Genomic DNA, 57671 nt, shown 5'->3' with positions numbered 1-57671 from the left:
GTAATCCGGTGCCGGTGGATACCCCACGGTCTGGCGACACCAGATCAGGGATTCGATGTGCATGTTCTGGTGAAAGATGCCGTAGCGGTAGAGGTACAGATCTTCATCCTCGAGCGGTTTGCTGCGGATACGCTCGGCCACGCGGTCGTAGATGGTATCGAAATAGGCCAGGGTTTCCTCGCGCCCGGGAAACAACGCCCGGGACCAGCGATCCCGGTGGTCCACATGAAACGAATCCCAGAGATCATCCATCGCCGGGTTGTAACTGGGGGTGCCGTCCAGCAGGTTGAACACGAACACTTCGTAGAAGAAAGCGGCATGCCCCATCTCCCACAATGGCGGGTTAACGCCGGGGTGGTAAGGCACGGCCAGTTTTTCTTCCGGCAACGAGGTTATCAGCGCCCGGGTTCTTTGCCGGGCGGTTTCCAGCTCTGCCAACAGGGTTGTCTTGTCCACGCTACTGTCTCCAACTGTGTCGGTCACAATACTGAATTCTAGCAGCTGCCCGTTTATTGCTGACCCCGATCCCGAGCTATGAATACGATAGCAAACCGCCGGGTGGATGAATATTCCGCATAGATTCTGAAAGCCTATCCCCACACCAACAGGATCATGGGGACGGCGACAACGGTCACCAGGATCGACAGCGGCAACCCCAGTTTCCAGTAATCACCGAACTGATACCCGCCGGGCTCCATAACCAGTGCATTGGACTGATGGCCAATGGGCGTCAGAAACGCGCAGGACGCGCCCACGGCAACCGCCATTAATATAGCGTCAGAGGGCATTCCCAGCTCTGCGGACAGGCTCAGGGCAATGGGAGCAACCAGGATCGCTGCCGCTGCATTATTCACCACGTTCGATAACAGCATGGTGCCCACCAGCACCATGGCCAGCACCCCCGCCGGCGCAAGGCCTCCCCCCAGCGCCAGCATCTGGCCGGCGATCAGTTCGGCTCCGCCGGTGGTTTCCAGCGCCTGCCCCACCGGGATCATTGCCGCCAGCAGCACAATCACTGACCAGTCGATGGCCTTGTAGGCACCGGGTGCATCAATCAGTTTCGCCAACACCATGGCAACAGCAGCCGCTACCAGCGCTACGGGCGCTGGCAACCAGCCGCTGACAATGGCTATGATGCTGGCGATAAAGATACCGCTGGCCAGCAGGGTTTTGCGGGGTGACCCGAGGCGGAGGCCCCGTTCTGCAAGCGGCAGGCAACCGATGGCGGAAAGCGCGCTGGTCAGCGTGTCCTCGAAACCCTGGACCAGCAGGATATCCCCCGCATTGAAACGAATGTCACCCAGGCGCCGTTTCAGCCGGTGCCCCTGCCTGGCCACAGCCACAATGTTGAGGCCATGTCGTTCCCGGAGGTTCAGGCGATTGGCGGTCTGGCCTACCAGCGAAGACTCGGGCGTGATAACCGCCTCGGTCAGTTGCACTTCGCCTTCGTTCAATTCCTTTTTGCGGCTTTTCCGCGCCGTCTGCTCCTCTTCGGTTTCTGACTCGTCTTCGTCCTCATCCTGGCTGCCAAGCTCCAAGCCGGTCTTGTCGAGAAACCCCTGCAGGCTCTCCGTGTCCGACTCTACCAGCAGCAAGTCATTCTCCTTCAGCACCTTGTAGGTCGAGGGTGCGAGCTGGCGCTTGTCTTCGCGGATCAGTGCCAGCACCACCACGTCCTTGTCTTCACCGCTGTCCGACAACAGGTTGTGCAGGGTGGCGCCTGCGTAGGAGGAGCCTTCAGGAACCTTCAGTTCGGTCAGATAGTCACCGACGCTGAAGAGCTTGTCGTCCTCCCCGCTGTCTTCACCTCGCTGGGGGGTCAGGCGCCAGCCCACCAGGGTGATAAAAGCAATGCCGGCGAGCGTGATAGCAGCACCCACCGGTGCATAATCAAACAGCCCGAACGAGCTTGCACCTTCCCGGTAACTGGCAATGATGATATTTGGAGGGGTACCTATCAGAGTCATGGTGCCACCGAGAAGCGAGCCAAAAGCCAGAGGCATCAACAGCAGTGAGGGTGAACGCCCCGACTCGCGGGACATCCACACGGCTACCGGCATCAACAGCGCCAGGGCGCCCACGTTGTTGATGAATCCGGAACAGAGCGCCACCACACCGGTCAGGGTAAGGATCTGTAGTGTCGGACGGTGGCCCACCTTGCCCAGCAACTGGGCGATGTTATCCACCACACCACCATTAACCAGGCCCTGGCTGACCACAAGAACCGCCGCCACCGTTACCACGGCCGGGTGTCCGAACCCCGCAAACAGCGCCTCGGTGGGGAGCAGCCCGGCGATGGCGATCGCCAGCAATGCCAGCATGGCAACCACATCAAACCGCAACCTGTTCCATACAAACAGTGCCAGCGTGGCTGCCAATACTGCGAATACAACTCCCTGCTCGGTGGTCAATTGCGGCCTCTCCAGATCTTCTAAGTGACGGTTTCCTGACGGTTTAAAGTACTTTATTTGTGCCTGTCGTCACGCATGCTCCATGAATTTCTGGTAACTTTCACCCTGTGGGCGCACCTGTGCGTGCACGGAAGCACTCTTTACACAGTAGCGGGTGACATGAACACCCCGGGGAACAACAGGCTTAAGGGAAGTCATGACCAAGGAACTTTACACTGAACTCTACCAGATTACGTTTGCCGGGCAGATTCTCGAAGGATTCACTGACACAGAAGTAAGGGACAATGTGAAAGCCCTGTTCCGGATATCCGACCAGCGAACCGCAAGTCTTTTCTCCGGCACCCGCACAACTCTCAAGTCGGGCCTCAGCCACGACGATGCACTGATTTACCACGAAAGACTGACCAAAGCCGGCGCCGCCGTGCGGATTTCAGCGCAACCACGAACAGCAACCAACGCACCCAGCGCAGAGGCCAACACCCCGCCACCGGCCTCAACCGACACCCTGCGACCGGAACCCCGCCCGGCAGGACCACAGCAGGAAGCGCCGTTTGAATTTACCGGCAGCGGCCGCGAGTATTTCGGCATCTGGATCGTCAATATCCTTCTCACCATTGTTACTCTGGGCATCTATTCTGCATGGGCCACGGTGCGGAACAATCAATACTTTTATGGCAACACCCGAATGGAGGGTGCCACCTTTCAGTACCTGGCCAGCCCTGTCACCATTCTCAAGGGCCGCCTCATTGCGCTGGCGGTACTGGTCGCCTACGTCGTACTTTCGGAAATGTATGTGGAAGCCGCCCTGGTCTTCGCCATTGCCTTTATCCCGCTGGTGCCCTGGATCATGGTGCGCTCGCTGAGGTTCCAAGCGATCAACAGCGCCTACCGCAACATCCGCTTCGATTTCCAGGGCAAATACGGTGAAGCTTTTATGGTCGCGTTCGTGTGGCCGGTACTGAACATACTTACCCTGTTGCTGCTCACCCCGCTGGTGATGAAGAAGACCCACGAGTTCATCGCCAATGGCAGCCGCTATGGAACCACGGAATTCCGACTGAAAGCTGACACTGGTGAGTATTATCGCTTCTTCGGCAAGGGCCTGCTCATTGCCGTCGCCTTTGGTGTTGCTGCCTTCCTGGCCATGCGCCACGTCGGTTTTACCCTCGGCTCCGTCATTGCCGTTATCGGCTACCTGACGCTGTTTGGTTACTTCATGGCGGGCATCGCCAACCTGTTTCTCTGTGCCGTCCATCTCGACAGCCACAATTTCGAGTCACGGCTGCAACCTCTGCAGATGACCTGGATCTACCTGTCCAACAGCTTTCTTGTGGTAATCACCCTGGGCCTGTTCACTCCCTGGGCCAAGGTGCGCATGGCGCGGTACCGTGCTGCCTGCACAGCCATGATAGTGCGGGGCGACCTGAACCACTTTGTAGCAGCTGAGCAGAACCGTACCAGCGCTCTGGGTCAGGAACTGGGGGATGCCTTTGATGTCGACTTCGCCGCCATCTGACGTCACCATCGAAGGCCAGTTCTATTCGGGCAGGAATTCCAGTCGGCGGAGCGCAGTACTGCGCTCCGCCGACAGCGTGATCATTCTGGACGCTGGCGACACCCGCCTGCAGCTTTCACCCGCAGATGTGGAGATATCACCACGGATCGGCAATACCCCACGCTACCTTCACCTGCCTGAAGACGGTGTGTTCGAAACGGACGACAACGACGGCGTGGACCAACTTGGGCAGCAGTCCCGCCATGGGCGTGGCCACCGCCTGCTGCACAGGCTGGAGACTCATCTGGGTTTGATTCTGGTTGCAGTGGTGGTCACTCTCGCAACCACCGGCATTGCGTTTGTCTGGGGTGTGCCCTGGGCTTCCCAGGCCGTGGCCAATGCGCTTCCCGACTCTGTTGCAGAGCAGGTGGGCGAATCCACACTCAACACTCTGGATAGCACCTGGTTGGCCCCCTCCAGCCTGTCAGCAGAGCGCCAGCAATCATTACAGGAGCATTTCCAGCCTTTCCTGCAACCGGTTGAGGGCCACAACATAAGGGTTCTGTTCCGGTCTTCCCCTGCGATCGGCGCCAATGCCATGGCACTGCCAGACGGTACGCTGATTTTCACCGACGAGCTGGTAAACCTGGCCGAACACGACAATGAACTCACCGCTATACTCACCCATGAGATAGGCCACGTAGCCCATCGCCATGGCATGAAGGGAGTGGTGCAGTCATCCCTTACCTTCTGGCTGATCGTGATGATGACCGGCGACCTGTCTGCTTTTTCTGATGCCACCGTGGTGGTTCCGGCTGTGCTAATGAGCCTGTCCTATTCCCGTGACATGGAACGGGAGGCCGACACTTACGCCCTGGAAACCCTGGAAGAACGCGGCATAGACCCGATCCACTTTGCCAACATCATGGAGCGACTGATGGCCTCCCACGGCGAGGAAGAGACGCTGGCCGCGGAGGACGAAAACAGCCGGTGGGAGGCGCTTCAGGACATGCTGTCGAGCCACCCGGTAACCGGGGAACGCATCGAACGCTTTAAACAGAACCCCTGAACGGTATAGTAGCGGTACATCCACTACGGGGAGTTCAACCAATGCCACCCAGACCTGCCAGACCGGTTTCGGCATCCGCCATCGACAAGCATGTCTACAAGGTGTTCCCGAATGACATGAATTCCCACCAGACGGTGTTCGGCGGCATGATCATGGCCAAGTGTGACCGCCTGGCGCTGGTTGTTGCAGAACGGCACTCCGGACATGTCTGTGTAACAGCTGCTGTGGATTCAATTCACTTCCGCGCACCCGCCAAAGGCAATGACACCCTGCTGTTCAACCTCGCCCTAAACCGCAGCTGGGGATCGTCCATGGAAATCGGTGCCCGTGTGGAAGCCGAAAACAGCTACACCGGTGAGTGCCGGCACATCCTATCGGCGTTTTTTACTTTCGTGGCCCTGGACGAGAACGACACACCCATCGATGTGCCCGCGGTAAAACCGGATACGGAGGACCAGAAGCGGCGATTCGCGAATGCGGAAATCCGCCGGAAGGGCCGTCTGGAAACCCGCAAGAAACTGAGCCGGCGCTAAATTGTGTCGGCATATTTTACAGGGATCCTTCTGCGACACAGTTCTCGTTTTCTAACCTTCTGAAACAACCGCAAGTATTAAAACTGGCACACAATCTGAATAACTATCACAAGCATTTTTCGCCTGTTCACCCAGCCGTTTGTGGTCACAGGGCAGTGACTGGATAAATCCGTTCCAGCCTTAGCAGAATCCGATGAACGTCTAGCAGTCCGTTTTCCCGACCCGAACTCAAGGAGAGTCGCCATGAAGGAAAAACGACCGCTCGTTTGGTTGTCGGCGGAGTACTCCGGCTTTGCAACGCAAGCTGCAGAATTGCGGGAATGGCGATTGATTCCCATAGCCATTGATGCCGAGCTACGCCAGGGTGACATCCCCGGCGACAGCACCTGGGTTGGTGTATTCGATGTCAGCGAACTTTCCAGCGACCAGTTGGCTGTGGCAAGCAGCTGGCTGGAAGCGCTTCGCGTCGGACACTGGGTTGCCGTCCTTGAGCCCGGCCAGATTGATAGCCCGGAAATCTGCGGGCTGATCAACCGTTACTGTGAGGATTACCACACCCTACCCATTCAGTATGAGCGGCTCCACGGGATACTTGGTCATCTGTGGGGCATGTCTGAACTCCATGCAAGGGCTTCCCGAGCTGCACCCCTGAGCTACCACGACATTGCCCTGGAAGGCGAATCCCTCGCCATCAGACAGACAAGGGAACTGCTTGGCAAGTTCGCACACACAGAAGAACCTGTGCTGATTTACGGTGAAAATGGCACTGGCAAAGAAGCAGCCGCAAAATTTATTCATAACAACTCCCCACGCAGAAACAAGCCTCTGGTTGTCGTCAACTGTGCAGCTCTGCCCCCTTCCCTCACCCAGAACGAACTTTTCGGGCATGAAAAGGGCTCATTCACTCATGCCCTGAGTGCACAGAAGGGCAGAATTGAAACCGCCGACGGTGGCACGCTGTTGCTCGTCGGTGTTGATGAGCTCAACCTGGAGCAACAATCTGCCATTCTGCGTTTTCTTCAGGAAGGCCAGATCGAACGTATCGGTGGTTATCGCACCATAGAGGTGGACACCCGGTTGATAGCTACCAGCACCAGCCCTCTGGAACAGTTGGTGGCATCTGGTCGTTTCCGTAGTGATGTCTTTTACCGGCTTGGCAGCCTGAACGTATTGCTGCCACCACTGCGGGAGCGCAAAGAAGACATACTACTGCTGGCGAACCGGATACTATCAGCAACACCGGCATCGTTAGGGCCCAGACGGCTGGCTGATACCACAACCCTCTGCCTGGCCGAACATCCATGGCCAGGAAATCTCAGAGAGCTCCAGAACCGGATGCGGCAGGCTTTGCTGCTGGGGGAGGGGCTTGTTATCAAGCCTGACGATATGGGCTTTGGACAGACATCTACCAACACTGAAAGCCGGAGCCAGGAGCTATCCCTTGATGCCTTCCGTTCCCAGGCGGATCGCCGGGCGATCTCCGTCAGCCTGGCACTGGCTCAGAATAATATTTCCGCTGCGGCACGAATGCTCAACATTTCGAGAGTCTCGTTTTACCGGCTGATGGACAAGCATCAGGTTCTTCACAGAACCTCCGTCTCGCCTTCGAAGAATGACTAAAGGAGATTTTCCATGGCTGTAAGAATGTTCTGGCTCGTCCCGCTGGTAGCGGTAGCAACTCCAGCCCTTGCGCAAACAGCACAGGCAGACACGGACTCCGGTAGCGCGGCGATAACAGCTTCTGAGGAAGCGAACGACCCGGCGACCGACATTGCATCAATTACCGCAGACCGAGGCATCGTTACCCGGCCAGGCCGGTTTACCATCGAGCCGTCCTTCTCCCATGCCCACAGCAACGCAACGGCGGTCGCAGTGGAAGGTTACACGGTGATACCAGCCCTGCTCATCGGCCTGATCAATATTTCGGAAATCCAGCGCGACATTTTTGTCGGCGCGATGTCACTCAAGTATGGCTTTACCAGCAAACTCGAGGCGGCGGTGCGAGTACCCTACCTCAGCATCAATGAGGACCTGAGAGAGCGGGAGGTTTTCCAGGGCACACCGGTAGATACGCTGCGCGAGTCCTCGGGCGAGGGCCTGGGTGATGTTGAATTATCAGCCCGTTACCAGTTGACCGATGGCCTGGGTGGCTGGCCCTACGTCATTGGCGCAATCCGGGTGAAAGCGCCAACCGGAGAAGGCCCGTACGATGTCGAGCGACGGGTAATCGAGGCAGATGATGGCACTCCCATCGGCGTCGAACTCGGTGATCGCCCCACGGGCTCCGGCTTCTGGGCGTTCGAACCGGGCTTTTCGTTCATCTACCCGACGGACCCGGCCGTGCTGTTCGGGAACCTGAGTTATGTCTGGACTCTCAAGGAAGAGCAGGGCTTCGAAAACGGGGGCACGGTCGATCCCGGTGACATTGTCCGCTTCGGCTTCGGAATGGGGTTTGCCTTTAACGAGCGCACGTCCTTCAGTCTGGGCTATGATCACTCGATCATCCGCAAAACAACGTTCGAGAGAAATAACGATGTGTTTGCAGCCAACTTCGAACGTATTCAGATCGGGTCTCTGTCGTTCGGCCTGTCGCAGCGTCTGACGCAGTCCACAAGCCTGAGCCTGACGGTGAGCGTGGGGGTTACGGAAAACGCGCCCAACAGCGAGATCACTCTCAGGCTACCAATCAGTCTCTAGGGGGAAGCAAAGGTCTATCAGCGACCAAGCAACTGGACAAGCTGATCGCTGAACCGTGCCGGGAACTGATTCCCGACACCGGCGCCCAGATTGTTCAGTTCAATGTTCAGCTGATGCATATTCTGTATCACCGTGCTATCGAGGCTGTTCTGGACCACGGTCATCCAGCCGTTGGGCCCTGCCATATTACTGGCTACCCGCGCGCCGCCACTGCGGTTCGCGCTGATAACCTCGAGTACGGTTTCCGTGTGATGGTCCACCAAACGATCATTGACGGCCTGGTTAAGATTGGGAATGGTCAACCGATTGATCACCATGGTGTCACCGTTGATACCGACGATCTGCTCCAGCCCGATGCTGATCTCCAGGTTATCCATCAGGAAGCCGCCCCGGTAATCAGCCAACTCCGGATCACTCAGAGGTTCAACCCCCAGCGTCAATTCTGCCTGGACTGCTGAGGGCGATAACGCTGCAAATGAACTAAACAGTATAGCGATAGCTGGCATCCGGACCATCATGATCATCACCATTCCCTTGAAGAGGGCCAGTAGGGTAATGTGTGCCCGAGTGAAGGACCGCTCAGGCCTTTCTGTACCGGCGCCCTGGCAACCTGAGGCCAATGCCCGTCGCCGAGAAAGGCGTCTCTCCCTTGCCCAAGATGGCTGCGGATAATAAAGGCGGTGCCGTTCCAGTACTCGCTGAATTTTGCGTAGGAATAAACCTTCAGCCCCCGCGCCGGATCCCCTACCAGGACCTCGTCTTCGCTGATCCCCTTGATCAAAACGAAATGCCGGAAGCCATCAATGTTCAACAACACAATCATGGGTAATCGCACTTTCTCCCTGAGGCCGGTCAACGGCATGCGAAAGCCATCGGCCTGGTACCCTCTGGCCTCCAGGTAGCGCTTCATATCAAGCATGGAGAAACCCTCCTGGCGCACCTTCTTTTCGTCTGCCAGCGCGAGCATCTCGATGAAGACATCGTGCTCTGTTACCTGATCTTCGTAGTGAAAGGACAACAAGGAAGCTACGGCTGCGGAGCCGCAACTGAAGTCATACTGCTGGCGCATGACGCTGTCAAAGCGCCGGTTCTCGAAACTTTTTACATCTAACCGAAAATCACCACCAATACCCGGCACCATGACCGAGCCGGCGAAGGCAGTGGACCATAGCAGCCCGGCACTCGCGCAGATCGCAACAAGAACCTTTCTGGCCATGGCCCACCTCCATCAGTGATTAAGAAGTATATTGATCTGGGTACTGTCCTGAATGACCACCTGGTTACCGGTGTTCTGGATAACGGTGGCAACCCCGCTCATGTTGCCGAACGCATTGTCGGAAATACTGTTATTACCCGTGACAACATTCCCCGACAACAGGTTATCGGACACATTTGCATTCTGCTGGTTATCGTTAATCTGCCACTGCATCGGAATTCCCTGGCGGCCGCTTGAATCCGCCAGCTCATCCGCCGACAACGGGGTGGCATCCATCCACTCCTCGGCCGATACCAGTCCCGTTGCCCCGAACATTAACGCCAGCAAGGCAGCCTTCAGTTTCCATCTGATGACGCAACCCATGGCAGTTCTCCCGGAATAACCGGGCCGCACCCGAAACAGCAGGTGCGGCCTGGATGCCTCATTCAGTGCCGGCACCACCGCTGCCAGCGTTCAGGCTAGACTGTATGCTGACATTAGCCTGTGTAACGTTGGCATTGCCTGCAGTCTGGGCAAATGCCCCGACGCCGGTGTAGTTCGCTGAGCCACCGGAGATTTCGTTACTGTTACGAACCTCGGTGTAGGAACCTTCGCCGTTGGCATGACCGTAGGTGACTGTGGTATCCGTAACGTTGCCGTCCAGATCGGCGTTGTTCAGGTATACTTCCAGGTCCAGGGTCAGCGAATTATCGGAATTGTCCGAATTATCCGAGTTATCCGAGTTATCGGACGAGTCGTTACCGCTGTCAGCGATCTTGAACGAATCACTCACATCGGTGCTGTTGTCCGAATTATCGGAGTTGTCCGAGTTGTCACTGTTATCGGAATTGTCGCTGTTGTCGGAATTATCCGAATTGTCCGAATTGTCATTGCCACTGTCGGCAATCTTGAACGAGTCGGCAACATCGGTGCTGTTGTCCGAGTTGTCGCTGTTATCGGAATTATCCGAATTGTCCGAATTGTCATTGCCGCTGTCGGCAATCTTGAACGAGTCGGCAACATCGGTGCTGTTGTCCGAGTTGTCGCTGTTATCGGAGTTGTCACTGTTATCGGAGTTGTCCGTATTGTCCGAATTGTCGTTGCCGCTTTCGGCAATCTTGAACGAATCAGCAACATCGGTGCTGTTATCCGAATTATCCGAGTTGTCGGAATTGTCGGAATTGTCGTTACCGGAGTTAGTGTTGCCGGACTGGTCATTGTTGGCAACGGAGGTATCATCCGCATTGGTATTCGGATCCCCGTCACCGCCCTGGTCCGCGTAGGCAAAACCGGAAACACCCAGACTCATCGCAATGGCAGCTGCTAGCAAACTTTTCTTGGTGTTCATAATATCGCTTCCTTTTCGATTATTGGCTTTTAGAGGGATCCGACTCAAACCGCTAGCCTTCGGTAAGCCAAGGTTCAGACCCGCTAGATAACAGGTGCGATTCCCGTGCCAGAATCGTTAATTAATTTTTATCTGATTGTTTTAATTAGGCTTTATGAGCACAGCTAGAAACAGAGCCGTATTCATGAAGGGAGCAGACTGTTTCAGGAATGAAACAGAGTTGGCGGGGGAAAAGATCAAACAGACCGTTTATGGCGTGATTTCAGCAACCTGACTAAAAACGTTACTGTAAAAAAACAAAACCCCGCGCAAGGCGGGGTTTCGGGTTCTGAAGCGGGCCTTACAGCCCGCTTCAATGACAACCGAACCGTTGTTTAGAACTGGTTCATGGTGTTGTCTTTACCGCCAGCCTTCAGGGCTGCGTCACCTGCGAAGAACTCTTTGTGGTCATCGCCGATGTTGGAACCGGCCATGTCCTGGTGCTTCACCGTCGCGATGCCCTGACGGATTTCCTTGCGCTGAACACCGGCAACGTAGGCCAGCATGCCTTCGTCACCGAAGTAGCCCTTGGCCAGGTTGTCGGTAGACAGGGCCGCGGTGTGGTAAGTCGGCAGGGTGATCAGGTGGTGGAAGATACCGGCTTCACGGGCGCCGTCACGCTGGAAGTTGGCGGTCCACTCGTCGGCCAGCTTGCCGAGATCAGTGTCGTCATACTTGGCGTTCATCAGGTCGGCGCGCTCGTAAGCAGACACGTCCTTGCCTTCTTCCTTCCAGGCATCGAATACCTGCTGACGGAAGTTCAGGGTCCAGTTGAACGACGGGCTGTTGTTGTAGACCAGCTTGGCGTCGGGCACCACTTCCTTGATGCGGTTAACCATGGCAGCGATCTGGCCAACGTGGGGCTTCTCGGTTTCGATCCACAGCAGGTCAGCGCCGTTCTGCAGGCTGGTGATACAGTCCAGAACCACACGATCTTCGCCAGTGCCCGGCTTGAACTGGAACAGGCCAGAAGCCAGACGCTTCGGCTTGACCAGCTGGCCGTTCTGCTTGATCACAACATCGCCGTTGTTGATGTCTTCGGCCTTGTCGATAACATCACCATCGATGAAGCTGTTGTACTGGTCACCCAGATCGCCCGGCTCGTCGGTCACGGCAATCTTCTGGGTCAGGCCAGCGCCCAGCGAGTCGGTACGGGCAACGATAACGCCGTCGTCCACACCCAGCTCCAGGAACGCCAGGCGAACGGCGTTGATCTTGGACAGGAAGTCGGCGTGCGGAACGGTAACCTTGCCGTCCTGGTGGCCACACTGCTTCTCGTCAGATACCTGATTCTCGATCTGGATGCAGCAGGCACCGGCTTCGATCATCTGCTTGGCCAGCAGGTAAGTCGCTTCGGCGTTACCGAAACCAGCGTCGATGTCGGCAATGATCGGCACGATGTGGGTTTCGTGGTTATCGATCTGCTTGATCAGCTCGTCTGCCTTGGCGTTGTCGCCAGCCTTCTGGGCTTCTTCCAGGGCACGGAACAGGTGGTTCAGTTCCCATGCGTCCGCCTGGCGCAGGAAGGTGTACAGCTCTTCGATCAGGCCGGAAACAGCCGTCTTCTCGTGCATGGACTGATCAGGCAGCGGGCCGAACTCGGAACGCAGTGCTGCAACCATCCAGCCGGACAGGTACAGGTAACGACGCTTGGTGCTACCGAAATGCTTCTTGATGGAGATCATCTTTTGCTGGCCGATAAATCCGTGCCAGCAACCCAGTGACTGCGTGTACTGGGAGGTGTCTTTATCGTAGTTCGCCATGTCTTCGCGCATGATTTTCGCGGTGTACTTGGCGATGTCCAGGCCAGTCCTGAATTTGTTCTGGGCGCGCATGCGAGCAGCGTGCTCAGGCTTGATGGCATTCCAGGTGGGGTTCTGCTTCAGAATGGAAGCAATGGCGTCAACGTCGTTTGCGTATGGCATGATCTCAGTCCTGTCTTCTACGGTTTGAGGTGCTCTTTTATGAAGCATAAAAGCAACTTCAGCGAGCCAGCGTCCGTTCAAAAAACATTCAGTCCGCTGACATTGACGGTTACTTTAGTGGGTTTGATTTTATAATTGAAATTTATATTATCTATATTCGGCATTTTTCGTGTGAATACCTATAAGCATCAAACTTGAGGTGTATCAGGCACCCCTGCACAGCCGGTGCTACTATGTTGATTCAGGTAGCGAACCGCTTCATAAGCTTCAGAACACGACACAGGTACCAGGCCCCGGTGTTTTACATTCGAGCTTTCGGCCACTCTCTTCTACATGCCCTCAAAAACCTCTTGCCCATCGTGGCGGTTGTGGTGTTCTTCCAGTTCGCTATTCTGCAACAGGTACCGGAAAACACGCTGGGCATGGCCTTTGGACTGCTCATCGTGGCGGTCGGTATTGCGCTGTTCCTTCAGGGGCTGGAGCTGAGCATTTTTCCGGTGGGAAAAAGCCTGTCCAACCAGTTTGCCCGCCGTGGCTCTGTTCCCATCCTGCTGGCCTTCGGGTTTGCGCTCGGGTTTTCCGCGGTGGTGGCGGAGCCCGCTCTCATTGCAGTGGCACAACAGGCACAGGAAATCAGCGGCGGCAGGATTGACGCCGTCACCCTGCGATTACTGGTGGCAACCTCGGTGGGCGTTGTAATCGGGTTGGGCGTATTCAGAACGATTATGGGCTACCCACTGCACTGGTTCATGATTGTCGGCTACATCATCGTCGTGGCCGTCACCTGGTTTGCGCCTGAGGAAATCGTTGGTCTGGCCTATGACTCCGGCGGCGTCACCACCAACGTGGTCACGGTTCCCCTGGTGGCCGCGCTGGGTATCGGCCTCGCCGTCTCGATTCGTGGCCGCAATCCGCTCACCGACGGTTTCGGGCTGGTGGCGCTGGCAGTGATGGTGCCGATGATCACGGTTCAGTTATACGGCATTGTGGTTTATTCCGGAGAACAGACAGACAGCGAATTACTGATGGAAACCGGCCATGGCCGACCTCCGGTGGCCGGACCCCTGAAAATGCTGCTGGAGCTGGCCGAGATGGTGCGGGACGTATTGCCCATCATACTCACCATACTCGTCTTCCAGTATCTGGTATTGCGACGGCGCTTCAGCAACCCCCGCAAGATTCTCTTTGGTTTTGCCCTGGTCATTCTGGGTCTCTATGCGTTCGTCGTTGGCCTGAAACTTGGCCTGTTTCCCATTGGCACCAGCATGGCGGAGCAGCTGATCAGCCTTGACGGATTCCTGTTTATCTATCTGTTTGCGTTCATGATCGGATTCGCCACCACCATGGCGGAGCCGGCTCTCATTGCAATCGGCCAGCAGGCGGAAGACGCGGCAGCCGGCACCCTGAACGGCAATGCCATTCGCCTGTTTGTCGCCCTGGGTGTTGCCATCGGCATCACCGTCGGTGTGCATCGGATCATCGTCGGTGACTCCATCCACTACTACATCATGGGGGGCTACCTGGTGGTTGTCATGCTGACCGCCATTGCCCCGCGCTATATTATTGCACTGGCCTATGATCTTGGTGGCGTGACCACATCAGAGGTTACCGTGCCACTGGTGACGGCACTGGGGATCGGCCTTGCCGGCAACATCGAGGGGCGCAGTGTGCTGATCGATGGCTTCGGGCTGATTGCCTTTGCCTCTATCTTTCCCATCATCACGGTAATGGCCTATGCCATTGTTGGTGACCACATCGCTGCACGAAGGAAACTGTCCACATGAAATTCTCTGTACTCGTCGCTATCGTGCCGGAAGATCAGGAACAGGATTGCATCGATGCCGCCCGGGACCTCGGCGCGGGCGGTGTCACTGTCCTGGCCGGTCGCGGTATCAGCAATACCGCCAAAAAAACCTTCTTTGGCCTGACCTATGACGGCAGCCAGAGTATTCTCGTAATGGTGCTGGAAAAAGGGCTGTCGCTGGATATCCTGAAAGCCATACAACACATGCTCATGCCAGAAAAGAACGATTCCCGGGGACTGGTTTTCACTCTGCCTCTGGAACACCTTGGAGGCATAGACCTGACACAGGTTGAAAAATTCGAACAACACGTAAAAGACTCACTCTAGGCGGAGCATCGGAATGAAACTAGTAAGGGATGTGATGATCCGGGATACCATCAATGTATCCCCGTTTGCCAGCCTCCGTGAGGCCTTGTCGCTGATGAAAAGGCACGAGGTGAAATCACTGGTGGTGGAAAAACAGAATGAGCACGATGCCTACGGCCTGATTACCTACACCAACATTCTCAAGGCCGTGATTGCGGAAGACGGCGATATCGACCTGCTCAATGTCTACGACGCCTGTGCCAAGCCGGTGATCAGCGTCGGGGAGCATCTTGGCATTCGCTATGCGGCCAGCCTGATGAGCCAGCACCGCGTAAAGCGCCTGCTGGTGCTACAGGATAACGATCTGGTGGGCTTCGTGGTCATGGATGATATTATGGCAGCCCTGCTGGATACGATTGAATAAACCGGGCCCCTGTTTCAGGAACAGCACATCACGATTAGCCGGTCGGCCGCATTCAGGTCCAGATATTCGTCTCTCGGTGGAATGAGGCTCACATGGCGCCCATGCTTATTGGCATGATCACGCCAGACACCCAGCGCCACCTCCCCTTTTGCCGCCACCACTTTCTCCAGCACCTGGAAGTCCGCACTGGCCGGTAGCGGGTAGTCATGAGGATCCCGGAACTGTATCTCGGCCCCACCCACCGTAAACAGCTCGTCCAGAACTACCCTCAGCTCCCGCCGCAACGCCACCTGGGCAAGGACATGGCTGACAATCATCGGGCTGATCATCATTTCACTCTGATGGCCGGTTAACAGATGACGGTTGTCAGGATCACTCAACTCCATGATCAGCTGCGGTCGCTGGCCACCCTCACTGAGCAAATCTTCCAGCTGGAGGTAGCCCACCATCGCCCGGGCGTCAGCTTCTTCTCCGGAGGCCAGCCGATCACTGCTGACCAGCATGATGGAATCGTAGTTCAGCGGGCCCACACGCCTGAGCTCCCCCTCCACCATGTAATCCGCCTCAATATGACGACAGGTCACAGCGTGCTGCTCGCCCAGATACCGTTCAATCTCCTGCTGACGCTCCCGGGCGGGCACCACGGAGACGACATCCACTTCAAACCGCATCTTGGTGTAGCTGGCAAATTCATCGATCAGGCTGGGGACGCGGCGGTTCCAGCCCAGCACCAGAACCCGGTGGACGCGTTCAGAAAAGGCAACGGAATGGCTGACGGCCTGCCCGCGATTGATTAACGGCAGTTGCGGGGCCCTGGGATCGGGTTCGGTTTCGGCGTAGTCCCGCGCCAGCATCACAACGCGGTCTTCGGCAGCTATCAGGGTGTCCGATGAAGCCGGCATCTGCACGTTCCAGCCCTTGCCTCCCGGTTTCAGGACGCCCAGCACAATAACCCTGGAACGCTGGGAGGCCAGTTCGCCGAGAGACAGCCCCGCCAGGGACTCACCACCCCGGATATAGAGCTCACAGCCCTCTCCGGCACTCAGCAGCTCGTTATAGATTTCCGACAGCCCCGGGTGCAGGATGTTCTGGACCATCAGCCTGCTGATGGTGGCATCACCGGCAACCACCTCCATCTCGCCGGGATAGGCCCGCTCAATAACCGGGTGTTTGCGAATGTCCTGAATTTCGGCCACCACAAACGGCAGGGGCGCACCCAGGTGCCGCGCCTGTGCGGCAATCGACAGCAGCGCCTTTACGGTTTCTATATCCGACGTTACCAGGCTGCCCGCCTCATGGGCCGCGCTGGGCACTATGACCGCAGAGGCATCCAGGCAAGCCACCCGTTGCAGAGCATCCGGCTGGATGGCGGCACCGGAACGCAGAATGATCTGGCGCGCCTTGCGGCCGATTCCGGGCTCATTACGCAGTTCGTGCACCTGGGCGGCAGAGGCCGTTTCCGAAAGCACCACCAGGCGCAACCGGCTGGCATCGTGCTTTTCCAGAAACCGCCGCATACGGCCCGAAGAGCCCAACAATTCACCGAGCAGGGGCAGCGTCTGGTTGGTCCAGCCCAGCACTACGATATGGTTTCTCAGGGTGACCGGCGTCAGTCCCCGTTCCAGATCCGTCATCTTGGCAATCAGCCAGCGAGTCAGGATAGCCACCAGAGTACCCATAAACACCACGTAGCCGCTGATGGTCAGGATGGTGGATACCAGCCGTTGCCAGTTGCCCACGTCGTCCCCCAGGTAGCCCGGGTCCGTGAGCCGCAGAAAGGCCCACCAGATGGCGCCCCCCACATCCTCATGAGGGCCACCGAAGGGAATCACCAACAGGCCACCCATCAGGGAAATCAACCCGATGAAGACACCCACTACCAACAGCTGAAAACCAGCGCCTTTGACAAGCTGGCGTTCTACAATGAATTTGACGCGGTCAACAAAACGAAAGGGGAGCATGATCATCCTTTTGCGTGGGCCCGGAATGTCCGTAGCATAGCCTATTAGCCAACACGGAGACGGGCAAAAGTTTGTTCAATACCAGCAACCTGGCCGGGAACTGCCATGGGTAGCAAGCTGAAGATCATTATTGCCATTGCTGTTCTTCTGCCAGCGACGCTGGCAGCCGAGCCCAATCACATACCTCAACCGTGGCGGCAAGACGCTGTGGTTCTGGGCAGGGACGACACGGCCAGTGTCGAACGCTACCTTCATGAATTGTCTTTCGGGCACAGCCAACCGGCCCCTTCTGCTATCGAAAACGGCATCCGTGGAACCGGTGGCAGCGTTGGAAGCCGGCGCCTTTATCTGGACTTTCGGTTCCGCCAGGATTTCGGCTTCAACGAGGATCGACAGGGCTTCCTGCTGGACATCCAGCGCAGTGAGGACTTTGACGGCAGTTACGACCGCCAGCTTGTAGGATTTCGCCACCAGTTAACCGATGCAACCGAAGTATGGCTCCAGGGAGATGTGTTTGCCGACAAATCCCGCTCCGATGTTTATCTCAGCGGCCGCCACACCTTTGACAATGAATCCTGGTTACATGCCAGCTGGATACTGCCCGATTTCTACTTCAACGACAAAACCCGCAGCGACGATGCGTTTGAGGACCCGGCACAGAGTTTCTTCCTCCAGTGGCACCGGCCAACGGGACTGCATCAACACAGCGGCACCACCGCCTCCGTCACTTATTCCCCAGCTTCCACCTTCGACAGCCGCAGTGAAGGCCTGCTGGTGGAAAACGAAACCATCCGGGGCGCCCTCAGCCATCAATTCTGGCGCAGCCACTGGCAACTCCGGACGGCCCTGAGCGGAGAGCATACCCGCCGGTATTACAACCTGGATGAGCGCGCTGCCGGCATACCCACCATGCGTGACCATCTCAGGGTTGACGCGGAAGCCATCTATAACAACCATCGCCTGGAACCCGGCATCGGGCTTCATTATTTCTATCTCAGGGAAAAGGGGTATACGGGGCGAACTCTGGATGAAATTGCGGACCTGCGCCGCAGAGAACCGGTTCTGGCCGGGCATGTCAGCCTGGCCCTGACCCCGGCCGTTACCCTGAAGCCGGCGATTTACTTGAGCGTGGCGGACATAGAGCAGACCTATTCAAAAAGCGAAGACGAGGACCACCACGGATTTACCGGTAAATTCGCTTTACCCTTCGAGATCGTGCTGTCCCGAAAAGAAAACGCGATTCTCACGCTCGCGCCGACTTTTTATCTGCACAAGGCGGCCTTCGGAGGTGGCAATCTGCAAATGCACTGGCCTATGTAGGGGCAAGCTGGCCTTCAGCTTTGACCGCTTCATCCAGGGTCGGATAGAACCGGACCACGCCCTCTTCCGGTTTCACACCCGCCCTGGCCAGGGTGCGCAACGGCTGGAACTGCAGATCTGCGATAACCACTTGCGTGCCATCTGCCCGGCAGGTGCTGATCAGCTTGTTAAGGGCAGACAACCCGCCGGCATCCAGAATCGTCACCCCATCCATGTAGAGAATAAAACCGCGGGCGCTGGCCGACAGCTGCGCCAACTCCCCGAAAATCCGGTCGGCCGCGGCGAAAAACAGGGGGCCATTGATCTTGAACACCTGCCAACCGTCAGGCAGGCGAGCCCCTTCCATTCGCCTGCTGCCGGTAATGTCCGTCACCCGGGTCATCTGGGCCATTTCCCGCATGAACAGGACCGCCGCCAACAGAATCCCGGTGGTGATGGCGATGACCATGTCCAGCAACACAGTCAACGAGAAGCAGGTAATGAACACCAGGATGTCGCTTCGCGGGGCAGTCTTCAGGAGGTGAACGGATTTGGGGGCCTCACTCATGTTCCAGGCCACCATTACCAACAATGCCGCCATGGCTGCCATCGGCAGGTAGGCAAGCAACGGCGCCAGCGACACCAGTGCCAGCAGAACCACCAGTGCGTGCACCATGCCTGAAACCGGCGATTCCGCCCCCGCGCGGTAGTTGGCCGCGGAACGGGCAATGGCGGCTGTTGCCGTAATGCCACCAAAAAACGGCGTAATCACATTGCCGATACCCTGCCCCAGCAATTCACTGTTAGCGCTGTGGCGTTTGCCTGTCATGCCATCCAGCACCACGGCACACAGCAGCGATTCAATGGCTCCCAGCATGGCAATGGCAAAAGCAGCCGGCAACAGGTCCCGGACCAGAGTCCAGCTAATGCCCAGGGGCTCACCACTGGCGTCCGGCTGGCTCCAGGGCCAGGCAAACTCAGGCAGAAAGGGAGGAATGCCGGCACCAAGAGACCCGTCCGCCAGCAGGTAACTGAACCGGGAACCAATGGTTTCTATTGCTGCGCCGTTGATATTCAGCGCCATCGCCAGAAGACTGCCAATAATCACTGCCGGCAGATGGGGTGGTACCGGCGGCTTCAAACGGGGCCATAGCAGCATCACCGCCAGGGTGGCTATTGCCACCAGTGTGGTCATGGCATCCAGCCCGGGCATCGCCTCACCAACAGCCGCCAGCTTGTCCCAGTAATGCTCCGGCATTTGCTCAATGTTCAGCCCGAAAAAGTCCTTCACCTGCAGGGTGGCGATCACCACCGCAATGCCGCCGGTAAATCCGAGAGTAACCGATTCGGGAATGTATTCGATGAATCGCCCCAGACGCATGAACGCCATAATCAGCAACAATACACCCGACATCAGCGAGGCAAGCAGCAAGCCACCCAGGCCATAGGTCTGGGCGATGGGATACAGGATCACAACAAAGGCGGCGGTGGGACCAGAAATACTGAAACGGCTGCCGCCGGTTAACGCGATCACAAATCCGGCAATGAAGGCCGTGTAGAGACCATATTGGGGCGGCACTCCGCTGGCAATGGCCAGCGCCATGGCCAGCGGAATGGCAATAATGCCCACGGTAACCCCTGCCATCACATCGCGGCCAAGTCGCTTTGTGGTATAGCGCTCGTCGATACAGGCCTCGCGGAAGGCGTGGGCAAGTCGCAGGGAAAACAGGTAGGCACGATGGGGCATTAAACATCCTGAACAATGAATCAGAACAACAAAGGGCTGACAGCCAACCGGGTTTCGTGGTCGTATAAGCAATTATGACGACATATTCTCACACTCTGGTAATACTCGCCTGCCTGCTCTTTGCAGGCTGCAGCTCCCTGCCCGCCAGCAACCAGAAAGTCATGCCGCCACAAACCCAGTACGATTCTATCATCGCCGATGACAAAGGCAGGTTGCTCTCCATCAACCAGCTTGCAGAAAAACTCACACCGGCAGACGTGGTGGTGATTGGCGAGTTTCACGGCCACCATGGTGCCCACCTGCTGCAATCGCTGGTGCAATCGTCACTTTACCAGCAGCGTCCGCGGCAGGTGTTGAGCATGGAACAGTTCACCCTGGATGATCAGTCCCAGCTGGACAGGTATCTCTCCGGGAAGTCTGGCGAGGAGGAGCTGATTGCCGATACCGGTGCCTGGCCCAACTACAAGGCATCCTACCGCCCCCTTATCGAGTTCTCGAAAAAACGGAACATCCCGGTGATTGCCGCCAACGCACCTGCCGATATCGTTCGATGCGTTGGTCGCACTGGCGAGGCCTATCTTGACGGACTCCATGCCTCGCAACGCCAGCGGCTACCGGAGGCGCCGTTTTTTGACACCCCGGATTATCGCAGGAAATTTTTCGACACGCTTGGCGGCGGCCATGGCGAGACCGATAACGGCAAACGCCTGGAAAACAGCTATAAGGCTCAGTTGTTGCGGGACAATACCATGGCAGATCGGGTGATCAGGGCGCTTGAAGAGAACCCTGAGCACCAGGTTATCCACCTCACCGGCACTTTTCACTCAGAGGATCGCCTGGGCATGGTCGCGGTGCTGGAAAAGAAGCGCCCGGATCTTGACGTTGCCGTTATCAGCCCGGTGTTCTGGCACTCGGGAGATGATCTGGACAGCCTGCTGAACGCCCACCGGGGAAAAGGCGACTTTCTCTATTTCCTGCAGCCGCTGCCGGAAGAGTACAAGGATAACGAGCGCCGTCGCGATGCCATCATGGAGCAATTCCGCAACGCGGATGACCTGTCCTGTGACTGAGCGGTTGCAGCGCGTGGCGTTCACACCGTCTTTTTCTGCCCCGCCCGGATCACAATAGCGATACCTCCGAGAATGGCGATACCGGCCACGACCAACCTGAGAGTCAACGGCTCACTCAGCAACAGGACACCACCGATTGCAGCGATCACGGGCACGCTGAGCTGAACGGTGGCTGCCGAGGTTGGCTGCAGCAATGGCAACGCCATATACCAGATGGCATAGCCCATGCCCGAAGCAATCGCCCCGGAAGCAATCGCATAGCCCATACCCGCCATATCGATGCTAGCACTGGCCATCATGATAAGGCTCAGGACCAATGCCATGGGCACGGCCCTGATGAAGTTCCCCGTGGTGACTGCCGTGGGCTCACCGGCACCTTTTGCCCGCAGCGAGTAGACACCCCAGGCAATACCGGCGCTGATCATTAGCAGGGAACTGAACAACGGGGGTGCAGTAAGGCCCGGCAACAACAGCCCCACCAGACCGGAAAAGGCAACGACAAACCCGATCCACTGCCACAGCTGCGGGCGATTGCCACGGACAATTCCGATGCTGATCATGGTGGCCTGAACCGCGCCAAACAGCAGCAATGCACCCATGGCCGCAGACAAGCCCCCATAGGCGTAGGAGAAAGCAGCGGCATAGACAAACAGGGCCAGCGCAGAGCCCCAGGAGCCCTGCTTCATTGGTGCACGATTGCCACGAACACTCAGTAGCAACCAGAGCATTAATGCCCCTGACACCAGGCGAACACTGGTAAAGGTGGCGGCATCGATATCGGTATCACGTAACGCCGCGCGGCAGAGCAGTGAGTTGCCGGCAAAGGCCATCATGGCGACGGTGGTCAGCAACAAGGTACGCAATCGAGACAAGACAGCACTCCCGGACAAACGGATTCGGAACTATCCAGTGTAGGCGCTGCCCGGAAAACTGCTTATTACTCAATGGTCGATAACAGACGACTACTAAAGACCTGTTCGTCAGACGCACCAAACAGCACGAAGCGCACCCGCTTTACATTCTCCAGCCGCGGGAGGACCTGCTTTACCGTGGCCAGGGCCACCTCGGCCGCACCTTCCACCGGATAACCAAAAGCCCCCGCTGATATCGCCGGGAACGCGACAGATTCAATGCCTTTACTGTCCGCCAACTCCAGTGAATTCCGGTAACACTCCGCCAGCCAGTAATCAGAGGGCTCATCAACGCCGTACACCGGCCCCAGGCAGTGAATGACAAACTGGTTCGGCAGGTTATGGGCGCCGGAGATAACAGCCTCGCCGGGCCGTATCGGAGCCATGGGGCGGCATTCCTGCGCCAGCCCGGGACCTGCCGCAGAATGGAGTGCACCGGCGACACCGCCACCGGGCATCAGTTGTGCGTTGGCCGCATTAACCACTGCCTCGATATCGTCCTGACTGGTAATGTCACCGCGTACGCATTCTACGGTTTTTCCGTTCAGTTCAATCTCTGCCATGGGAGTCTCCCCAGCCAACACCTCAACGGCGCCGTTTGAGTGACCGGTTGATAACGATCGTTTGCGGCTCGTTGTGGCCCGAGATCGCGGCCAGCGCCCGGTCCAGCGTCGCTTCGGCAATGGCCTCATGTTTTTGTGGTAACGAGTGAACCCTGACCGGCAGGAAATCCAGCAACCGGTCATCTCCGAAGGTAGCCATTCGAAGCGACTCCGGCAAGCCGCCCGGCTGTTCCAGAAGAACGTCGAGGACCCCCTGCAACAGCGTGTAAGAGGCGGTGATCATTGCATCCGGCAGACCCTGTTCTGCGAGCACCTGCCGCATCAGTCCGGCGCCGGAGGCCCGGTCGTAGTGATCGCCGCTGTAGACCGACCATGTTCCACTGCGGCTTCGCGCCACGTCTTCAAAGCCTTCGCGGCGCTCACGGGTCATCGCCAGAGCTGGCACGGCATCGAGCCAGACCACTGATCCGGTCCCTGGCTCCAGCACGGAACGGGTCAGTACGGCGGCGCCCTTGCGGTTGTCGCTGACAATACAACTGATCACACCGGGCGACTGGGCCCGGTCCACCGCGATCACCGGCAAGTCATCCTGTTGCAGTTGCTGATAGAAAGGATCATCGGGGGCCAGGGCGCTGGCGACAATCAGGGCGTCGCACCGTCTTGCCTTCAGGGAACGGGCCAACTCTTTCTCGGTATCCGGGTCGTCCCCGGAGCCGGCGATCAACAACTGGTACCCCCGGGCGCGGGCGCCCTGCTCCAGAAGCTTTGCGAGACGGGCATAACTGGCGTTTTCCAGGTCCGGCAGGATAAAACCGAGGGTGCGACTTGCGCCACCACGAAGGGCAGCAGCCTGGGTATCAATCTGGAAATGATTGTTCCGGGCTGCCTCCAGCACCTTGTCGATGGTCTGCTGCTTGATTCTGCGGGCCGGCCCCTGGCCATTGATGACATAGCTGGCCGTGGTACGGGATACCCCGGCCAGGCGGGCAAGTTCTGCAAGGGTCATGGGGCCATTTCCTCCTGGTCACAGATTGCTTGATTTCTGATCAGATCTGTTTCATGATTCATTCTATGCCTGCTGACACGATTCAGCAACCCGGATTTCTCTGGCAGTGGCAGACATCGAGCGCCCATGCCAGCACTACACCACAACAACAAGGCGAGGCTAACCCCCATGCTGACGCTCACAGCCAACGATATCCGCCTGGGCTGCACGGCAACCGACTGGCAGGATGCCCTGAAACAGGCAAGCCTGGACCTGCAGGACACAGGCCGCACGACGCCCGACTACCATGCCGGCATGCTGGCAAGGGAGCAACAGTCCTCAACGGTGCTTGGCAACGGCATTGCCATTCCCCACGGCACTCCAGAAAGCCGCGACGCGGTCATCAGTACCGGTATCCGGGTGCTGCAGTTTCCTGACGGGATCACCTGGCACGACAACGCCACCGTGTATGTGCTGGTCGCCATCGCAGCCCAGTCTGACGAGCATCTGGACATACTGCGCCATCTGACCCGCGTGCTGGACAAACCGGGCCTTTCCCGGAAGCTTGCTGAAGCCGACGACACCGCGGTTCTGGCAACCTTATTGTCCCGGGAACCGATAGTACCGAAATGCGACGCACAGACGCTGTGCCTGGGTGTGAACACCCACGCCACCAGCGAACTTGCCATGAGTGCCGCCGCCCGGCTCCAGGGCCTCGGCTGTGTAGACTCCGCCTTCATGAAAGAGATCGTCAGTCAGCCGCCTGTGGGTCTTGGCCAGGGGTTCTGGCTGGTTCACCACAGCATCGGCAGCCACCGCCCGGCGCTGGCGCTGGCAACCCCCAAAGAGGCCACCGACGAACTCGCGGGCGTTTTCTGCCTCGCCGGCCAGGGCGACGATTGCCGGGAATTGCTGGAGCGTATCGATAACTTTCTGGCCCAGAACACCGCCCTGGAAAGCCACTCCGTGGACGCCGTGCTCTCACGGCTATCCGGCGAGCAGGCCAATGCAGTCAGTGAGCGGGTAAGGCTCCTGAACACCCACGGCCTTCACGCCAGACCCGCCAAACAACTGGTCCAGGAAGCTCGCCTGCACAACGCCGATATTCGTATCCGCCTGGAAGAAGGCGACGGTAATTCCGTTTCCGCCATCAGCCTCACGCGTATTATCGGCCTCGGCGCACGACGCGGTCAGACCCTGGTGATCTCTGCCACCGGCGATGAGGCAGCACAGGCCGTAAAAGCCGTTTGTCAGGCCGTGACCGACGGGCTCGGTGAGACAGTATCCCCACTGCGACATCAGGAAAGCCAGCCGGAACCGTCAGAATCAGAACCGCAACCGCTGACTGATGACGAGGCCCTGAGAGCCGTCGCAGCCTCACCGGGCCTGGCACTGGCTCCTGCCTTCGTGATGCGCCAGCCCACCCTGGATTATTCCGCAACCGCCAGCGATGCCGGTGAACAGACCAGTCGCCTTGGCGGTGCTATCGACGAAGCCGATGGACAACTGCGTACATTGATTCGCCAGGCCGAAGGCGGTGAAGTTGCGCCGATCCTGTCGGTGCACGTGGAAATGTTGCAGGACGACGACCTCTACCAGGCTGCCCTGGAAGCCATCAACGAAGGCGCCTCCGCCGAGGCCGGCTGGTGGCAGGCCATTGACACCGCGGCAAGGGCACAGGAAGCGCTGGCAGACCGTCTGCTTGCCGAACGCGCGGCGGACCTGCGGGATGTCGGCCGCCGCGTACTGGCAAACCTCTGCGGTGTTGCCATGCCGACGCCGCCGGACGAGCCCTATGTGTTAGTGGCAGATGATCTTGGCCCCTCCGATGTGGCCAGGCTGGATACTCAGCGGGTTCGCGGACTGGTTACGGCCCGTGGCGGCGCCACCTCACACAGTGCAATCCTGGCCCGGGCACTGGGCCTGCCGGCGGTAGTCGGTGCCGGCAATCGCATTCTGACCATCGTCAATGGCACGGACCTGGTGGTTGACGGCGAGCGAGGCTGCCTGGTGCCCAATCCCGGACGCGAACGCCGTGAACGGATCAACCGCCGCCTGGATCAGCTCACCCGCCTGCAGGCGCGGGCTCACGAATGCCGGAACGAGCCCGCCACCACAACCGATGGCCACACCATCGACGTGTGTGCCAACCTGGGCAACACCGCTCACACCCCGGATGCCGTGGATCGGGGCGCCGATGGTATTGGCCTGCTGCGCACCGAGTTCATTTTCATGGAACATCCGGAAGCACCTGACCTGGACACCCAGGTGAAGGAATACCGTCACGCTTTCGATGCCCTCAACGGCCTGCCACTGGTGGCGCGCACCCTCGATGTGGGTGGTGACAAGCCGCTGGATTACTGGCCCCTGCCCCACGAGGACAACCCCTTCCTGGGACTGCGGGGCATTCGCCTGTCACTGACCCGACCGGAGATCCTGGAAACCCAGATACGCGCTCTGCTGACTGCCGCCGATAACCGCCCGCTGCGAATCATGTTTCCCATGGTCAAGGATCTGGAGGAGTTCCGCGCCGCCAAGGCCATCGTCGAGCGGGTCCGTGCCGAGATCCCCTGCCAGGGCCTGCAGGTGGGCGTGATGATCGAGATTCCTTCCTGTGCCCTGCTGGCCCACACCCTGGCGCCGGAAGTGGACTTCTTTTCCGTGGGCACCAACGACCTGACCCAGTACACCCTGGCTATTGACCGTGGCCACGGTCAGCTCTCAGCGCAATCCGATGGCCTGCATCCCTCGGTACTGCAACTGATCCGCATGACGGTGGAAGCCGCCCACGCCCACCAACGCTGGGTGGGTGTCTGCGGCGAGCTGGCTTCCGACCCCCAGGCCATTCCGGTACTGCTGGGACTGGACGTGGACGAGCTGTCGGTCACCAGCCGGAGGGTGCCACTGGTGAAAGCCTGCATTCGCGGGCTGAGCCGGGAACATGCACGAGGCCAGGCGAAGCTGGCCCTGGGCAAAGCCACTGCAGCCGAGGTGCGCGACGCCCTGGAGGCCATGTAATGGCCCGCGTCCTCACTGTTACCCTGAATCCGGCACTGGACCTGAACGTTGAAACCGGCATGGTGAACCTGGGCAGCGTGAACCGCTCGCGGACCACCCGCCTGGATGCAGCCGGCAAAGGTATCAACCTGGCGCAGGTGTTGTCCCGACTCGGTCATACCGTGACGGTGTCCGGGCTGCTGGGAGAGATCAATGCGGCACCCTTTGAACGTCTTTTCAAATCGGAGCGTCTGAAAGACCGCTTTATTCGGGTGCCCGGTCAGAACCGCATCAATGTGAAGATTGCCGAAGACGGTGGCCGAGTGACCGACGTGAATGGCCCGGGACTTGTTGCCCCCTCTGGTGCGCCTGGCCATCTTGAAGCCGGTATTGGCGCACTGCGGGGTGAGTACGACGCTGTTGTCATTACTGGCAGCCTGCCCGGCGGCTTCCTCCCCGAGGCTCTCGCTGACCTGGTCATCCGCGTCCGCGCGGCCAACATTCCCGTCTGGCTGGATACCAGCGGCCCAGCTCTGAAAGTCGGTCTTCTGGCCCTGCCTGACGGCATCAAGCCCAATGTGGATGAACTGGCCGAATGGGCCGGCCGACCACTGGACAGCCTCGAAGACATCGCCGAAGCAGCCCGTTCGCTTCAGGATAAGGGAATTGCCAATGTCGTGGTTTCCATGGGCGGAAAAGGTGTGCTCTGGCTGTCCCCCCGAGGCAACTGGCAGGCATCACCACCAGCCGTATCTGTGACCAGCACGGTCTGTGCCGGTGACACCCTGCTGGCCGGCATGATCCACGGCCTGCTCGAACAGAACCCTCCCGAAGAGGTCCTGTCCGTGGCTACCGCACTCTCTGCCGAATGCGTTCGCCATGTAGGCGTCGGCGACCCGATGGCTGAGGACTTCACACAACTGATCCAGCAAACCCGTGTCACCCCCTGGCCCGGGCACAACAACAATGGGGAAATGCCATTATGAAACTGATCATCGTCACCGCCTGCCCCCAGGGCGTTGCCACCAGCTTCCTGGCCGCCCGGGCCCTGGAGCGGGCGGCGCACCAGAAAGGCTGGGAAACCAGTACTGACATTCGTAATCCACAGCAACCGTCATCGGCACTGTCCGACGATGTCATCGCGTCTGCAGACCTGGTGATTGCAGCCACAGGAACGCCAACGGACCTGAGCACCTACGTTGGCAAACGCCTCTATCAGATCCCGGTGACGGCCGCACTGCCAGACCCGGCGGCAGTACTGGAGCAAGCAGAGAAACAGGCCAAGCCTTACCAGCCATCGGAAGCATCACCACCGGAAGCTGCTGCCACAGAGTCCGCCAGCAAACGCATTGTTGCGGTCACCGCCTGCCCCACCGGTGTCGCCCACACCTTTATGGCCGCTGAAGCCCTCACCGGCGCTGCCCAGGCTGCGGGCCACCAGATACGCGTGGAAACCCAGGGTTCCGTAGGCGCCCAGGACCCGTTGACGGCCGAGGAAATCGAGGCCGCAGATGTCGTGATACTGGCCTGCGATATCGAAGTGGACCCGGGCCGCTTTGCCGGCAAACCACTGTGGCGCACCTCAACGGGTAACGCTCTTAAAAAACCCGGGCCCACCATTGACGAAGCGCTTGCCAGTGCCACCGTCGAGGAGGGCCAGAAGAAAGCAGCGTCAGCGGGGGGCAGTGACAAGCCCGGCCCTTACAAGCACCTGCTGACCGGCGTTTCCTTCATGCTACCTATGGTAGTGGCTGGCGGCCTGCTGATCGCTCTGTCGTTCGTTTTCGGCATCGATGCCTTCGAAGAAGAAGGTACTCTTGCAGCCGCGTTGATGCAGATAGGTGGCGGCACCGCCTTTCAGCTGATGATCCCTCTGCTGGCAGGCTACATTGCCTGGTCCATCGCCGACCGGCCTGGCCTGGCTCCGGGCATGATCGGTGGCTACCTGGCCGGGACTCTCGGGGCAGGGTTCCTGGGCGGCATCATTGCCGGCTTCCTGGCCGGTTACGTGGCCCGCTTCATCAGCCAGAAATTGCCGATGCCGGAGAGCATCGAATCCCTCAAGCCCATCCTGATCATCCCGCTGCTGGCCAGCCTGGTGACCGGCCTGGGCATGATTTACGTGATCGGTGAACCCGCAGCCGCCCTGATGAGCGGGCTGACAAGTTTCCTTGAAGGCATGGGCACCACCAACGCGATACTCCTGGGAGGCATTCTCGGGGCCATGATGTGCTTTGATCTGGGCGGGCCGGTGAACAAGGCCGCCTACACCTTCGGAGTGGGCCTGTTGTCAGAAGGCAGCGGGGGTTCGGCCCCCATGGCAGCGATCATGGCCGCGGGCATGGTGCCAGCCATCGGCATGGGTGTAGCCAGCTTTGTGGCCCGCGCCAAGTTCGCCGAGGCCGAACGGCAGGCGGGGCGGGCCTCGTTCGTGTTGGGCCTGTGCTTTATCTCCGAGGGAGCCATCCCCTTCATGGCCAAGGACCCGCTACGGGTGATTCCGGTGTGCATGGTGGGTGGCGCTATCACCGGTGCGCTGTCGATGTTGTTTGCGGTCAAGCTGATGGCACCCCATGGCGGCCTGTTTGTCCTTGCCATTCCCAATGCCGTCAGCGCGGTCCTGCCCTATGTCGCCGCCATTGCCATTGGCTCGCTGGTGATCGGGTTCGGGTATGCCATGGTAAAAACCGGCAAGGCTGAAGTCGCCGCGACGACCTCCTGATCAGGCGACTGTCCGGGGGCGCTTGACGCCTCCGGCATTTGCGGCGATCGTGTCTGCCAGACCCACACACAAGGATGCCGTGATGAAGCTACTGCCTACCCTCATACTCGCCATTGCCGCCATTATATCGGCCTCACTGATTGCCGATGGCCTGACCGGGCTGCGAACCGGCGACCGTTTTGTCACCGTCAAAGGTGTTGCGGAGCGTGAGGTACAGGCAGACCTGGCACTGTGGCCGCTGCGCTTCGTGGCCACCGGCGAGAGTCTGGATGAGGCCCGGGTAAAAGCCAGCGAAAGTCGCGAGAGCATCATGGCGTTTCTCAAGCTTCAGGCCATTGATACCGAGGCGGTGGAACTGCAGCGCCTAGATGTAACGGATACCCGCGCCAATCCGTACCACGGCGAAAGCAACAGCCAGAAATTCATCATCAACCAGACCCTGATGGTGCGCAGTAACAGCATCGACCGTATCCGCCAGGCCGCCCAGTCCGTGGGTGAACTGGTGGATTCCGGCGTGATCCTGTCATCCGATTATGGCCCGAGCGGACCCACCTACCTGTTCAACAGACTGAACGAGGTAAAGCCGGAGATGATTGCGGAGGCAACGGCCGCCGCTCGTGAGGCCGCCGCACAATTCGCCAGGGACGCAAAAACCGACCTGGGAGGTTTGCGTCGGGCCAACCAGGGTGTGTTCCAGATTCTCGCCAGGGACCAGGCACCCGGCATCAGCGAAGGGCAACAGCCGGCCAAGACCGTTCGGGTGGTGACCACTGTCGAGTACTACCTGAACTGACCTCTGGCCAGCCCGGTTTACTGGGTCTGCACCATTTCATCAGTCACCTGATACTCGCCGGCCAGCCACCTGAGGATTTCCAGTGCGGCCGGGTGATCAAAGCGACGATAACATTCGGTCATTGCCTGGAGCCGCTCACCGCTGACCCTTCCGAGCCCCGCATCCTGCAATACCAGCAGATCGGCGGTTACCTGCCGCGCCAGTTCCATACCCAGCACCTCTTCCGCGGCGCGATGGAAAGCCTGGCCATACTGGTATCCTGGCCCCAGTTCATAACTTCGGGCCAGGGTGATGCCGGGAATGGTGGTCAGGGTTGGCTGCAAAGCAGGGTTGATAGCATGGCCCGCCAGGTACTGGCTGTTGGCGGCGGACCTGCCGGTAAACGCACGCAGATGCAAATGGCGGGACATTCGATCACCGTCGTTCACCGGGTAGTTGTCCCAGAGTACCGGCTTGCGCCCCAGTGCCTCTGATACACGTTGCAGATGTCCCGGCGATATCTCCCGGGAACAGACTTCCTCTCCCGTCCAGAACACCTGCACTGACGCATCCAGCGCGCTGCCCAGGTCCTCCAGGTAGCGGGCGGGACGCTGGCCAAACACCCGGTCCAGCACCGGGTCGTCAGAGTAATAGCTGGGGCAGACCGTCAGTTGATCGGCACCACTGCGCTCAGCTACCCAGTGAATGATATCCGCCTGGCGGGCAGCCAGGTCCGGCGTGTTGCTTTTCATGTCATCGAACAGGACGGCCAGTTCGCGGATGCCCAGTTGATCGAAAGCTGCCAGCTTTTCTGCCAGCGCCGCTTTGGCGGATTCATCAAAGTTATTGAAGACTTCAAACGGGCTCAGCCCGACACCAAACCGCACGCCCTGCTCACCGCAGAAACGGGCAAAATCAGCCAGTTCGGTGGCCACCGGCTCGGGATGGGGCTCACTCCAACGGCGGCGCAGAAAGGCATCGGCCTTGGGTGCGTACCAGTAATTCCGGTATCCGTGCGGCGCCAGCGTCCGCACGACCCGCCGTCGCTCCTCCCAGCTCCATAACGGGCCATAGAAGCCTTCAATAATGCCCAGCGGGGGTTGATCTGACATTGGTTTTTCCATCATTCAGGTGCAGAAACAGAGTAAGTATTGCAAAGATTGGCATACAAGCCGACTTTGGTCATCGCACACTCACCCCATTGTTCGCTAAACTCGCATGATCAGTGTGTCATTTATACCTCACCGAAATAATGTGCGACGAAGGAGCGCAGCGAATGGACATAACAACGTTTGAAGATCTGATCATCTGGGCCCGCGAGCTTCATACCAACCTTGCCCAATGTCTGTCGGAGTGCTCCTCCAAAAACCCGGACGAACGAGCCCAGGCGCTGCTGACCTACCTGGCCGGCCATGAATCCGAACTGGCGCGCATTACCGCCGAGTTCGAGAAACAGGCGGACCCGAAGGCACTGAAGACAAGAGTCTACGATTACCTTAACAACGAACACAAACGCATCAACGCACACGAAAGCTGCGATGGTCATTACGCTAACCTCGACTTTGATGGCATCGAGCGGGAAGTATTCGCATTCCATGACCAGCTGATCGACCTTTACGACAGCCTGGCCGGCAAGGCAGAAATTCCGGAAGCAAAAGAACTGGTGGAATCGATGCGGGCGATGGAGGAACACGAAGCCAAGAGGCTGGCCGGTCAGATCGGCAGAATGAATGACCTCTGAGGCCTGCGGCCTGAGATAACGAAAGCTGGAAATTCTGCAGAGTCAGGAGTACTGTATATTTAAACAGTGCTTCGGATTCCGTATGAAAACCCGCGCGACATCGCTTAACCCAAAGAACCGCTTCCAGCCCATCGTCACTGACCGCGAATGTGACGACGGCTGGTATCAGGACCCGGCTGACGACACCTGCCCCGATTCCCTGGCAACGGACGTTACTGACGAGCAGGTACGCTCGATTATCAGCCGGAACCAGTCCCCGGATGTGCCTTTCGATCAGTCCATAAACCCCTACCGGGGGTGCGAGCACGCCTGTATTTACTGTTTCGCCCGCCCCACCCACGCATACTGGGATATGTCCCCGGGGCTGGACTTCGAAACCCGGCTGATTGCCAAGCCCAACGCCGCTGAGCAACTTCGCAGGGAGCTCGACAAGCCCGGCTACCGGGTGTCTCCCATTGCCCTCGGCATGAATACAGACGCGTACCAGCCAATTGAAAAACAGCGGGAAATTACCCGCGACATTCTCAAAGTGCTGGCCGAATATCGCCACCCGGTGTCCGTTATCACCAAAGGAGCGCTGATCCTGCGTGACCTGGACCTGTTATCGGAACTGGCGGGCCAGGGGCTTTGCTCCGTCAGTATCAGCCTGACGACTCTCGACAACACCCTGAAGCGTCAGATGGAACCGCGAACGGCGGCGCCAGCCACACGCCTGAAAATCATTCGGGAACTCAGCGCCGCCGGGGTGCCGACCGGCATCATCCTTGCCCCGGTGATTCCGTTTATCAATGACCATGAAATCGAGGCGATACTGGAAGCCGCTGCCGGAGCCGGTGCGCAACGGGCAAGCTGGATCATGCTGCGCCTGCCACTGGAACTGGACGAGCTGTTCCAGGACTGGCTGCAGCGGCATTTTCCTCAGCGTGCGGGGCACGTCATGTCCCGCATCCGGGATCTCAGAGGGGGCAAGAGTTACCAGGCCCGCTGGGGGGAGAGGATGACAGGCACTGGCCCCTATGCAGAGCTGGTTCGACAGCGATTCAACAGGAAGGCCAGAAGCATTGGCCTCGATCGGCATGGCGCCGAGCCGTTGCGCAGCGACCTGTTCCGGCGGCCAGGTGGTGAACAAATGCGGCTTTTATGACATTGCGCTGCACCATGGCCGCGCACCCCCACAAAAAGGCCTAAGACCTAGGTCGTACAGACAGCGGTTTTTCGTTCCGTTGGCTGTCGATTATTGCTAACTTGGCCTAGAATTCAGAGTTACTCGTCCCGAAAACGGGAGAGGCTCTCAACACAACAATGACAAAAGAGGCTAGAAGAGCAATGAAGATCCGTTCTGTTCTATCCGCGGCTGTGCTGGCTGTAGCAACTACCGTTGCTTCCACACACGCCCTCGCTCAAGAGACCTTTACGCTGCGCCTGGCAGAGACCTGGGGCCCGAATTTTCCGATATTTGGTGACACCACCAAAAACTTTGCCGAGCGCGTCGAGAAAATGTCCGACGGCCGGCTCAAGGTACGCATCGATTCCGCCAACAAGCACAAGGCCCCACTGGGTGTGTTTGACATGGTCAAGGCCGGTCAGTACGACATGGGACATTCCGCGTCCTATTACTGGAAAGGCAAGGTACCCAACACGCTGTTTTTCACCAGCATGCCCTTCGGCATGAACGCCATGGAACAATACGCCTGGTTCTACCACGGTGGTGGCATGGAACTGATGCAGGAGGTTTACGAACCTCACAATATGCTGTCGTTCCCGGGCGGCAACACCGGCGTTCAGATGGGTGGCTGGTTCCGTAAGGAAATCAATTCGCTGGAAGATCTGGAAGGCCTGAAAATGCGCATTCCCGGCTTCGCTGGCGAAGTCTTCGCGGAAGTCGGCGTCAATCCAACCAATATTCCCCCTGGCGAGCTCTACACCTCGCTGGAGCGCAACACCATTGATGCGGTGGAATGGGTAGGTCCGGCGCTGGACCTGCGCCTTGGTTTCCAGCAAATCGCCGATTACTACTACACCGGTTGGCATGAGCCTGCTACTGAGCTGCAGTTCCTGGTCAACAAGAAAGTCTGGGAAAAACTGCCTGCTGACTTGCAGGAAATCATGCGCATAGCCATGCGCACAGCGTCCTACGACATGCTGGTTCATTCCCAGCACGCCAACGCAGAAGCCTGGGACACCATCAAGGAAGATTATCCGAACGTGCAGATCAAGCAGTTCCCGCAGGAAATTTTCCAGGCGATGTACGAGGCTAACGAAAAACTGCTTGAGGAAGCCGCCAACGAAAACGAGCAGGCAGCTAAAATCGTGAAGTCCCAGCAAGAGTATCTTGAGAAGAGCCGGGCCTACACGGACATTTCCGAGCGCGCCTATCTCAACACGATGGCAGAAGTCGAGTAACATATCGGCTGTAACGGAGCCGGGATCGCTCTAGCGGTGGTCCCGGTTTTGTCGTTTATAGCAACTGGAAAGTCGCCAGCTCACCTGGCGGGGGGCAATCAATGCGTTGGATTATCAAACTGGACGAAGGCCTGTCATGGCTGTCCATTTTTTGCGGCTGGGTGGCCTGTGTCGCAATGATATTGATGGCAGGCAACGTTTTTTTTGACGTGGTGTCTCGCTATGTATTCAATGAGGTTTCAATAGGCATGCAGGAAATGGAATGGCACCTGTATTCGGTGGTGTTCCTGCTCGGCATCCCATACGCACTGCGCACAGACGGTCATGTTCGGGTCGACGTTTTCTATACCCATTGGAGCGACAAGACCAAGGCCCTGGTCAATATCGCCGGGGCGATCCTCTTTGTCATACCCTTCTCCTATCTGATCTGGAACTACGGCTATAATTTCGCCGTTGAGTCTTACAGTATGGGCGAAGGCAGTGGCGACCCTGGCGGCCTGCCCCATCGTTGGATCATCAAGAGCGTGATTCCGATTTCCGCCGTCTTTACCGCAATAGCCGGTGTCAATATGGTGACCTTTGCCATGCGGGTTTTCTCAGGCGAAAAGACTTACGAAGCCAAACACGGCGCGGAGGGTCTCGCATGATCGGCATGATTATGTTCGTAGCCGCCCTCTTCCTGCTGATGCTGGGGTTCCCGGTTGCCTTCACCTTTGGTGGCGTTGCCCTGTTTTTCGGGGTGTTTGCCGAAGGCATGGACCTGTTCGCCTTCATGCCCTATCGCATCATGAGCGTCATGCAGAACACGGTGCTGATGGCCGTGCCCCTGTTTATTTTCATGGGTGTTGTACTTCAGCGCACAAGGCTTGCTGAACAGCTACTGACCTCCATGGGCCGCCTCTTCGGCGGGCTGCCAGGTGGGCTGGCAATCTCAACCATTCTGGTCGGTGCCCTGCTCGCGGCATCAACAGGCGTGGTTGGTGCCAGTGTTGTTGCAATGGGCCTGATTTCACTGCCGGTCATGCTCGCCCACGATTACGACAAACGGCTTGCGACAGGCACCATCTGTGCCGCTGGCACTCTGGGCCAGATTGTTCCGCCCTCGATCATCCTGATCATTCTTGGTGATGTCCTGGGCTTGCCGGTAGGGGACCTGTTCAAGGCTGCTGTTATTCCTGGCGTAGTCCTGGTCGGCCTCTACATTTTCTATATTGTGGTGCTGACCCGCTTCCAGCCGCAAATGGCACCCGCCATGCCGGATGACAGCGGCCTGTCCCGCAAGAAGGAAATTTTCGCGGCCCTGCTGGCGATCATTCCGCCCCTGGCGTTGATCGTTGTTGTCCTTGGTTCCATCTTCGCCGGCATAGCTACGCCGACGGAATCTTCCGCTCTTGGCGGTATCGGCGCCATCGTGCTGGCAATCATCTACCGCCAGTTCTCATTCAAGATGGTTTGGGACGCATCGAAGGATACCGTCAAGGTCACCGCCATGGTGTTCGCCATTCTGGTGGGTGCAACCGCGTTCTCCATGGTCTTCAGCTACACCGGAGGCGATTACCTGCTGGAAGAATGGCTGCTGCAACTTCCTGGCGAGAAATGGGGCTTCATCATCCTGGCCATGCTGGTCATTCTGGTGCTCGGTTTCTTCATCGATTTTGTGGAGATCTCGTTCATCATCGTGCCAATCCTGGCGCCGGTGGCGGAAGCCATGGGCATTAATATGCTCTGGTTCGCTATTCTGATTGCCATGAACCTGCAGACCAGCTTCCTGACCCCCCCATTCGGGTTCAGTCTGTTCTATCTCAAGGGGGTGTCGCCCGCCGGGGTGCAAACCACGGATATCTACAAAGGGGTGTTGCCGTTTATCCTGATGCAGGTTTTCGTGCTGGCTCTGATTGTCATTTTCCCGGAATGGTTTGGAATGAGCGCCTCTTACTGACAACGACGCCTACCGAACAACACCAGTAGCAATAGAACTCAGCGTACCGGGGCGGCCCGGCTCCGGTACGCATCCTCTTTACGCCCTCCTATTGGCGCCATAAGCGCCACCAATTTCCTCTGGATATGACAAATCGCGCTTGTTTTCTATACTGAATGGGGAAACAGGCGATTCTCAGTTGTGTTATCGGGACACGCCCTGACGCTGAATCACTGTCGACAGGCTCAAGTCGACTTCAATTCGTGATTAACCAGCTGGAAAAGGGAGGCAAGGATCCATGAATGAAAGCACCGCGCGGAAAGCGACTGACGCCACGGATGATCATCAGGAACACAAACCGCATGTTCTGACGCTGCCACTTGAAGACCAGCAGGCTGACAGAGCACCCCACAGCTACGAACGCTGGCTGATCGCCAAACTGCTGCGCATGACAGGTTCCCCGCCGGTGCGTTTTCAATTATGGAATGATGAGTTGATTGAGCCCGAGAAGGGGCATGCACGCTTCACCCTCAGGCTCTCCGACCCCAAGGCTTTATACGCTCTGGTCACCAATCCCAACCTCGCTTTTGGGGACCTGTACGCCGCCGGAAGACTGCAGGTGGATGGTGATCTGACGGAACTGATGGAGGCGCTTTATCGTGCTGTCCATCAGGCCAGACAGCGGTGGCCAAAATGGCTGGAAGCCCTGTGGCGCAATCACAACCCTCGCTCAACCGGGGTCTCGGAGGCCAAGGAAAATATTCACCACCACTACGACCTCGGCAACGAGTTCTACCGGCTCTGGCTGGATCAGGCAGAGATGCAGTACACCTGTGCCTATTACGAAAGGCAGGATCTGACCCTGGAACAGGCCCAACTGGCCAAACTGGAACACGTATGCCGCAAATTGCGCCTGAAGCCCGGCATGACCGTGGTGGAGGCCGGTTGCGGCTGGGGCGGCCTGGCCCGCTATATGGCCCGCAACTACGGTGTAAACGTACATTCCTACAATATCTCGAAAGAACAGCTCACCTATGCCCGTGAAGAGGCGAGGCGCCAGCAGCTGGACCATCTGATTGATTACGTCGAGGACGACTACCGCAATATCAGTGGGCAGTACGATGCCTTCGTCTCCATTGGCATGCTCGAGCATGTGGGCAAGGAGAACTATCAGGCACTGTCAGAACTCATCCGCCGATCCCTCAAGCCCGGCGGCCTGGCGCTGCTGCACAGCATTGGCCGCAATCGCCCCATGTTGATGAATGCCTGGATCGAAAAACGCATTTTCCCGGGCGCTTATCCCCCCAGCATCTCCGAGTTCATGGGCATCTGTGAGCACGGTGGCTTCTCGGTGCTCGACGTCGAGAACCTGAGGCTGCATTACGCCCAGACGCTGACTCACTGGATGGAACGCTTCCAGAACAGCATGGACACGGTCACGGACATGTACGACGAACATTTTGCCCGTGCCTGGGAGATGTACCTCGCCGGATCCACAGCGGCGTTCCGCGCCGGGGCATTGCAACTGTTCCAGGTCGTCTTCACCCACGGCGAGAACAATGAGCTGCCCCAGACCCGACAGGATATCTACACCTTCCCCGCCGCCCCGGAGGCCCGGTGATGGAGTATTACGACCTGATCATCGTTGGCGCCGGACCCGCCGGATCAACACTGGCCCACGCACTCAGGGACAGTGGCAAGAGAGTCCTTATCATCGACAAACAGGACTTCCCCAGGGACAAGACCTGCGCCGGCTGGGTTACGCCAGCGGTCATGCGAAGTCTGGAAATCGATCCGGGCGAGTATGGATCCCGGCACACCCTGCAACCCATTCGGCAATTCCGTATCGGCATGATGGGGCAACCCGCGGTGGTCAATGATCATGGCGACGTTGTCAGCTACGGTATCCGGCGTTGCGAGTTTGATGCCTATCTTCTGGACCGGGTAACCGCACCGAAACAACTGAAAACTCCGGTCAAGTCCATTGTTCGCAGAGACGGTAACTGGGTGGTCAACGATACCTGGGAAGCGCCACTGATCGTGGGGGCGGGAGGCCATTTCTGCCCGGTCGCCAGGTTGCTCGGCGATGGCCCCGGCAGCCATGAGACCGTGGTGGCCGCCAAGGAAGTGGAGTTCGAAATGACGCCGGAGCAGGCGGAAGTCTGTGAGGCCCGTGGCGACACCCCTGAACTCTGGTTCTGCCGTGACCTGAAAGGGTATGCCTGGGTGTTCCGTAAAGGCAACTACCTCAACATTGGCCTTGGCAGAGAGGATAATCACAAGCTCAGCGAACACCTGAATGCCTTTGTGGAGGAAATGAAATCAGAAGGACGCATACCCTCCGACCTGCCCGGCCGATTCAAGGGCCACGCCTATCTCCTATACGCCCACGCGGAGAGGCCCCTGGCAGACGATGGCCTGTTGCTGATCGGGGATTCCGCTGGCCTGGCCTATACCCAGAGTGGCGAAGGCATTCGTCCCGCCATCGAGTCCGCACTGATTGCAGCAGACATTATCCGGGACCGGGAGGACTATTCCGCCCAGTCACTGCAGTCCTACGGTGAAGCGATTGCGCACCGTTTCGGCAACCGGGCGGTATCCCGGGATCAGGGCTGGCAGGTGCCAGACTGGGTCAAAATGCCACTGGCCAGCACCCTGATGCGATCCCACTGGTTTACCCGCAAAGTGGTCACCGAGAAATGGTTTCTCCATCAGCAGGTGCCACCGCTAGAGCCCGTTGCCCCAGGCTGAAAAAAAGAAAAGCAGCAGCAGGCGAACGCCTGCTGCTGCTTTTCTTTCCGATCAAGGGTCTGTCTATTCAGCAGACAGTTCTATTACATCAATACCAAACAGGGTTGTGGTACCACTTACCTCGTTTCCAACCGCCAGCATCGGCTTGCCATTGGGACTGTCTTCAGCAGTTATGAAGGCAAACCCTTCCGGCCCGAGATCACCGGCCATTCCGCTTTCAACATCCGCCTGGGACACCGAAAAGTCACGATTGTTGAGATATTGAACGAACTCAGGGTTCTGGGGATTGGTCACGTTGTAGACCATCAGGCCACCTACGCGCTCGAGGCCGATAAAGGCGAAGGTCTGCCCATTGATGACGCCAACAGTAACGGCCTCCGGCTCTGGCCCTTTATCGTCGGAACGGTTGTCGAACGAGTTTTCGTCGTTGTTTCCGTTAAAGTTATCCGGAATCAGACTCGCAGTGATACGCTCAAATTCACTGCCACTGTCGAAGACACGCTTGCCGTCTTCTGACCAGATGGAAAAGGAACGAGCACCGTAAGCGAAGAGTTCGCTGTAGATGCAGTTGTTCTCCACATAGCTCTTGTCGTATTTGCCATCCACAAGAGACACATTGGCCGGGTCAGAGGGATCACAGGAGGCGCCAAAACCCAGGGTCGAGGTGACATTCAGGCGGCCCAGGTTAGCGTCTTCCTGCAATTCCGCAGCATTGGGGAATGCCGCGGCATCCAGCGTCAGATCGGCAATGCGGAACTCCTCACTGAAACCATCATAATCCCGGGAGTCGCCCTCGTTCGCGGTGATGTAATAGGTTTTGCCGTTAAAGCCATAGCTGGCTATGGCGTCAGGCTGATACATTCCCTTGACCGGCCAGTTGCGGATAGCGATACCGTTGTCGTCATTGCTGGCATCCAGCTCGTTACCGATCAGGCTGTGATCCTTGAAGCCAAGCGGGACGATGGCGGTGATTTCACCGGCTTCAATGTCCAATTCAGCCACCGCGTTGTTCTCCTGCAGGGCCACCCAGGCTTTCTTGTCATCGATAGATACTGCAATGTATTCCGGCTCCATGTCTTCGGCCAGTGACGCACCGGGTCCGAATACCCGCAAACCCTGCTCCGTCAGCGCTGCCTGCTGGCCATTGAAATCAACAAACCCGGCCGTTGTGACGGTAGCGGATGCCACACCGTTGGAGATATCAATAATGCTAACAGAACCTTCCGGGTCCACCGTATAGTCATCGTTCGGTTCACCTTCGTTGGCCACAAGCAGTTTCTGGCCATCACGGGTGAAGGTCACCATGTCCGGCAGGGCGCCCACTTCTACCTCGCCCACCTTGTTCAGGTCGGTGCTGTTGTAGAACACCACCTTGCCATTATCCTGCTTGGCCTCTGCCTCTATGGCGACAGCCACGAGATCCTCGAAAACCGCCACGCTATTGGCAGCGGCGCCCTCGGCTGTGGCATCAATAGTCCCCAGCTTGACCGGCTGCTCCGGGTCCTGAACGTCCAGAACATCCACCGTGGAATCATTGGCATTGATTACAAACAAACGTTGGCTGGCTGGATCGTGGGCGACAATTTCCGCAGCACTTTCATCAAAAATACCACTGGCGTAAGTGCCCAGAACGTTCAGTTCAATCAGGGTCTGACTGGTACCCGGTGCACCGTCGTTACCGTTGCTGCCGTCATCGCCATCACAGGCAGTCAGCCCAAAGGCGGCAGTAAGAATTGCTGCTGAAAGGAGCGATTTCTGGAATTTCATGCTTGCCTCTTCTGTCGTTACACGTGTGGTTGTCAACGACATACTTTATGGAGAAGAGGTGACAGAAATGCGTCCATTCAGAGTCATAAATGTTTCATTGGCATGGCAATGACAAAAAAATGGCGACCACGCGGCCGCCATCATTCAAGGCAATTACAGCAGTCTGGACTTACTGACCCAGATAGCTGCGATACATCCAGACGGTTTTTTCCTGCTGCGAAATGTAGTCGCTCATCAGCGCAACTGTGCCTTCATCATCGGCCTCTCCTGCCAGATGCAGCAACTCTCGCTGCTTACCAATCAACTTGGCAAAACTCTCAACGATGTTCCCTACTGCATCCTTACCATCAGCGACGTCCTTGCGCTCAGGTACTTCCGACTTCTCGATGTAAGTGCTGTAAGCGTGTGCCGGGCGATGGCCCAGAGTCAGTACCCGCTCTGCAATCTCATCGATTTTCAGCAGCAGGTCGTCGTACAGCTCCTCGAACTTGGCGTGAAGCTCGAAGAAGTTGTCACCCTTGATGTTCCAGTGATAGCCGCGCACGTTCATATAGAAGATCTGGTAGTTGGAAAGCAGATCGTTCAGTGAATTCGCCAATTGTTGGGTCTTCTCGGTATCCAGACCAATAAAGTTCTTGCTCATAACGTGTCTCCTTGACAGTTATCCGAATGATTTAATCAACACACTAACGGAATATGATCGATAGATAAAGTTTAGTTATTTAATGTTTTTTATAGTACAAAGCAATTCCGTCAACCGCACATCAATAGCAGAACGCTATAGAATCTGTTCAAACAATCAATTTAACAATGATTATCACTTGCTATTGAATGGATTCATAGTCACTGAGCAGGCAGAGCCGATCATGAGTACGTTGAAGATGTTTGTTCATAATCACCGAGCCAAGGGTGACAACTCCGTGCTGAAAACCATCACGTTTGCGATAACCCACTTCACCGTTGCGTTTACCGTCGCCTACCTCCTGACCGGCGACCTGCTCATAGGAAGCCTGATCGCCATGGTGGAGCCAGCCATCAATACGGTTGCCTACTTCTTCCATGAGAAGATATGGGCCCGTAAGCAACTGATTGCAAGGGATGCAGCCAACAAATCACCGGGGCCGGTTGCCAGGAGCTTTTGACACAGGGGCCCTGTGGCGTTAGCCACCCGGGCCACAATCCAGGCATTGCTCAACCGGTTGCGGGCCAATATCAAGGTTGCGGTTGAGATCCCGCAGGGCGGTACGGAGTCCCTCTTCAATGACCGGGTGGTAAAACGGCATATCAAGCATTTCACTCACGGTCATGCGATTTTGTACGGCCCAGGCCAACAGGTGGCCAATATGTTCGGCGGCAGGTCCAAACATCTCTGCGCCAAGAAACAATCCGCTACCGCGCTCACCGTATAGATGCAGCAAACCTTTATTGGCACCAATGACCCGGCTACGCCCCTGCCCTTCAAACGAGACTTCGCCAACGGCGTAACATCCTTTACAGCGCTCGCTGACTTCCTTCAGAGTCATGCCTACCGTGGCGATCTGCGGGTCGGTAAACACAATACCCAGCGGTACCCTTCGCAATCCTGCCCGTACGTCGGGATAACGGCCGGCGTTGTCGCCTGCAATGCGCCCCTCGTCGGCAGCCTCGTGCAGCAGTGGAGCGTCGTTATTGGCATCGCCGGCAATGAATATGTGGCTGCCACTGCATTGGAGCGTGTAGTGGTCAAACAGCGGAGCGCCCCGGTCATCCTGGGCAATATCGGCATTCTGGACATCCAGCCCATCCACATTCGGACGCCGGCCCGTAGCCGCCAGCAGGTAATCAAAGGTTTCCGTCACTTCACCGTGATCAGGATCGGTAAACCGGATGCTGACACCTTCGTCTGTCCTCTCCACTGACTTCACTTTGGCGTCTGCATCCAGAGGAAATTCTTCATTGAACGACTTGAGCGCATACTCCCGAATGGCGTCTTCCTGGAGCGGACCGACACCACCGCTAACGCCAAACATGCGAACCCGCACTCCCAGCCGGCTGAGCGCCTGCCCCAATTCCAGACCAATAATGCCGGGGCCAAACACCGCCACCGAACCTGGCAGATCGTCCCACTCAAACACATCGTCATTAACGATCAGGCGATCCTTGGCGTCCTTGAGAAAACCGGGGATATTCGGCCGCGACCCCGTGGCAATAACCACCCGCCCGGCCTCTATTTCCAGGTTATCGCCGACAACGATCCGGTGTGGTGACAGGAACCGGGCGTGGCCACGAACGCGATGAGCTTCCGGGAAATCTTCAACCGCTTCCAATACGAAGTCCACGAAACGATCCCGCTCCTTGCGCACCCTTTCCATCACTGCCTTGCCGTCGATACGGACATCACCGGGATGAACGCCAAACACCGGAGCCTTCTTCAGGTGGTTGGCACTGTCTGCAGCCGCAATCAGCAGCTTACTCGGCATGCAACCAACCCTGGCACAGGTTGTCCCATAGGGGCCCCCTTCAATCATGACAAGATTATCCGTATGCTTGCGGGCGGCACGATAGGCGCCCATGCCGGCCGTGCCTGCTCCGATAATCGCGACATCTACCTTACGCTTGTCCACGTCAACAACTCCTGGCCCGTCGGAATGTTTCAATTGCTTGCCTGAGTATAGAGGGGAATTCCGGGAATGGTTCAGATCCGGATCAATGCATTGGTTGCATCCTGCACAGGACTTTTCAATCCCGGCCTTCTAGACTGACATCCTGCCCCGAAATTCCCCATGGAGACAAACACACATGCACGATTACTGGCCGGAGTTCATTACCGTTGCCATCGTCCACTTCCTCGCCGTCGCCAGCCCCGGTCCGGACTTCGCCGTAATGCTCCGCCAGGCCCTGTGCCAGAGCCGCCGCAACGCCCTGCTGACTGCCTCTGGCATCGGCACCGGCATACTCATTCATGTGGGTTATTCACTGCTCGGCATCGGCCTGATCATCCAGCAATCCCTGGTGCTGTTCAGTATTCTAAAAGTTGTCGGAGCGCTGTATCTCACCTGGATTGCAATCCAGTGCCTGCGCTCGAAAGCCGGCAGTATTCACGTGGAGACAGCTAACGGAGAGCAGCAATCAGGCCTGGCAGCCTATCGGCTGGGCTTTCTCACCAATACGCTGAATCCAAAAGCGACTCTGTTCTTCGTTTCGCTCTTTTCGGTGATTATCAGCCCCGGCACACCGATTGCCATCCAGTCTGCCTACGGCATCTACATGGCTGTCGCGACAGGTTTGTGGTTCATGGCGGTAGCAGTGTTTTTCACGCTGCCACAGATCCGCAAGGGCTTTAACCGCTTCGGCTACTGGCTGGACCGGCTGATGGGAGGCGTCTTACTGTTGCTTGCAGGACAGCTGCTGTTTTCTACTGTATCAGGGGATGGGAGTGGGCCTGCCAACCCTGGTCAGGACTGAGGGCCGGTTGCCGGACTCGGGCGGGTAGCATTGGCCAGGACACGCCCACGAGCACGTCCATGTGGGGCTCGATCGCGCCATCCCTGGCGCTCAACGGTCCTGACCAATGCTACCCACCCGACTCATCGGAACTGGGTGATCTCGCCGGCTACAAGGACCTGAGTAATTCTTCCGTCTGCTTCCAACTGATGCAGGGATCGGTCAGGGAACATCCGTAGAGCAAATCGTCGCTGTCATTCTGGCGGCCTTCTTCGAGGAAACTCTCCAACATCAAACCCACAATATTCGGGTTGCCCGATCGTTTCTGGGCGATCACTTCTCTGGCAATCTCCAACTGTCTCAACGCCTGCTTCTGAGCGTTGTCATGGCTGCAATCGACCATCAATGAAGCAGAAACTCCAGCACCCGTTAGCGATTCAACTGCTGCACGGATACTTTCGGCATCGTAATTGGTTATGCCCCGCCCGCCGCGCATTACCAGATGAGTGTCGGGATTACCATCAGTCGTGATCATGGCCGGGGAGCCATTGCTGCCCACGCCAAACCGGTGATGAGGATGTGCGGCTGATTTCATGGCGTTGATCGCCACGCCAATACTGCCGTCGGTGCCGTTCTTGAAACCCGTTGGCATGGGCAGACCGCTGACCAATTCCCGGTGCACCTGGGACTCGGTGGTGCGGGCGCCAATGGCGGTCCAGCTGACGAGGTCGCCGAGGTAGTCCATGGCAAACGGGCTCAACGCTTCCGTGGCCAGTGGCAGGCCCATGTCTGACAGATTAAGGAGCAAGCGGCGGGAACGCAGCAGGCCTTCGTTAAGGTCACCGGTACCGGTGCGTTCGGGATCGTAGAGCAGGCCTTTCCAGCCGACGGTGGTGCGGGGTTTTTCGAGGTAGGCTCGCATTATAATCAGGAAACGGTCACTGACATCGTCCGCCAGCTTTTTCAGCTTTTCGCCATACTCCAGTGCTGCCACTTCGTCGTGTATGGAGCAGGGCCCGATAACCACCAGCGTTCTCGGGTCCTTACCGTGCAACACTCGGCGTATGGCCTCCCTATGCTGGTCTATCTGCGCCTGCACCTTGGCGGATAGTGGCAGGCTGGCGCGAAGTTCCGCCGGCGTCGGCAGCAGAACCTCCCCGCTTGTGCCCTCCACCCGGGGTGGCCGGCCCGCTTCGTTCACTGTCTCGATATTCAGCGACATGTTCATGGTCAGTGTTCCCGTTTCCCTGTGTCAGAATCAAAAAAGCCCCGGCTGGGCTACCAGTCGGGGCTTTTTGAGTCCGGTGGCAGCCTGGGTTTCTGCCGGGCTGCCTTCCTCGTTATTCGGTCGATGAAGATCTTATGGGCGGCCCCGGCTCTGGCTAAAATAAAAGCCATAACCAAACCACCAGAAAAACACAGCAGCGACCGCAGCCATCGGTTTATCGCCGAAAGCTTGCAGAACATTCAATTGACAGGTCGTGTGTGTCGTCTTCATGCTTTCCAATATATATCCCCGGATTCCGGCTTTGCAACCCGTAAATCCGGTTTTTACGGAATTTCCGGTCAAACCTGTCGCGGAGTTTTCAATGCCCATTCACATTGCCCGGCCCGTTTCGACACATTTTGCGCTACTGATGGCGCTACTATTCCTGTTTTTTTCAGGAACCATCGCTGCGACACCCGAAGCCCGCACCTATGAGATGAGCCAACGCCCGGCTGAGGATGTTGCCCGGCAAATTCGCGAACTCTACCCCAATGGCCAGATTTCCATCACCGCCCGTGGCCAGCAGATGGTGGTGCGGGGCGAGCCTTCGGTACTGGATGAGATCGGCATGCTGGTGGAAACCATGGACGTCGCACCGGTGCAGATGCGCATTACGGTTCGCTCCCGCAACAGCGTCGACAGTAAAAGTGGCGGTGTGGGAATCTCAGGCGACAATAACCGGGTGAACGTCCAGGCTGAACGCAAGGTCACTACCACGCGACGCAATCAGGAGCGCACCCTGGTGGTTCAGGATGGCCAGTCAGCCCACATCACCTCCGGGCAGGTTCGAACCGTGCCGATTGCCATTAGAGGCGGCCGAAACCCGGCAGCGTTTCTTGATCAGGTGGAAACCCGCAGCGGTTTCCTGGTGAGCCCCCAGGTTATTTCCGACCAGGCCATCGAGCTGAATATCGTCTCGTTCGAGGAAGACCCGGACAGTGACATGCCAGGCTATGAAACCGAAGCGCTGATGACCATCCGCAGGGTAGAACCGGGCGAGTGGGTAGAGCTTGGCAGCACCCGCGAGCGAAGGGTTGGCAAACAGTCTGGAATCATCTACCAGACCAGTGGCAACAGCCGGCAGAACCAGACGTTTGAGGTGAGAGTGGAGGTATTCTGAGATTGATCAGGCCTGGCCTTTGAGCAATACCGCCTTGGCTTCATTGATTTTCGCGGCCAGGTAATCGTTACCACCCCGGTCAGGATGCAGTTTTTGAATCAGCCGCCGATGTGCCTGAATGATCTCCTCGCGGGTACAACCCGGCGTGACACCCAACACCTCGCACGCTTCCTTGAGCGACATGTTACCGGAGCTGGCCTGAGCCTGGTTATACCCAGTGGCGCTCTCCTTATCACCCTGGCTGTCTCCACCCGGGCCCTGACCAAAAACGCGGCCGACCATGGGCGCAAACCTGAGCAATGCGGGCAGCTTTCTCAGTAAGGGCAACAAGGCAGCAACGGCGGCGGTCAGCACATGAACCCGGCCGGTCAGCACCATAAACAGAAGCAGAGCACCGCCTGCGACGAGTACAATCTTCCAGGTCGCCGCTTTTTTCTTTTCAGGGGTCAAAGCCCCCCACTGTTTCAGTACAATGAATGCGCCAGCGGTCAGAGCAATACCAAGAATCCAGTGCATTCGATAATCCTTATTGGCACTCGGGTCGTAATTCTGTCATCGGCGAATGACAATATTACCGGAAAAGGTGTTCCCGACGTCTATATACAGATGATGCCGGCGCCCCTGATTCGGCGCAGTAATTGTACGCACATTTACTGACAAATCGGTGACAACGCCCCCGACCGTTGTATAGGATGCTATTCTTTACGGTTTGCCCATGTTGTCTCATTGACCACCGTCTTCCAGCTCGCCGCACACTTCGGCCGCCAGGAGGGATGGACGAGCCTACGAAACTGACACGATCATCTGCAACAGACAGACGACCCAGGATCTGAACTATGCGCACTGCCTCCCGCTTCCTGATTGTAATCATTTTTCTCGGCGTCGTACTTGGCGGCATTTTTGGTTACAAATTCTACCAGTTCGGCCAGATGGAAGAGCAGTTCTCCCAACCGCAACCTCCGGCACAAATATCTGTAACCACCGCAAAAGCTGAAAAATGGACGCCTGAGCTCAAGGCCGTAGGCAGCGTTGAAGCGATTAACGGCATTGAGGTCGCCAACGAAGTACCCGGCATTGTTGAGACTATCAACTTCGAGTCTGGTGACACCGTTAAAAAGGGCGATATTCTGATCCGGCTTGATGCGGCCATCGATGAAGCTGCGCTGCGCACACGCCGGGCCGAGGCCCAGTTGGCCGAGCAGGAATTCAAACGGGTCTCTGACCTGCTGCCGAAACGCGCCGTGTCCCAGTCCCAGTATGATGAAACCAAGGCCAACTTCGATGCCGCCCGGGCCCGCGTCAACGAAGCCGAAGCCCAATTGAGCAAAAAGGTCATTCGCGCGCCTTTCGACGGTAAACTCGGCCTGCGCCTGATTGACCAGGGCGAATACATCGGCACTGGTACACCCATCGTCGAAATCAACATGCTGAACCCGATCTACGTGGATTACACCCTGTCCGAAAAAGAGCTGGCAAGGGTTGCCCGCGACTACGACGTGGTGGCAACAGTAGCTGCAGTTCCGGAACGTACTTTCGAAGGCAAGGTAAGCGCCATCAACACGTCGGTAAATCCTGAAACCCGTACCGTGCGCATTCGCGCCACGCTGGAAAACGAGGATAACCTGCTGCGCCCCGGCATGTTTGCCACTATTTCTACCCGCCAACCGGAAGACCGCGAGGTTATTACCGTGCCTCGCACCGCCATTTCCTATAACACTTACGGCGACTTTGTCTTCGTTGTGGAAGAGAATGACGACGGTGAGCTGATCGTTAACCGACGCACCGTACAGACGGGCAATACCCGTGATGGCCGGGTTGCCATAATCGATGGCCTGCAAGACGGTGAACAGGTTGTCTCCAAGGGCCTGCTGAGATTGCGCGCAGAACAGCGGGTCGAGATTCAGGACGATAACGACAAGCCGGCGGAGGCGTCCGAGTAATGCGTTTTACCGACATATTTGTTCAGCGCCCCGTACTCGCCACGGTGGTCAGCCTGCTTATCCTGTTGCTGGGTGCGCGGGCAGCCATGGAAATGGAAATACGCCAATACCCGGAGCTGGAAAGCACCACGGTAACGATCACCACGGCCTATCCGGGGGCGAGTTCCGACCTGGTCAAAGGGTTTATTACCACCCCCCTGCAGCAGGCTATTGCTGAAGCCAGCGGCATTGACTACCTGACCTCCACCAGCTCCCAGGGCCGGTCCACCATCGAAGCCAAGATGGTACTGAACTACGACGCCAACGCCGCGTTGGCGGAGATTCAGGCCAAGGTTGCCAGCCAACGCAACGTACTTCCGGCGGATGCCCAGGACCCGGTCATCAGCTCTACTACCGGTGACTCGACGGCCCTGATGTACATCGCTTTTTACAGCGATGAACTGAAAGTTCCCCAGATTACGGACTACCTTACGCGGGTTGTTCAGCCCAAGCTTCAGGCACTTTCCGGCGTAGGCAAGGCTGACCTGTTGGGGCGCAAGTTTGCCTTGCGGGTCTGGCTTGATCCGGAGCGACTGTCAGCCGTGGACATGACGCCCCGGGAAGTGGTGGATGTGCTGCTGAAAAACAACTACCAGGCGGCGGTAGGCAACACCGAAGGCAAGTACACCAAGATCAGTATGACGAGTGATACTGACGTGGCCGATCCGGAGCAATTCAAGGATCTGGTTGTGAAGGAGTCTGACGGTACCCTGATCCGCCTGCGTGACATCGCCCGGGTCGAGCTGGGCTCGGAAACCTACGACCAGCTCGCGCTCTACAAGGGGCAGCCGGCTACTTATGTGGCCATCGAGCTTTCACCCGGCGCCAATCCACTCACCGTCGCCGAGAAGGTCAAGGACGAACTGCCCGGCATCGAGAGCCAGCTGCCTTCGGGTCTCAATGTGCGTCTGGCCTATGACGCCTCTGACTTTATCGACAACTCCATCAACGAAGTGATAAAGACGCTGCTGGAGGCAATGGGCATTGTTCTGGTGGTGGTCTTCCTTTGCCTCGGATCTGTCCGCGCAGCCGTGGTGCCATCGGTTGCAGTTCCCTTGTCGCTGATCGGTGGCGCGTTCGTCATGCTGATGATGGGTTTCTCTCTCAACCTGCTGACGTTGCTCTCCATGGTGCTCGCTATCGGCCTGGTGGTGGACGACGCCATCATCATGGTGGAGAACGTTCATCGCCATATCGAGGACGGTGAATCCCGTTTCGATGCGGCCATAAACGGTGCAAGGGAAATGGCCACGCCCATCATTGCCATGACCACCACACTGGTAGCCGTCTATGCCCCAATCGGGTTCATGGGTGGCCTTGTAGGCTCCCTGTTCACCGAATTCGCCTTCACTCTGGCTGGCACCGTTGTTATTTCCGGCATCGTGGCGCTGACGCTGTCCCCCATGCTGTCTGGCAAGATCCTTAAACCCCATGGCAACCCGGGCCGCTTTGAACAACTGGTCGAGCGCAGTTTCGGTGGGCTGGCCAATGGTTACAAGCGTGCCCTCAGCTCTCTGATGGATACCAAGTCGGTGGTTATCTTCTTCGCCATCGTGGTTCTGGGTTCCATTTACTTCATGGTGGCAATGAGCCAGAACGAACTGGCACCTACTGAAGACCAGGGCATTCTTTTCTATCAGGGTACCGCAGCACAGACAGCTACCCTGGATTACCTGCAGGAGCACGGCGACGAAGTGCAACAGCGCATGTCGACGGTGCCAGGTTACAACGAAGACTTCATGATTCTCGGCATCACTGCCCCCAACGCCGTATTCGGCGGCTTCAAGATGAAGCCCTGGGGTGACCGCGACATCAGCCAGTTTGAGGCCCAGCCGCTGCTGGACAAGGAACTCAAGAACGTGACCGGGCTGCAAACCGCGGTATTCCCGCGCCCCTCCCTGCCAGGCTCCGGTGGTGGTCTGCCGTTCCAGTTCGTGATTACTACCGGTGAGGATTACGAGCGCCTTAACGACATTGCCAATGAACTCCAGGGTAAGGCAATGCAAAGCGGCAACTTCATGTTCCTGCAGAAATCCATCGATTTCGATCGCCCTGTTACCCAGATCCAGGTAGATCGGGACCGGGTAGCGGACCTCGGCCTGTCCATGCAGGACGTTGGCCAGACCATGTCCAGCATGTTGGGCGGTGGTTACATAAACCGGTTCAACATGAAGGGCCGCTCCTACCAGGTCATTCCCCAGGTAGACCAGGAATTCCGCATGGATGAGCAGGCGCTGAATGACTATTACATTCGTTCAGACAGCGGCCAACTGGTGCCGCTATCCAGTGTAATCAGCTTCGAGAAGACGGTAGAACCGTCCCAGAGGACCCAGTTCAATCAGCTGAACTCGCTGACACTGCAAGGTGTGATAACCCCGGGCGTGACCGTGGGCGACGCCATGGCCTTTATGGAGAAGGCCGCCGACGAAAGCTTCCCCCAGGGTTTTTCATTCGACTACACCGGCGAATCAAGGCAGTTTGCCAACCAGGGCAGCGCATTGGTGGTGACCTTCTTCCTGTCACTGCTGGTAATCTACCTGGTGCTGGCGGCGCAGTTCGAAAGCTGGCGCGACCCGTTCATCATCCTGGTGTCCGTCCCCATGTCGGTAGCCGGTGCCATGGCGTTTATCGTGCTCGGCTTCGCCACCATGAACATCTATACCCAGGTAGGGCTGATCACCCTGATCGGGGTGGTGTCGAAGAATGGCATCCTGATTGTGGAGTTCGCCAATCAGCTTCAGGTGGACAGAGGGCTGAACAAACGGGAGGCTGTCATCGAGGCCGCAGCCATTCGCCTGCGACCGATCATCATGACATCCCTGGCACTGATCTTCGCCATGGTGCCGCTGCTGATCGCCGTGGGCCCCGGCGCCGAGAGCCGCTTTGCCATCGGCCTGACCATCAGCACCGGCCTCGGCATCGGTACCCTGTTCACCATCTTTGTGCTGCCGGCGTTCTACATCCTGCTGGGCCGTGACCATCATGGTTCCGCCGCCGAGCAGTATGCTGATGACTCCGGTGGGGCCGACGGTGGCAGGCCCGCAACGGCCCACTGACCGCAGCTGACCAAAGCCCGGCCACGTGCAAGTGCGCCGGGCTTTTTGGCTCTCCGGTTCAGGAAATGGCCAGGGGGTGCTCAGACTGCTCGTTTTCAACCGTAAGCAAGTTGCGTCTCCATTGAGTGGTTTCGCTGGGCAATTCCCCGAAGTGCTCCCGGTATAGGGCAGCAAACCGGCCAAGATGGGAAAATCCCGCGTCGACCGCATACCAGGAAATATGCGGCACCGTGCACTGACAGTCCACCAACTGGTACCGTACTCTCATCAGACGATTGCGCTGATAGAGACGGTAGGGTGTTATGCCGGCTTCCCGCTTCATCAGGTAGTAGAGATTGCGTTCACTGACGCCAGCGTGGCTGGCCAATTCCTTCAGATTGAAATCCCAATCCGGTTCCCGCCTTATCTGCTCCAGGGCACGAAGTAACCGACGGTCAGGCCCGGAACAATCACACGTTGGAATTGATTCATCCCGTGAAATCCGGCCCAGCTGACAAAAAAGCTCGCTGGTCATTTGTCTGGCGTGATTGTGGTCCCGAAAGAACAGTGAGCGACGCAGGTAACAGTCGATCAGTTCATGACAGGCCGATATCAGCCTGTCTGCGTCCGGGGTCGCAAGGCTGCCCAAAATGTCTGTTCGCGGCCTCATGATCATCACCCGGCTGAATTCCGGTAGCCGCAAATGAAAACGGTCTTCGGGAGGGGCAACTGTCAGCTTCGCCAATGGCTGCCAACAGCCACCTTGCCGCGCAATCTCGACGCCCCCGGCCAGCGGCATCAGAAGAACCGGGGCAGCCGTGCGGCATCCAGTCATATCCATGCCCTGACTGGCATAGATGCAGACAATGAAACCCTGGTCCGACTCAAGGGCCGACAAAGCCCCGACAGGACCACCACCACGGTGTAATCTGCACGCCATGTCCTCACAGCCGGAGATTTCCCGGATGGCCGCAAGCCACTCTCCGAGCGACGCCCGGTTGAGTCTCAGATAGGCGTCAAGTTCCAGTATTGGTGCTGTATGCGGCATAGGGTCCTGAGGAAGTCGATGTTGCCCCCTTATTAGAACAATCCAGGCGCGACACCTAGCCAGATGTTGCAAAATCTCCCGAAATCGATGTTTGATTCACTCTATTTTTGATGTTGATCAATAAGCGTTGTGTTTAACGCCAGCCAGGGTTGAGGTCTGGCCATCAGGAACCCCTGGCCTCGATGGCACTTCAATTCACAAAGTTTCCGATACTGCTCCTCACTTTCGATACCCTCGGCGACCACTTCCAGGTCAAGCGCCTCGGCAATCCCCAGAATCGCTGAAACGATCCTGGAATCCCGGGACTTGCTTCCCAGGCGCCGGATGAACTGCCGGTCAATCTTGAGAACCTGTACCGGTAATGTGTGCAAATAAGCCAGCGAGGAATATCCCGTGCCGAAATCATCGATGGCGACAATCACGCCCTCCTCGCCCCATATCCTCAGGCGATTGAGGCACTGCACGGACAGGTTCATCAGGTGGGTTTCGGTAATCTCGATTTCAGGCCACCAGGCAATCCTGCGAATTCGATCGAAAAGCGGGTTCACCAAACCTTCGAGGCGGTTATCAGTGATCTGACGAGCGGAAATATTAATGGCGAGACAAAGCCCCTCGGGCAAACCGCCCGGGGCGGCGGGCAAGTCCGCAAGAATACAGCGCACCAGGTGTTCAGTCAGCTCATGAATGTGGCCCCGCTGTTCCGCGATGGGAACGAAATCAGCAGGCGAAACCGCGCCAAATTCGGGGTGATTCCAGCGTATTAGCGCCTCCAGCCCGGCGACTCGTCCGGTATCCAGTTGATACTGGGGCTGGTAGACAACGCTGAATTCTTCCGGCGCCGTCTTCAAAGACGCAATCAAGGCCTCCGAGAGACGCTGTTCGTACCGCCCCAGTTCGGTATCCGCCGCACTGTAGATTCGATAACAGGCACGCCCCGCCAGTTTGGCGGAATACATGGCACGATCCGCATTCTGCAGGAGGTTACTACCGGATTCACCGTGGTCCGGAAAAACAGCAGCGCCAACGGAGGCTGACAGGAAAAACTCCCGATGATCAACCACCACCGGGGCCTGAAAGATCTGGGTCATGCGCTGGCAGACACTCTCCAGATCGTCATCCGACTGCAGCTCGATGAGGGCTGCAAACTCGTCACCGGAAAGCCTGGCGACCAAGTCGCCGCGTCTGAGCACACTCTGGATACACTGGGCAGACTGTTGCAAGATCCGATCACCGCAATCGTGACCGTGCAGGTCATTGACTGATTTGAAAAAATCAAGGTCTACATACAGCACTGCAAATCGGCGGCGTTCCTGCGCTTGCCGGGATACCCGCGCTTTGAGGAACTCCTGGAACAGCAATCGGTTGGGCAGGTCTGTCAACGGATCATAGTAAGCCAGAGAGGCCAGCCGCTCATCGCTGGCCTCAGCGTCGCTGACGTCCATAAAAACACCCGCATAAAACTGGCGGTCGTCATGCTCTACCGGGTAGATCATTAACCATTGGGGGTAGGTCTCACCATTCTTGCGCCGATTCCAGATCAGGCCTTCCCAGCGTCCTTGATGATCAAGGCTCTCCCACATCGCCTGATAGAACTCGGAGGAATGTAACCCTGAGCTGAGTAACGAAGGCGCCTGACCGATAACTTCATGCGTCTGATACCCGGTTACCGCACGAAACTTCCGGTTAACGTAAGCAATTCTCGGTTCTGTTGTCGACAGCATGATCGCCTTGGGATGGTCATCCACCAAAGCCTTGAAGTCTTGTTGTTGTAATGCCTGCATACGCCGATTACTCCTTTCAGCAGTCCCTGAATCTGGTCCGACCAGCTCCAGTCATCAGCATAAGGCCTATATGTCACCCACCTAGCCATATATTGCAAAATCCACGAAGCTAAGACGAAAGCACGAGAATATGTGAAAAAATGGTCAATTATTGCAATAACCGGATATCGGACATGCCAGATGCAACCGATAGTTAGGTGACAATAAAAACTGGCTCAGGATTTACAATGCGCGTTAACGAACCGGTCACCCAGAAAGAGCAGATATATCCGGAACATTATCACCTGATCACCACAACCGACCTTCGCGGAAAAATCACTGCCGCCAACGAAGAATTTGCCAAGATTGCCGGTTATTCGTTGGAGGAGTTGGTTGGCCAGCCCCATAACCTTATACGCCATCCAGACATGCCCCCGGGCGCCTTTGAAAATCTCTGGGAGACCATCAGGGCAGGCGAATCCTGGCGCGGCATCGTCAAGAATCGATGCAAAAACGGCGACCACTATTGGGTAGATGCCTTCGTGACCCCGATTCGCAAGAACGGTGAAATTGTCGAATTTCAATCGGTACGCACACGCCCTCAACCCGACCAGATCGCCAGGGCCGAAAAACTCTATCGAACCTGGAACCAGGGAAAGGTACCCCGGCGGAATCTGGCAATCAGCCCATCCCTGTCCTTAAAGCTCGGCGGCCTTTACGGGATTCTGGCCGCAGTCATTCTCGCATTTGGCATGAATGAACTTGCTCTGCCCCACATGCTCATTATCCAGGGGGGCGTACTCACTGTATTCGCCGTATTATTCTGGCTTACCCTGCCGATGGTGCGCAGCGCCAGAGCTGCCTGCTGCGAGGCGCATCCAGCAATGCCCTGGATCTATACCGGCCGCAGAGACGAAGGGGCCTGGATCGAATTCGATCGGCAAAAACGGGATGCAGTCCTCCGGGCCGTCTCTGCCCGCATGCATGCCAATATCGGACAGCTTCATGGCCGGAAACAGAGAACGGTTGAGTGGGTGTCCAACTCCGTGGCCAGTATCCGCAGCCAGCAGGAGGACATTCAGGACATCACCCGGGCATTTGAGGAGCTTGCTGAGAGCGTCCGGCGGGTCAGTGAACTCACCACCCGCACCGATGAGGCAACCAACGATGCCAGAACGTCCGCCGGACAATGTCATGGCCAGATGGCGACCATGAACCAGTCACTCTCAGAGCTGAGCAGTCAGCTGTCTGAGGCCAACGAGCGCATGAAGAGTCTTTCTGAAAGAAGCGATGCCATCGGAATGGTGCTCGATGTCATCTCGGACATCGCCGAACAGACCAACCTGCTGGCACTGAATGCTGCCATTGAAGCCGCCAGAGCTGGGGAGTCTGGTCGTGGTTTTGCAGTGGTCGCGGACGAGGTCCGCGGCCTTGCCCGTCGAACCCACGAATCAACACGCAAGATTGATGAGATGATCGGCGCACTCCAGACCGAAACACGGGAGGTCGTCGATGTCATCAATAATGGTGCCCTTAGTTGTGAGCAGACCGCCGGAATCGCACGTGAGGCCAGTGAAACACTGGAAGCGGCCTTGCGAGATGTCGATGTCATAACATCCTGTACCCACGAGGTCGCGGGGGCGACGGAGGAGCAAGCCGCCCTGAGTGTTCAGGTTGAGCGACAGGCGGAACGCCTTTTGGAACTGGGCAACCGGTCGGTGCAAAGCAGCGAGAACGCAAGGGAAGAATCAGAGCATCTGGGCAGCAATGTTGATCAGGCCCAGCTTCTGACCAGTCACTTCCTTCAGATGTTGTGCGAACGGCTGCTCCCTGCTAAAGCTCCAAAAGACAGGCAGCGATTCCCCGAGCCATCGCAATAGGGTAGGCTGGCAATCTGCCCTGTATCTTGAACTGGAAGATTGCCATTACTGTGACTCTTGGAAACCTCTTCTGGCTGTTTGTGGCCGGGTTCGCCATCTGGTACTGGTGGCGGGCCAAGGCCATAACGGACTTTGTGCTGCAGGCAGCCAGAAGCTACTGCAAAAAGATGGACGTGATGCTGCTGGATGATGCCGTGTATCTCCGCGGCCTCTGGTTCAAGCGGGACGAAAACGGCCGTATTCGAGTCTGGCGTCGGTTTCTCTTTGACTTTACGTCCACCGGAGAAGAGCGCTATAACGGCCGCATCATCATGCTCGGCCAGCGCATTATTCATATGGAGCTGGAACCCCACCGCTTCGGTCCCGACCTGTAGGACGCCCCGGAGCCATCCCCTGCAATCTACAACAGACTGCCTCCCCCAAATGGGCGATTCTTACTCGCCCTGCAATCGCAAATAATCCCCAACGCATTGGCGACAAAGGCTGCCAGATCCGGTAGCCGATCGACAAAAACAACAGGAGTCAACCATGCGTAAACTCATCACTTTTGCAGTGATTATGGGCTGTGTCGTGCTTGCCGCACCCACACTCAGCCATGCCAGCTACACCCAGACAAAGCATCCCATTGTTCTGGTTCATGGTGTCACCGGCTTCAACACCATCGGTGGCCTGATCAACTACTTCCACAACATCCCCTGGAACCTGGAGCGCAGTGGCGCCAGGGTGTATTCGGCCAGCGTGTCGTTCGTCAACAGCAGCGAACAGCGTGGCCAGCAGCTTGCCAACTATATCAATGGCCTGGGGCAGTCCAAGGTCAATATCATGGCTCACAGTCAGGGCGCACCCACCTCCCGGGTAACCGCTTCACTGATTCCCCACAAGATCGCCTCGATTACTTCCATCAACGGGGTTAACAAGGGATCCAAAGTCGCCGACGTGGCCCGTGGCATTCTCCCCCCCGGCAGCTACGTGGAAGGTGGCGCCGATGCCATTGCCAATGCCCTGGGTGACCTGGTCAATGCCCTGTCAGGGTCCGACAATCCCCAGGATGGTGTAGCCGCTCTGGAAACTCTCACCACCCGGGGAACCACACAGCTCAATGATGCGCTGGGATGGAAAGGGGTCAACCGCTGGTCCTGTGCCGGCACCGACGAAAATGTCTGGATTAATGGCAACAGGATCAAGTTCTTTTCCTGGACCGGCACCTCCGTCTGGACCAACTGGACAGACATCACTGATCCGTTCCTCGGCGTTACGTCACTGGCCTTCGGCAACGAAGCCAACGACGGTCTGGTAGGTGAGTGCG

The 57671-nt window shown here is 57.6% G+C and carries 50 protein-coding genes (2 of these 50 only partly in view); 29 read left to right on the top strand and 21 right to left on the bottom strand.

Going from position 1 to position 57671, the window contains the following annotated elements:
- Positions 1–456: the 5' end (the start) of a selenoneine synthase SenA gene (senA, locus tag QPL94_RS05240; protein ID WP_285355987.1), read on the bottom strand. It extends 903 nt beyond the left edge of the window; 456 of the gene's 1359 nt are visible here — the first part of the coding sequence; its start codon is at positions 454–456; the stop codon falls past the left edge of the window.
- Between the two features lie 134 nt (positions 457–590).
- The gene (locus QPL94_RS05235; RefSeq protein WP_285355986.1) at positions 591–2411 is read right to left on the bottom strand and encodes an SLC13 family permease; all 1821 of its coding nucleotides are present in this window, start codon (positions 2409–2411) and stop codon (positions 591–593) included.
- A 196-nt stretch (positions 2412–2607) separates the two neighbouring features.
- Here QPL94_RS05235 and QPL94_RS05230 point away from each other — a divergent pair, with 196 nt between their 5' ends.
- From QPL94_RS05230 to QPL94_RS05210, 5 genes are all read left to right on the top strand, one after another.
- Complete coding sequence (locus QPL94_RS05230) at positions 2608–3927, top strand: YjgN family protein (protein ID WP_285355985.1); 1320 nt, start codon at positions 2608–2610, stop codon at positions 3925–3927.
- Complete coding sequence (locus QPL94_RS05225; RefSeq protein WP_285355984.1) at positions 3905–4975, top strand: M48 family metallopeptidase; 1071 nt, start codon at positions 3905–3907, stop codon at positions 4973–4975. The genes QPL94_RS05230 and QPL94_RS05225 overlap by 23 nt, the downstream gene beginning before the upstream one ends.
- Before the next feature lie 41 nt (positions 4976–5016).
- Positions 5017–5508: an acyl-CoA thioesterase gene (locus QPL94_RS05220; RefSeq protein WP_285355983.1), complete on the top strand. Its 492-nt coding sequence runs from the start codon at positions 5017–5019 to the stop codon at positions 5506–5508.
- Between the two features lie 243 nt (positions 5509–5751).
- Positions 5752–7128 (top strand): sigma-54 dependent transcriptional regulator, encoded by a 1377-nt coding sequence (locus tag QPL94_RS05215; protein WP_285355982.1) that lies wholly within the window; start codon positions 5752–5754, stop codon positions 7126–7128.
- A gap of 12 nt (positions 7129–7140) precedes the next feature.
- On the top strand, positions 7141–8205 hold the full coding sequence (locus QPL94_RS05210) for a transporter (RefSeq protein WP_285355981.1): 1065 nt from the start codon (positions 7141–7143) through the stop codon (positions 8203–8205).
- Between the two features lie 17 nt (positions 8206–8222).
- Here the strand turns inward: QPL94_RS05210 and QPL94_RS05205 are convergent, their stop codons facing one another.
- From QPL94_RS05205 to QPL94_RS05185, 5 genes are all read right to left on the bottom strand, one after another.
- Positions 8223–8729: a hypothetical protein gene (locus QPL94_RS05205; RefSeq protein ID WP_285355980.1), complete on the bottom strand. Its 507-nt coding sequence runs from the start codon at positions 8727–8729 to the stop codon at positions 8223–8225.
- Complete coding sequence (locus QPL94_RS05200) at positions 8729–9421, bottom strand: C39 family peptidase (RefSeq protein WP_285355979.1); 693 nt, start codon at positions 9419–9421, stop codon at positions 8729–8731. Before QPL94_RS05200 ends, QPL94_RS05205 begins: the two co-directional genes overlap by 1 nt.
- Positions 9422–9433: 12 nt before the next feature.
- Complete coding sequence (locus tag QPL94_RS05195) at positions 9434–9784, bottom strand: hypothetical protein (protein ID WP_285355978.1); 351 nt, start codon at positions 9782–9784, stop codon at positions 9434–9436.
- A gap of 58 nt (positions 9785–9842) precedes the next feature.
- Positions 9843–10748 carry a hypothetical protein gene (locus QPL94_RS05190; protein WP_285355977.1) on the bottom strand — a complete coding sequence of 302 codons (906 nt, stop codon included), beginning with the start codon at positions 10746–10748 and terminating at the stop codon, positions 9843–9845.
- A gap of 374 nt (positions 10749–11122) precedes the next feature.
- Entirely contained in the window at positions 11123–12712 is a 1590-nt protein-coding gene (locus QPL94_RS05185) for an isocitrate lyase (protein ID WP_502881509.1), read from the bottom strand.
- 296 nt (positions 12713–13008) lie between these two features.
- Here QPL94_RS05185 and QPL94_RS05180 point away from each other — a divergent pair, with 296 nt between their 5' ends.
- From QPL94_RS05180 to QPL94_RS05170, 3 genes are read left to right on the top strand one after another with little or no spacing between them, the layout of a single operon-like run.
- Positions 13009–14496, top strand: coding sequence for a DUF1538 domain-containing protein (locus QPL94_RS05180; RefSeq protein WP_285355976.1), 1488 nt, complete (start codon positions 13009–13011; stop codon positions 14494–14496).
- A complete protein-coding gene (locus tag QPL94_RS05175) occupies positions 14493–14843 on the top strand; it encodes a transcriptional regulator (RefSeq protein WP_285355975.1) in 351 nt (116 codons plus the stop codon). Before QPL94_RS05180 ends, QPL94_RS05175 begins: the two co-directional genes overlap by 4 nt.
- A gap of 13 nt (positions 14844–14856) precedes the next feature.
- Positions 14857–15246, top strand: coding sequence for a CBS domain-containing protein (locus tag QPL94_RS05170; protein WP_137436079.1), 390 nt, complete (start codon positions 14857–14859; stop codon positions 15244–15246).
- A 14-nt stretch (positions 15247–15260) separates the two neighbouring features.
- Here the strand turns inward: QPL94_RS05170 and QPL94_RS05165 are convergent, their stop codons facing one another.
- Positions 15261–17207 (bottom strand): CASTOR/POLLUX-related putative ion channel, encoded by a 1947-nt coding sequence (locus QPL94_RS05165; protein WP_285355974.1) that lies wholly within the window; start codon positions 17205–17207, stop codon positions 15261–15263.
- Between the two features lie 105 nt (positions 17208–17312).
- Between QPL94_RS05165 and QPL94_RS05160 the strand changes: the two genes are divergently transcribed.
- Positions 17313–18527, top strand: coding sequence for a hypothetical protein (locus tag QPL94_RS05160; RefSeq protein ID WP_285355971.1), 1215 nt, complete (start codon positions 17313–17315; stop codon positions 18525–18527).
- On the opposite strand, the gene dauA is transcribed toward QPL94_RS05160, so the two are convergent.
- Positions 18520–20253, bottom strand: coding sequence for a C4-dicarboxylic acid transporter DauA (dauA, locus tag QPL94_RS05155; protein ID WP_285355969.1), 1734 nt, complete (start codon positions 20251–20253; stop codon positions 18520–18522). The genes QPL94_RS05160 and dauA overlap by 8 nt on opposite strands.
- Positions 20254–20327: 74 nt before the next feature.
- Here dauA and QPL94_RS05150 point away from each other — a divergent pair, with 74 nt between their 5' ends.
- On the top strand, positions 20328–21323 hold the full coding sequence (locus tag QPL94_RS05150) for a ChaN family lipoprotein (RefSeq protein WP_285355967.1): 996 nt from the start codon (positions 20328–20330) through the stop codon (positions 21321–21323).
- A 20-nt stretch (positions 21324–21343) separates the two neighbouring features.
- On the opposite strand, the gene QPL94_RS05145 is transcribed toward QPL94_RS05150, so the two are convergent.
- The 3 genes from QPL94_RS05145 to cra form a co-directional block, all read right to left on the bottom strand.
- The gene (locus QPL94_RS05145) at positions 21344–22195 is read right to left on the bottom strand and encodes a DMT family transporter (RefSeq protein ID WP_285355965.1); all 852 of its coding nucleotides are present in this window, start codon (positions 22193–22195) and stop codon (positions 21344–21346) included.
- A gap of 65 nt (positions 22196–22260) precedes the next feature.
- Positions 22261–22797, bottom strand: coding sequence for a macro domain-containing protein (locus QPL94_RS05140; RefSeq protein WP_137436089.1), 537 nt, complete (start codon positions 22795–22797; stop codon positions 22261–22263).
- Between the two features lie 22 nt (positions 22798–22819).
- Positions 22820–23803: a catabolite repressor/activator gene (gene cra, locus QPL94_RS05135; protein WP_285355964.1), complete on the bottom strand. Its 984-nt coding sequence runs from the start codon at positions 23801–23803 to the stop codon at positions 22820–22822.
- Between the two features lie 168 nt (positions 23804–23971).
- Between cra and ptsP the strand changes: the two genes are divergently transcribed.
- The 4 genes from ptsP (at position 23972) to QPL94_RS05115 (ending at position 30294) form a co-directional block, all read left to right on the top strand.
- Positions 23972–26800: a phosphoenolpyruvate--protein phosphotransferase gene (gene ptsP, locus QPL94_RS05130; protein ID WP_502881536.1), complete on the top strand. Its 2829-nt coding sequence runs from the start codon at positions 23972–23974 to the stop codon at positions 26798–26800.
- A complete protein-coding gene (gene pfkB, locus QPL94_RS05125) occupies positions 26800–27765 on the top strand; it encodes a 1-phosphofructokinase (protein WP_285355960.1) in 966 nt (321 codons plus the stop codon). Before ptsP ends, pfkB begins: the two co-directional genes overlap by 1 nt.
- Positions 27762–29501: a PTS fructose-like transporter subunit IIB gene (locus tag QPL94_RS05120; protein ID WP_285355959.1), complete on the top strand. Its 1740-nt coding sequence runs from the start codon at positions 27762–27764 to the stop codon at positions 29499–29501. The genes pfkB and QPL94_RS05120 overlap by 4 nt, the downstream gene beginning before the upstream one ends.
- Before the next feature lie 82 nt (positions 29502–29583).
- Positions 29584–30294: an SIMPL domain-containing protein gene (locus tag QPL94_RS05115; protein WP_285355957.1), complete on the top strand. Its 711-nt coding sequence runs from the start codon at positions 29584–29586 to the stop codon at positions 30292–30294.
- Between the two features lie 17 nt (positions 30295–30311).
- On the opposite strand, the gene QPL94_RS05110 is transcribed toward QPL94_RS05115, so the two are convergent.
- Complete coding sequence (locus tag QPL94_RS05110; protein WP_285355955.1) at positions 30312–31385, bottom strand: beta-N-acetylglucosaminidase domain-containing protein; 1074 nt, start codon at positions 31383–31385, stop codon at positions 30312–30314.
- A gap of 164 nt (positions 31386–31549) precedes the next feature.
- Between QPL94_RS05110 and QPL94_RS05105 the strand changes: the two genes are divergently transcribed.
- From QPL94_RS05105 to QPL94_RS05075, 7 genes are all read left to right on the top strand, one after another.
- Positions 31550–32014, top strand: coding sequence for an ATPase (locus QPL94_RS05105; protein ID WP_285355953.1), 465 nt, complete (start codon positions 31550–31552; stop codon positions 32012–32014).
- 82 nt (positions 32015–32096) lie between these two features.
- The gene (locus tag QPL94_RS05100; protein ID WP_285355951.1) at positions 32097–33158 is read left to right on the top strand and encodes a PA0069 family radical SAM protein; all 1062 of its coding nucleotides are present in this window, start codon (positions 32097–32099) and stop codon (positions 33156–33158) included.
- Positions 33159–33340: 182 nt separating this feature from the next.
- Positions 33341–34417 carry a TRAP transporter substrate-binding protein gene (locus tag QPL94_RS05095; RefSeq protein ID WP_285355950.1) on the top strand — a complete coding sequence of 359 codons (1077 nt, stop codon included), beginning with the start codon at positions 33341–33343 and terminating at the stop codon, positions 34415–34417.
- Between the two features lie 101 nt (positions 34418–34518).
- Entirely contained in the window at positions 34519–35064 is a 546-nt protein-coding gene (locus QPL94_RS05090; RefSeq protein WP_285355949.1) for a TRAP transporter small permease subunit, read from the top strand.
- Positions 35061–36356 (top strand): TRAP transporter large permease, encoded by a 1296-nt coding sequence (locus QPL94_RS05085; protein WP_285355947.1) that lies wholly within the window; start codon positions 35061–35063, stop codon positions 36354–36356. Before QPL94_RS05090 ends, QPL94_RS05085 begins: the two co-directional genes overlap by 4 nt.
- A gap of 277 nt (positions 36357–36633) precedes the next feature.
- The gene (locus QPL94_RS05080) at positions 36634–37956 is read left to right on the top strand and encodes a class I SAM-dependent methyltransferase (protein ID WP_285355945.1); all 1323 of its coding nucleotides are present in this window, start codon (positions 36634–36636) and stop codon (positions 37954–37956) included.
- Positions 37956–39086: an NAD(P)/FAD-dependent oxidoreductase gene (locus QPL94_RS05075; RefSeq protein ID WP_285355943.1), complete on the top strand. Its 1131-nt coding sequence runs from the start codon at positions 37956–37958 to the stop codon at positions 39084–39086. Before QPL94_RS05080 ends, QPL94_RS05075 begins: the two co-directional genes overlap by 1 nt.
- 63 nt (positions 39087–39149) lie before the next feature.
- On the opposite strand, the gene QPL94_RS05070 is transcribed toward QPL94_RS05075, so the two are convergent.
- Entirely contained in the window at positions 39150–40853 is a 1704-nt protein-coding gene (locus QPL94_RS05070; RefSeq protein WP_285355941.1) for a choice-of-anchor I family protein, read from the bottom strand.
- Between the two features lie 169 nt (positions 40854–41022).
- Positions 41023–41496, bottom strand: a complete 474-nt coding sequence (locus tag QPL94_RS05065; protein ID WP_137436108.1) for a Dps family protein — start codon at positions 41494–41496, stop codon at positions 41023–41025.
- 223 nt (positions 41497–41719) lie between these two features.
- On the opposite strand from QPL94_RS05065, the gene QPL94_RS05060 reads away from it, so the two are divergent.
- Positions 41720–41995, top strand: coding sequence for a DUF2061 domain-containing protein (locus QPL94_RS05060; RefSeq protein ID WP_285355938.1), 276 nt, complete (start codon positions 41720–41722; stop codon positions 41993–41995).
- A gap of 18 nt (positions 41996–42013) precedes the next feature.
- On the opposite strand, the gene QPL94_RS05055 is transcribed toward QPL94_RS05060, so the two are convergent.
- The gene (locus QPL94_RS05055) at positions 42014–43456 is read right to left on the bottom strand and encodes a dihydrolipoyl dehydrogenase (RefSeq protein WP_285355937.1); all 1443 of its coding nucleotides are present in this window, start codon (positions 43454–43456) and stop codon (positions 42014–42016) included.
- A gap of 175 nt (positions 43457–43631) precedes the next feature.
- Between QPL94_RS05055 and QPL94_RS05050 the strand changes: the two genes are divergently transcribed.
- Positions 43632–44297: a LysE family translocator gene (locus QPL94_RS05050; protein WP_285355936.1), complete on the top strand. Its 666-nt coding sequence runs from the start codon at positions 43632–43634 to the stop codon at positions 44295–44297.
- A 148-nt stretch (positions 44298–44445) separates the two neighbouring features.
- Here QPL94_RS05050 and QPL94_RS05045 read toward each other — a convergent pair whose 3' ends face one another.
- Both QPL94_RS05045 and QPL94_RS05040 read right to left on the bottom strand, forming a co-directional pair.
- Positions 44446–45504, bottom strand: a complete 1059-nt coding sequence (locus QPL94_RS05045) for a 3-deoxy-7-phosphoheptulonate synthase (protein ID WP_285355935.1) — start codon at positions 45502–45504, stop codon at positions 44446–44448.
- 132 nt (positions 45505–45636) lie between these two features.
- Positions 45637–45873, bottom strand: coding sequence for a hypothetical protein (locus QPL94_RS05040; RefSeq protein ID WP_137436113.1), 237 nt, complete (start codon positions 45871–45873; stop codon positions 45637–45639).
- Between QPL94_RS05040 and QPL94_RS05035 the strand changes: the two genes are divergently transcribed.
- Entirely contained in the window at positions 45866–46663 is a 798-nt protein-coding gene (locus tag QPL94_RS05035; RefSeq protein ID WP_285355933.1) for a secretin N-terminal domain-containing protein, read from the top strand. The genes QPL94_RS05040 and QPL94_RS05035 overlap by 8 nt on opposite strands.
- A gap of 6 nt (positions 46664–46669) precedes the next feature.
- Here QPL94_RS05035 and QPL94_RS05030 read toward each other — a convergent pair whose 3' ends face one another.
- Positions 46670–47179 carry a DnaJ domain-containing protein gene (locus QPL94_RS05030; protein ID WP_285355932.1) on the bottom strand — a complete coding sequence of 170 codons (510 nt, stop codon included), beginning with the start codon at positions 47177–47179 and terminating at the stop codon, positions 46670–46672.
- A gap of 320 nt (positions 47180–47499) precedes the next feature.
- Here QPL94_RS05030 and QPL94_RS05025 point away from each other — a divergent pair, with 320 nt between their 5' ends.
- Entirely contained in the window at positions 47500–48603 is a 1104-nt protein-coding gene (locus tag QPL94_RS05025; protein WP_285355931.1) for an efflux RND transporter periplasmic adaptor subunit, read from the top strand.
- Complete coding sequence (locus tag QPL94_RS05020) at positions 48603–51698, top strand: efflux RND transporter permease subunit (RefSeq protein ID WP_285355929.1); 3096 nt, start codon at positions 48603–48605, stop codon at positions 51696–51698. Before QPL94_RS05025 ends, QPL94_RS05020 begins: the two co-directional genes overlap by 1 nt.
- Positions 51699–51756: 58 nt before the next feature.
- Here the strand turns inward: QPL94_RS05020 and QPL94_RS05015 are convergent, their stop codons facing one another.
- Positions 51757–52725: an AraC family transcriptional regulator gene (locus QPL94_RS05015; RefSeq protein WP_285355928.1), complete on the bottom strand. Its 969-nt coding sequence runs from the start codon at positions 52723–52725 to the stop codon at positions 51757–51759.
- A gap of 101 nt (positions 52726–52826) precedes the next feature.
- A complete protein-coding gene (locus QPL94_RS05010) occupies positions 52827–54506 on the bottom strand; it encodes a putative bifunctional diguanylate cyclase/phosphodiesterase (RefSeq protein ID WP_285355926.1) in 1680 nt (559 codons plus the stop codon).
- Positions 54507–54733: 227 nt separating this feature from the next.
- On the opposite strand from QPL94_RS05010, the gene QPL94_RS05005 reads away from it, so the two are divergent.
- From QPL94_RS05005 to QPL94_RS04995, 3 genes are all read left to right on the top strand, one after another.
- Positions 54734–56365, top strand: a complete 1632-nt coding sequence (locus QPL94_RS05005; RefSeq protein WP_285355925.1) for a methyl-accepting chemotaxis protein — start codon at positions 54734–54736, stop codon at positions 56363–56365.
- A 50-nt stretch (positions 56366–56415) separates the two neighbouring features.
- A complete protein-coding gene (locus QPL94_RS05000; protein ID WP_285357838.1) occupies positions 56416–56739 on the top strand; it encodes a DUF3301 domain-containing protein in 324 nt (107 codons plus the stop codon).
- Positions 56740–56893: 154 nt separating this feature from the next.
- Positions 56894–57671, top strand: partial view of an esterase/lipase family protein gene (locus QPL94_RS04995; protein ID WP_285355923.1) — the 5' portion only. The gene runs 149 nt beyond the window's last position; 778 of the gene's 927 nt are visible here — the first part of the coding sequence; it begins with the start codon at positions 56894–56896; its stop codon lies off the right edge, out of view.

This window comes from Marinobacter sp. SS13-12 (genome assembly GCF_030227115.1).
Classification (GTDB): domain Bacteria; phylum Pseudomonadota; class Gammaproteobacteria; order Pseudomonadales; family Oleiphilaceae; genus Marinobacter.
The sequence above is the reverse complement of the archived record's forward strand: the minus strand, read 5'-3'. Positions and strand labels throughout refer to the sequence as shown.

Bases quoted from the DNA above. Each gene is read 5' to 3' on its own strand.
- QPL94_RS05230 (WP_285355985.1), top strand. From the start codon at position 2,608: ATGACCAAGGAACTTTACACTGAACTCTACCAGATTACGTTTGCCGGG.
- QPL94_RS05225 (WP_285355984.1), top strand. From the start codon at position 3,905: ATGTCGACTTCGCCGCCATCTGACGTCACCATCGAAGGCCAGTTCTAT.
- QPL94_RS05220 (WP_285355983.1), top strand. From the start codon at position 5,017: ATGCCACCCAGACCTGCCAGACCGGTTTCGGCATCCGCCATCGACAAG.
- QPL94_RS05215 (WP_285355982.1), top strand. From the start codon at position 5,752: ATGAAGGAAAAACGACCGCTCGTTTGGTTGTCGGCGGAGTACTCCGGC.
- QPL94_RS05210 (WP_285355981.1), top strand. From the start codon at position 7,141: ATGGCTGTAAGAATGTTCTGGCTCGTCCCGCTGGTAGCGGTAGCAACT.
- QPL94_RS05205 (WP_285355980.1), bottom strand. From the start codon at position 8,729: ATGATCATGATGGTCCGGATGCCAGCTATCGCTATACTGTTTAGTTCA.
- QPL94_RS05200 (WP_285355979.1), bottom strand. From the start codon at position 9,421: ATGGCCAGAAAGGTTCTTGTTGCGATCTGCGCGAGTGCCGGGCTGCTA.
- QPL94_RS05195 (WP_285355978.1), bottom strand. From the start codon at position 9,784: ATGGGTTGCGTCATCAGATGGAAACTGAAGGCTGCCTTGCTGGCGTTA.
- QPL94_RS05190 (WP_285355977.1), bottom strand. From the start codon at position 10,748: ATGAACACCAAGAAAAGTTTGCTAGCAGCTGCCATTGCGATGAGTCTG.
- QPL94_RS05185 (WP_502881509.1), bottom strand. From the start codon at position 12,712: ATGCCATACGCAAACGACGTTGACGCCATTGCTTCCATTCTGAAGCAG.
- QPL94_RS05175 (WP_285355975.1), top strand. From the start codon at position 14,493: ATGAAATTCTCTGTACTCGTCGCTATCGTGCCGGAAGATCAGGAACAG.
- QPL94_RS05170 (WP_137436079.1), top strand. From the start codon at position 14,857: ATGAAACTAGTAAGGGATGTGATGATCCGGGATACCATCAATGTATCC.
- QPL94_RS05165 (WP_285355974.1), bottom strand. From the start codon at position 17,207: ATGCTCCCCTTTCGTTTTGTTGACCGCGTCAAATTCATTGTAGAACGC.
- QPL94_RS05160 (WP_285355971.1), top strand. From the start codon at position 17,313: ATGGGTAGCAAGCTGAAGATCATTATTGCCATTGCTGTTCTTCTGCCA.
- dauA (WP_285355969.1), bottom strand. From the start codon at position 20,253: ATGCCCCATCGTGCCTACCTGTTTTCCCTGCGACTTGCCCACGCCTTC.
- QPL94_RS05150 (WP_285355967.1), top strand. From the start codon at position 20,328: ATGACGACATATTCTCACACTCTGGTAATACTCGCCTGCCTGCTCTTT.
- QPL94_RS05140 (WP_137436089.1), bottom strand. From the start codon at position 22,797: ATGGCAGAGATTGAACTGAACGGAAAAACCGTAGAATGCGTACGCGGT.
- cra (WP_285355964.1), bottom strand. From the start codon at position 23,803: ATGACCCTTGCAGAACTTGCCCGCCTGGCCGGGGTATCCCGTACCACG.
- ptsP (WP_502881536.1), top strand. From the start codon at position 23,972: ATGCTGACGCTCACAGCCAACGATATCCGCCTGGGCTGCACGGCAACC.
- pfkB (WP_285355960.1), top strand. From the start codon at position 26,800: ATGGCCCGCGTCCTCACTGTTACCCTGAATCCGGCACTGGACCTGAAC.
- QPL94_RS05120 (WP_285355959.1), top strand. From the start codon at position 27,762: ATGAAACTGATCATCGTCACCGCCTGCCCCCAGGGCGTTGCCACCAGC.
- QPL94_RS05115 (WP_285355957.1), top strand. From the start codon at position 29,584: ATGAAGCTACTGCCTACCCTCATACTCGCCATTGCCGCCATTATATCG.
- QPL94_RS05110 (WP_285355955.1), bottom strand. From the start codon at position 31,385: ATGTCAGATCAACCCCCGCTGGGCATTATTGAAGGCTTCTATGGCCCG.
- QPL94_RS05105 (WP_285355953.1), top strand. From the start codon at position 31,550: ATGGACATAACAACGTTTGAAGATCTGATCATCTGGGCCCGCGAGCTT.
- QPL94_RS05100 (WP_285355951.1), top strand. From the start codon at position 32,097: ATGAAAACCCGCGCGACATCGCTTAACCCAAAGAACCGCTTCCAGCCC.
- QPL94_RS05095 (WP_285355950.1), top strand. From the start codon at position 33,341: ATGAAGATCCGTTCTGTTCTATCCGCGGCTGTGCTGGCTGTAGCAACT.
- QPL94_RS05090 (WP_285355949.1), top strand. From the start codon at position 34,519: ATGCGTTGGATTATCAAACTGGACGAAGGCCTGTCATGGCTGTCCATT.
- QPL94_RS05085 (WP_285355947.1), top strand. From the start codon at position 35,061: ATGATCGGCATGATTATGTTCGTAGCCGCCCTCTTCCTGCTGATGCTG.
- QPL94_RS05080 (WP_285355945.1), top strand. From the start codon at position 36,634: ATGAATGAAAGCACCGCGCGGAAAGCGACTGACGCCACGGATGATCAT.
- QPL94_RS05075 (WP_285355943.1), top strand. From the start codon at position 37,956: ATGGAGTATTACGACCTGATCATCGTTGGCGCCGGACCCGCCGGATCA.
- QPL94_RS05070 (WP_285355941.1), bottom strand. From the start codon at position 40,853: ATGAAATTCCAGAAATCGCTCCTTTCAGCAGCAATTCTTACTGCCGCC.
- QPL94_RS05065 (WP_137436108.1), bottom strand. From the start codon at position 41,496: ATGAGCAAGAACTTTATTGGTCTGGATACCGAGAAGACCCAACAATTG.
- QPL94_RS05060 (WP_285355938.1), top strand. From the start codon at position 41,720: ATGAGTACGTTGAAGATGTTTGTTCATAATCACCGAGCCAAGGGTGAC.
- QPL94_RS05050 (WP_285355936.1), top strand. From the start codon at position 43,632: ATGCACGATTACTGGCCGGAGTTCATTACCGTTGCCATCGTCCACTTC.
- QPL94_RS05045 (WP_285355935.1), bottom strand. From the start codon at position 45,504: ATGAACATGTCGCTGAATATCGAGACAGTGAACGAAGCGGGCCGGCCA.
- QPL94_RS05035 (WP_285355933.1), top strand. From the start codon at position 45,866: ATGCCCATTCACATTGCCCGGCCCGTTTCGACACATTTTGCGCTACTG.
- QPL94_RS05040 (WP_137436113.1), bottom strand. From the start codon at position 45,873: ATGGGCATTGAAAACTCCGCGACAGGTTTGACCGGAAATTCCGTAAAA.
- QPL94_RS05030 (WP_285355932.1), bottom strand. From the start codon at position 47,179: ATGCACTGGATTCTTGGTATTGCTCTGACCGCTGGCGCATTCATTGTA.
- QPL94_RS05025 (WP_285355931.1), top strand. From the start codon at position 47,500: ATGCGCACTGCCTCCCGCTTCCTGATTGTAATCATTTTTCTCGGCGTC.
- QPL94_RS05020 (WP_285355929.1), top strand. From the start codon at position 48,603: ATGCGTTTTACCGACATATTTGTTCAGCGCCCCGTACTCGCCACGGTG.
- QPL94_RS05015 (WP_285355928.1), bottom strand. From the start codon at position 52,725: ATGCCGCATACAGCACCAATACTGGAACTTGACGCCTATCTGAGACTC.
- QPL94_RS05010 (WP_285355926.1), bottom strand. From the start codon at position 54,506: ATGCAGGCATTACAACAACAAGACTTCAAGGCTTTGGTGGATGACCAT.
- QPL94_RS05005 (WP_285355925.1), top strand. From the start codon at position 54,734: ATGCGCGTTAACGAACCGGTCACCCAGAAAGAGCAGATATATCCGGAA.